The organism is uncultured Caldilinea sp., assembly GCF_937128415.1.
Classification (GTDB): Bacteria; Chloroflexota; Anaerolineae; order Caldilineales; family Caldilineaceae; genus Caldilinea.
Genome location: NZ_CAKZMJ010000033.1, coordinates 1 through 57671, shown reverse-complemented (window position 1 = coordinate 57671; position 57671 = coordinate 1). Strand labels below are relative to the sequence as shown.

Genomic DNA, 57671 nt, shown 5'->3' with positions numbered 1-57671 from the left:
GGCGTCGTAGACGACCCCGTTGCTCCCGTCGTCGAGCACCAGGCGTAGATGTTTGTCGCCGCCCACCGTGCGCACGCTGCGCACGCGCACGGAAGGCACCATCAACGTCGGCGGCGGGTTCTCCTGCCCGGTCGGCTCGAGGCGGGTGAGCTGCTCGGCCAGCCCCCAGGTGATCTGCGAAAGCGGCGTCACCGCGTCGATCCAAAGCGTGGGGCGCAGCAGGCTCCGATCGGAGAGGCGTTCCGCCGCCAGCGCCTCCAAGGCCTCGCGCAGGGCCGGCTCGTGCATGCGCTTGACGGTGAAGCCGGCGGCGAGCGGATGGCCGCCGTGCCGCACGAGGAGATGGGCCACTTCGTCGAGCGCCTGGCTGACGTCGAACTCCGGGATGCTGCGCGCGCTGCCGCGCACTTCCTCGGCGTCGCGACGCATCACCACCGCCGGACGATAGTAGCGTTCGGTCAGTCGGCCGGCCACCAGCCCGACGACGCCGTGCTCGAACGCCTCGCCGCCCACGATCAGGATGGGCGGGTCCTGCGCCAGGCGTTCGGCGAGCTGCTGCTCCGCTTCCGCCTGGGCGGCCTCGGTGAGCGCGCGTCGGCGTTCGTTGAGGGCGTTGAGCGCGTCGGCCAGCTGATGGGCCTCGTTGGGGTCGCGGGTGCGCAGCAGGCGATAGGCCAGGCGGGCGTCGCCCAGCCGGCCGGCGGCGTTGAGACGCGGGGCCAACCGAAAGGAAATCGCCGTTGCATCCACCAGCCCTTTGCGCAAGCCGGCCTGCAACATCAGAGCCTCCAGGCCGGGGCGCGGGGCGGCGTTGATGCTCTCCAGCCCGCGGCGCACCAGGCTGCGATTTTCGTCCAGCAGCGGCATCATGTCCGCCACCGTGCCGAGCGCCACGAGATCGAGCAGGCTGGCCTCCACCTCGGGAATCTGGTCGGGCGAAAGGGGCGACCACCGTTCATGCGCAGCGGCGCGCAGCACGGCCTGCGCCAGACGAAAGGCGACGCCGGCGCCCGCCAGCCGTTTGAAGGACGCGGGGCAGTCGGGCCGTCGCGGGTTGATCACCGCCAGCGCCGGCGGCAGCTCTTTGCCCACCGAGTGGTGATCGCTCACGATCACGTCCAGGCCGCGCTCGACGGCGCAGGCCACCTCGGCGAGGGAACGAACGCCGCAGTCGACCGTGATCAAGAGCTGCGCCTGCCCGGCGATGCGCATGACGGCCTCGCGGTTGAGGCCATAGCCCTCGTCGACGCGGTCGGGGATGTAGGGGCCGACGCGGCCGCCAAGCGCCTGCAAGGCAGTGACAAGCAGCGCAGTGGAGGCGACGCCGTCCACGTCGAAGTCGCCGTAGACGCAGATGGTCTCTTGTTTCTCCAGCGCCTTCAGAATGCGTTGCACGGCTTTGGGCATGTCGCGCAACTTGTAGGGGTTTTCCACTGCAGCCTGCCCACCGTTGAGGAAGGCGTTCACCTCGGCGGGAGTGCGCAAGCCGCGGTTGTAGAGCGCCTGCGCCAGGATCGGGTGCTCCGGCGTGGCGTTCAAAAAGGCGTCGGGCGCTGCAGGCGCAATCTTCCAATGAGCTTCTCGCCGCGGCATGGTATGATTATACTGTTGCGAGGAGTTTGCCCCAAGCAGAGGGCTTTTCAGGAGCCGCCCATGTCAGCGTTCGCCGTCCATCCTTCCTATCTTGCCGATCAATACGCCGGGCCGGACAAGTTGCGCATCCGCCAGGAGGCGCATGCGCTCTACAGCGAACGCCCGAACGACTTTTTCGACTGGGCGTTGGCGCGGTTCGAGCTTCGCCCTGGTCTGACCGTGGCCGACATCGGCTGTGGGCCGGGCGCCTATCATGGCCGACTTCACGCCGCGGGCTGCCGAGTGATTGCGCTCGATAGCTCCTACGGCATGGTGGAGGCGGCGCGCCGCCAGGCGATGCAGGAGAGGCTCGACGTGTTGGCGCTTCAGGCGGATGCGCAGGCGCTGCCGCTGGCCGATGCAAGCGTAGACCGCGTGATGGCGAACCATATGCTCTATCACGTTCCGGAGCAGGCGGCGGCGTTGGCGGAAATGCGCCGCGTGCTCAAGCCGGGTGGCCTTGTGATGTTGGCGACCAATGCTGCGGACGCCGGCGCTCTGTTTCACAAGGCGCATTGCGAGGCTGCGCTTGCGCTCGGCTACACGCCTGCTCCCCACGCGACGGAGCGCTTTCATCTGGGGCATTGGGAGCTGGTGCGCCAATTTTTTCCAGATGCAGAGGCGCACGTGCGCAGCGACGCCTTTCTCTTTCCCTCGTTGAGCGCGGCGCTGCGCTACTATGCAAGCGCCCATATCGACGCGCTGGAAGATCGCCCTGCGGACGGCAGCCATGCTGCGCGCTTGTTGCCGATGGTGGCGGAGCGGCTGCGTCGCCATTTGGATGCACAGGGTCGGCTGCGCGTGCCCAAGGATGCCGGCTGTTTTATCGGCAGGAAAAACCTGTGAAGGAGAGACGAAGAAAGACAGGCGGATCATGAGCGATGCACTGGAGCGCTTGCGTCGGCTGGCGGGATTGCGCCCTCAAAAGAGCCGGACAGAGCTAGCCTACGTTTCGGTCGATGCGGACGGCGGGCTGCGCTCCACCCTGTCTTCGGCCGCACAGGGGCGGCTGGAGGAGCTGGCGCCCGGTCAGGAGGTCGAAACCGCCGCCGGTCGCTGCTATGTGGTGACGACCGCCCTTCCGCTTGACGTGGAGCGAGGGCGCGAGCGGCTGGCGAACGCACTCGATGCGCCCCCCGCCGCGTTGGCGCTCTTGCATCCGGAATTTCGACTCAGCGGCGACCTGCGCTTTGCCGACGCCGCCTTTCTCGACGCCGAAACGACGGGGTTGGGCGCGGGCGTCTATGCGTTCATGGTGGGGGTCGGGACCTTTGAATCCTGGAATCATAAAGCGAGCGTGGAAGACGACCGCCGTGAGGGCGCAGCGTCGTCTGCGCCCACGCACTTTGTGGTTCGGCAATTCTTTATGCGTCATCCTGGAGAAGAAGCAGCATTGCTTGCTGCTGTGGCCGAACGGGTCGAGCCGAAACGATGGGTGGTGACCTTCAACGGCCGCAGTTTTGACCTGCCCTTGCTGCGCAGCCGCTATCGTCAGCACCTGGCCTTCTTGCCCGCGCACGCTCATCGCGCCTCTCGGCTGGGGGAGGGGCAGCCGCACCTCGACCTTCTGCCTCCGGCGCGGCGTCTCTGGCGGCGGCGGTTGCAGAGCTGCCGTCTTATCCATCTGGAGCAGCGCATTCTGGGCGTCGAACGCAGCGAGGAGGATGTGCCGGGCGCGTTGATTCCGGCGCTTTACCTAGAGTATCTGCGCAGTGGGCAGGCGGGCGAGATGCGCCGCGTCTTTTATCACAACCGGGAGGACATCGTTTCGATGGCGGCGTTGGCGAGCTATCTTGCGCGGGCGTACACCTCGGAGCTCATGCACCCTGAAGCGTTGGCGGCGGAGGATTTGTTCTCGCTGGCGCTCTGCCACGAACGTCAGGGGGCGACGTCGCTGGCCGAGCGCGCCTATCGTCTCGCCCTGGACATGGCGGCCACAGATTCCCTGCGCAGCGAGGTCTTTGCACATTGGTCTGCGTTGCTGAAGCGTCAGGCGCGCTGGGAAGAGGCGGCGGAGCTGTGGCAGCGCTGGCTGGCCACCGTCAACGGCGCGGACGCTACGCCGTTTATTGAGCTGGCCAAATATCACGAATGGCGAACGCGCGACCTGGAGCAGGCCGAGATGTGGGCGGGCTGGGGCTTGCACACGGTGGAGGCGCTGCCGGCGCACCGAAGGTTGCCGGGGCAGCGCGCCGACCTGGAGCGTCGGCTCCGGCGCATTCAAAGCAAACGAAAAGATGCAAAGTAAACGAAAAGATGCAAAGCCGACGCATCTGTGACAGAATGGCAACATTATCAACACTTCGTCCACCCACAATGATTTCCATCAGCCTTTTCATCATGACACGGAGGATCACATGACATGGAGGATCAATCGATGAGCTACAAGTTCCCCAGCCCAGAATGGGTGAAAGCGTTCGAGGAGCAGATCAACAGCAGCGACGCCTACGCCAATGCCGCCAAAACCTGGGAAGGCGACATCACGCTGATCATCGACGGCGGTCCGGGCATTTATCTTGACCTGTGGCATGGCAAGTGTCGCGCCGCCGAATATTTGACCGACCCACACAGCAAGAATCCGGAGTTCAAGATCACCGGAGACCTCGAAAAGTGGAAGAAGGTGCTCGCCGGCAAACTCGATCCGGTGCAGGGCATGGTGACGCGGCAGCTCAAGCTGGATGGGAACCTGGTCAAGATCATGAAGAACGTCAAGGCTGCGCAGGAGCTGGTGCGTTGCGCCACGCGCGTCCCGACCACGTTCGAGTAGCGTATTTCGTGGGGCAATCACATTCCCGGAAATCAGGAAAAGACTATGTGGTATTTTTCCTCTCCCTTTGTGGTTTTCGGCGAGGAGGCGCTCAGCCATCTGGAGCAGTTGACCGGTGAGCGGGCGTTGATCGTGACCGACGCCACGCTCACCCGCCTCGGCATTGTGGCGCGCGTCGAGGAGGCGCTGCACAAGGCAGGCATGCAGACGCGCGTCTTCGACGAGGTGGAGCCGGAGCCTAGCCTGCAGACGACCCAACGGGGGGCGCAGGTGGCCGCCGACTTTCAGCCGGACTGGATCGTCGGTCTGGGCGGCGGCAGCCCGATGGACGCCTCCAAGGCGATCTGGGCCATGTATGAGCGACCTGACCTGGAGCCGACCGAGATCAACCCGATGATCACCCTGGGATTGCACAAGGCGAAGTTGATTGCGATCCCCACCACCGCCGGCACCGGCAGCGAGGCGACCTGGGCGCTGGTGTTGACCGACACCGAGGAGCGGCGTAAGTTCAGCACCGGCAGCCGCGAGCTGGTGCCGACGCTGGCGATCGTCGATCCGTCGCTGACGCAGGGGCTTCCTCCGCGCATCACCGCCGACACCGGTCTCGACGCGCTGACGCACGCCATTGAAGGCTACGTGACCGTATGGCGCAACGATTTCACCGACGGCCTCTGCCTCAAGGCGGCGCAGCTTGTGCTCACGTATCTGGAGCGGGCGGTGCGCGATGGCGACGACATGGAGGCGCGCGAACACATGGCGAACGCCGCCACGATCGCGGGGCTGGGCTTCGGCAACGCCAACCTGGGATTGGGGCACGCCATGGGGCACAGCTTCGGCGCACTCTTCAAGCAGCCGCACGGCCGCGCAGTGGCGCTCTTCCTTCCCTATACGATCGACTACACCACCAACGGCGGCCTGGGTCGCTACGGTGACATCGCCCGCTTCGCCGGCCTCACCGACAGCCGCGACGAGGAAGAAGCGGCGCGCGTCCTGGCGGCGCGCGTGCGCGAGCTGGAGCAGGCGGTCGGTCAGCCGATGTGCATTGCGGAGTTCGGGATCGATCGCGCCGCGTTTCGGGAGATGCTTCCCAAACTGGTCGAATACGCCGAGCAGGACACGCAGTTCTTCACCGCCCCGCGCATTCCCGATTCCGAAGAGCTGGCGCAGATGTTTGAGTATGTGTACGAGGGGCGCCCGATCGATTTTTAGGACGTGACGAGCCGCAGCGACGGCGCTCCCTTCTCCACCCTCTCCCAGCCTTGGGAGAGGGGGTGGGGGGTGAGGGCATTCCCCCGGCTTCTGGGTCTGTCGAGGGTCTGCGGCTGCGAGCCGCAGCTACGGTGAATCCTGCCCCCTCTCCCAGCCTTGGGAGAGGGGGCAGGGGGTGAGGGCCTTCCCCCCGGCTTCTGGGTCTGTCGAGGGCCTGCGGCTGCGAGCCGCAGCTACGGTGAATCCTGCCCCCTCTCCCAGCCTTGGGAGAGGGGGTGGGGGGTGAGGGCCTACTGCGCTGCGGCGATTTTCTGCTTCCACAGCGACAGCGCTGCATCGCCGTTCCAGTGGAGGCCGTGGCGAGGATATCCTGCTTTTGTCAGCGCTCCCACCCGATGGAGTGAATAACCTCCCAGCCTTATCAGCGTCAGCACCTCTTCGATGCGCTGGCGATACCGTGCAGGCTCAATGCCGTTAGGATCGCCCCACGCCGCCACGATGACTTCGGCCTGGCCGCACGCGTGCAGGATGGCAGCGTCGTTGCCAACGCCGACCGCTTCGCAAGGTTCAACCTGATTGATCCTCGCCGGGTAAGGGCTGCGCAACGCAAATAAGTTGACGTAAATCACCTGATCAAAGGCGTTGCGGCGCGCCCACGCCTCGACCTTGCCAACGGTCGGATCGCGGCGTTCGGCGTCGGCGAGGGAAGGGTTTTTCTGAATCACCGTGAGCGTGCGAGCCGGGCGGTTGAGCTCGCCCAGCGCCACATGCAAGAGGTAACGATGGACAACCGGCGCAGCCGGTTGACACGTCAGCACGCGGCGGGCGTCTGTCCTGGGTGGGTCGAGGTTTTCTGAAAAGGCGCGACGCGCAGCCATTTCGTTTAGTTGGTCGTCGGCGTGATCGTTTCGGTGGGCGTGATCACCGGCGTCGCGTCGATCGCAACATCCGTCGCCTCGCCTTCGCTTGGGGCGACGGCATTGGTCTCTGCGGCCGGCGAGGTCCCCGCCCCCTCCTGTTGCCCTGCTGCCTCGGTGGCGGGCGTTTCGGTTGCCGTTGCCTCTCCGGTCGCCGACCCGGTTGCAGTGGCGTTTTCGGCTGCGACGTCGGTCGACTCTGCGGGGGCCTGAGGCGTTTCTGCAGCGTTTTGGGCGGACTCCGCCGGCGCCGTCTCCCCGGCGTTGACCGTTTCTTGCGCCGGAGCTTCAGCGGCTGCAGCGGCGGCCGCCTCTTTCAGCGCCTGTTGGCCTGCCTGCAGATAATTCGCAGCGGCCCAGAAGGCGTAGGCGAAGAGGAGGACGCCGAGGATCGGCCCAAGTACGGCAATCAGAGGGCGTTTTTGTTCTTCCATCGATCACTCCTTTGCTCAGGCTAAAATTTTCGTGGATTTGTGGTTTCAGTTGACTGTATTTTTAGCTCACGTCGCCGTGGCCGCGCCAGAAGCGCTCGACCTGGGCGCGCAGCGCCGGGTGGCGCTCCAGGGTCGGATCTTCTGCGAAGAGCTTCTGCGCCGCCTCACGCGCCAGCAGGATGGTCTCGCTGTCGGTGAGGTGGGCGATGCGCAGCTCGGGCAGGCCGCTCTGCCGCGTGCCGAAAAATTCGCCGGGGCCGCGCAGCTCTAGGTCTTTTTCCGCCAACACAAAGCCATCGTTGGTCTCCGCCAGGATGTCCAGGCGGGCGCGCGCCTCCGGCGATTGGGCGCGGGAGATCAGCGCGCAGTAGCTGGCGTGCTCTCCGCGGCCGACGCGACCGCGCAGTTGATGGAGCTGCGCCAGGCCAAAGCGGTCGGCGTCCTCGATCAGGATCACGGAGGCGTTGGGCACGTCGATGCCCACTTCGATGACCGTCGTGCTGACGAGCACCTGATAGCGTCCTTCGGCGAAGTCTCGCATCACCTGGTCTTTTTCTGCGCCGCTCAGCCGGCCATGCAGCAGGCCAACGTTGAGGTCTGGAAAGACCTCGCTTTGCAGCCGTTTATGTTCCTCCACCGCTGCGCCGACGTCAAGCTTATCGCTTTCGTCGACCAGGGGATAGACGATATAGGCCTGCCGGCCCGCCTCCACCTCACGGCGGATGAAGCTGTAGAGCCGTTCGCGCTCGGCCGGCGTGAAGCGTTTCGTCTTGACTGGCGTGCGGCCGGGCGGCAGCTCATCGATGCGGCTGACGTCCAGATCACCGTAGATGGTCAGCGCCAGGCTGCGCGGGATGGGCGTGGCGCTCATGACAAGCAGGTGAGGCTGGACGTCGCTTTTGCTGCGCAGCGCGCCGCGTTGTTCGACGCCGAAGCGGTGTTGCTCGTCGACAACGACCAGCGCCAGTCGGCTGAACTCCACGCCTTCCTGGATGAGCGCAGTGGTGCCCATCACGACGTCGATGGCGCCGCTCGCCAGGCCGGCCAGCGTCTCCTCGCGCGCCTGGCCCACAACGCGACCGGTGAGCAGCGCCACCCGAATCGGCTCGCCGTCCGGGCGTCGCAGCTGACCGAGAAGCCCGCTGATTCCGCGATGATGTTGTTCGGCGAGGATCTGCGTGGGCGCCAGCAGGGCGGCCTGCGCGCCATGCACGACTGCGGCCCACATGGCGGCGGCGGCGACGATGGTCTTGCCGCTGCCGACGTCTCCCTGCACAAGGCGCGTCATCGGAACCTTGCGGGCCAGGTCGTTGCGAATCTCTTCCAGGACGCGACGTTGTGCACCCGTCGGAGCGAACGGCAACGTCTCGAGGAACTGTGCAAGCGCTTCGTCGCCGAGCGGCAGAGGCTCCGCCGTCGCCTGTTGCAGCAATGCGCGACGCTGTTGCACGCCGAGCTGGATATAGAACAGTTCCTCGAAGGCCAGCCGTCGCCGCGCAGCCTCCAGTTGTTCGCGGCTGTCTGGAAAGTGGATCTGCGTCAGCGCGGTCGGCAGGTCGAGCAGGCCATAGGTCTCGCGGATCGACTCGGGAAGTGGATCGGGCACGAAGTGCACGTAGTTCTCGAGCGCTTCGTAAATCAGGCCGCGCAGGCGATTGTTGGTGAGACCTTCGGTCAGGCGATAGACCGGCGAAAGGCGACCCGTGGCGACGCGTTCTTCGTCAATGTCCTCGAAGACGGGGTTGTCCAACGTCTTCTGTCCCATGTAGAGACCGACTTTGCCGCTGAAGCGCAGCGTCGAACCGGGCTTCAACTGTTTGATCACCCATTTGTTCCACCACGTGGCGTGCAACGTGCCCGTCGAATCGCCGAGGATGGCCTGCACGACGGTGCGGTTGATGCCGACCTTGCGCTCGCGCACGTCCCACAGATTGGCGATGATCGTCGCCTGTTCGCCGGGGCGCAGCTGGGCGATGGTGCGCATCTGGCTGTAGTCATCGTAGCGATGCGGCAGATGCCAGAGCAGGTCGATGACTTTGACGACGCCCAGGCGCGCCAGCTGCTCGGCGGTGGATTCGCCAACGCCTGGCAGGATGGTGACGCGCTTTTCCAGGTCGGCGGGGTCGCGCGGCGGCTTGGGCTGTTGACGAGCCACGCGCGCCTGGGCTTTGTGCGTCGGTTCAGGCGGAGGAATTTTTGGGAGTTCCGGCGCGCTGGCCGGTTCGGACTCCGGCGCTTCGACGTCGGTTTGAGCGGAGAGCGCCGGCTCTGCAAGCAGCCCTGCGTTTTCATCCAGCGGCTCTTCGACAACGATGATCTCTTCGCTTTCCCCCGCAGGGATTTCCAGCGGGGGAAGATCCTCCTCTTCATCGATCAGCTCGCCGACGTCTTCAATGGTTGCGCTTTCGATGGTTGCGATAAAGTCCGGCGCGGCGGCGCGGCGGAGGGCTTTGGCGATGTCGGGGCGATCGATCGGTTCGGCGACGCCGTAGGCGCGCATCAGCTCGACGATGGCTGTGATCTGGCGCTCGTCCAGTCCTTCGCTTCGGGCGTCGTTGGCCCATCGCTCCGCCATGGCCTGCAACCCGCCGATCACCCCGCGGTTGCGCCAGCCCTGTTTTTCTTCGAGAGTGAGCACGCGCTCGATGCGCGTGAGAACTGATGAAGCTCCGTTCACAACGTCCCCTCAGTGCGCCCCTTCTCAGTGCATCCTCTTTCAATACATCCCTTCATAGACGAGCACCCCGATGGTGTTGGGGCCGAGGTAGGCGGCCAGGCTAGGGGGGTAGGGAACTTTGTGGATCGGCGTCCTGGGCAGCGTTTCGCGTAGTCGCTCGATCAGGGCATCGCGTTGGGCGTTGTAGCCATGCTCAAAGACGCCCATCTCCTCTACGGAGGCGAATTCGATGACGAATTCCGCCAGCTTTTCCACCACCTCGTCGCGCGTCTGCACTTTCTCCTGGGTCATCAACTTGCCGTCCTCCATCATCAACATCGCCTTGATGCCGAGCATGGAGCCAAGCAGGCTCTGAGAGGCGCTGAGCGAGGCGCTGCGCTCCAGGTAGGGCAGGCTTTCGCTGAAGCAGGCGAAGTAGAGATGAGGAATCAGTCCGTTGACGACGCGGGCGATCTCGTTGACGGAGGCGCCGGCTTCGGCGGCCTCCGCCGCTTTTTGCACGAGCAGGCCTAAACCAAAGGAGACGCTTTGGCTGTCGATCACGCGGATGGTGTAGCGCCCGCGCAGCATTTCTGCGGCCCTGCGCGCCGTCGCCCACATGGGGCTGAGCTCTTTGCTCATGTGGATGCAGACGATCTGTTCGCCTTCGCCGCTGGCATGGAAGATGTCGAGAAATGTATTGACGTCGGGCGCTTGCACCTCGGGCAGCCGTGAAGCGCTCACGCGTTGGGCCTGATGCACATGCTCAAAAAGCTCTTCGACGTTGAAGTCGGCGTCCTCTTCAAAAAAAGAGCCGCCTATCTTAAGTCGATGCGGAACGACGGCGATTTTGTATTTCTGAATGACGTCTGCGGGCAAAAAGGCGTTGCTGTCCGTAACAATTCGTACTTTGCTCATAAGTGCGCCAAAACGTTCGTTTATTCAATGGACAGGATATAATGGTAATGAGGCTGACCTCCATAAGCCAGCTCAATATCCTGTTCAGGATACTCTCGGCGCACTATTTCGGCAAAATCTTGCGCCGCCGCTTCGGCGACAAAGTCGCCATAATAGATGGTGATCAGTGCGGCGTCGCTTGCGTTCATCTTGTGTAGGAGGTCAAGCGCCACTTCGGTGACGCTGGCGCCGCGGCTCACCAATCGGCCATCATGCAGGCCGATGACGTCCCCCTGCTTCACTTCGATGCCATCCACGGTGGCGCTGCGCACCGCCTGGGTGATTTCACCGGTGTGCACGGCTTCAACCTGTGCGTTCATCTGCGCCGTCAGCTCGTCGATGTCCGTGATAGAGGGCGCATAGGCGGTGAGGGCGGCCACGCCTTGCGGCGCCGTGCGCGTGGGGAGAACTGTGATCTGGCGGCTGCGCTCGCCCTTCGCCGCCGCCTTGGCCGCCTGTTGTGCAGCCATCAGGATGTTGCTGTTGTTGGGCAGCACGATGACGCGCCGCATTGGCAATTGATTCACGGCTTCGACGATCTCGGCCACGCTGGGATTCATGCTTTGACCGCCCGCCACCACGCCCTGGGCGCCGAGCTGCCGAAAGATCTCCGCAAAGCCCGACCCGGGCGCCACCGCCACCACGCCGATCGTCTCCTCGTCCAGCGGCGCTTCGTCGGAGGAAGGCGGCGCCTGCGCAATTTCGCTTTGCATGGCGGCGGCCATGTCGTCCATGTTTTCGACGACGACGTCGGTGATGAAGCCGGTGGCCACGCCATAGGAAAGGGGAACGCCGGGGTCGAAGACGTGGACGTGCACTTTGACCAGATGTTCGTCGCCTTCGACGAGCGGGCACTCGCCCATGGCGGCGATGTCGCTGGCGATCTCGGCGACCGGCTTGTTGGGCTGTTCGATCAGAAACTGCACGTCAAAGCCCCAGCGTCGCGGCGGCAGGGGACGGTGACCCTTGCGCTCGCGCTGCTCGAAGCGCGCTTCCACGGCTGCGCTAGCTTCGGGCGCGTCGCCCATCTTCACCGGTTGGCCGGTGAGCGCCCGGTGCATGCCCTCAAAGACGAAGAAAAGCCCTTTGCCGCCAGAATCGACGACGCCCGCCTGTTTGAGCACGGGCAACAGCTCGGGGGTTCGGCGCACAGCCTCATCGGCGGCCTCGACGATGTGGGCCAGGAGCTCGCGCAGATCGCGCGTCCGTTGCGCCGCCGCTTCTGCGGCCATGCTGATCTCGCGGGAGACGGTGAGGATGGTGCCTTCGACCGGAGCGGGCACGGCGGCGTAGGCGGCCTCCGTTGCGGCGCGCAGCGCCTCCGCCATGTCTTGCACGTTGAGCGTCGCCTTCTCGCGCAGCGCCTGGCTGAAGCCGTGCAAAATCTGGCCCAGAATGACGCCGGAATTGCCGCGCGAACCATGGTGCGCGCCTTCGGCCGCTGCCGCAGCGACGGCGCTGACCGTCTCATGGCTGCGGGCGGAAATGTTCATCCAGGCCGATTTGATGGTCAACAGCATGTTGGTGCCTGTGTCGCCGTCGGGCACAGGGAAGACGTTCATGCGGTTGACCTGTTCATAATTATGGGCCAGCCATTCATAGGCGGCCTGAAAGAGCGACTGGAAGTCGCGCGCGTTCAGCGTCGTCAGCGGTTGTGCGTCCGGTTGGACGTCCTCTAACTCCATGGGGCGCTCGACCGGTTCGATTTCAGTTGTTTCTGCGTATTTGCGCTCTTCGTCGAGCAGTTTCATCGGCGATTTCTCCATGACAATTCTTTTTCAATTCCTTTTTTTTGTCGTCTCGATTCTTTTGCGTTGCTCTTTAATTTTTTTTCGCTTTTGTCGATGGTTGCGATTTTCTACTTTGTATAAACACCACAATCGTGCAAAGGATTCAAATTTTCATGGAAGGCAGACTGAAAGTCAATCAGCGTTCGTCCTTTTTGACAGAACAGAGCCGCCATGCTACATTTGAAATGTTGTGCAGAAATCACGCCCTGGGACCACGACGAGAATGTTGGCCAGGGTTTCTTGAATGCTTGGAGGATAGCGACAATGGCCAAGTGTCAACGATGTGGAAAAGGGACTCAGTTTGGCAACAACCGCCCGTGGTCCCGCAAGGCGACGCGCCGCAACTGGCAGATCAACGTTCAGAAAGTCACCGTGTTTGAGAACGGCAGAGCTGTTTCCAAGAAACTCTGTGCGTCCTGCATCAAGAGCCTCACAAAGGCGTGAAGCTGTCTTGCGTGTTTTTGCCATTTGCCCAGGCGTCATGCGCCTGGGCTTTTTATTTTGATCGCGTGCGATTGCATTCTGTTTTGGGGTTGAATCTCAATCGCTCCCCATTGACCGCGCTTTTTGCCCTCGTCGCCCATTCCCAGAAGCCGTCATCGCCCGTCGCAGCTGACCGCATCCGGCGTTGATCTCGATGCCGCGGCGCAGCCGAACCGTGGTTGGGATGCCGGCGTCGCGCAAGATTTGGGCGAAGCGCTCCGTCTCCTCGTCGCTTGTGGGCTGGAAGGGGCTGTCCGGAATCGGATTGAGTGGAATCAGATTGACATGGCAGAGGATGCCTTGCAACTTGTGCGCCATCTCTTGCGCCAGCTCCGGCGAATCGTTGACGCCGGCCATGAGCGCGTATTCAAAGGTCACGCGACGGTTGGTTTTGGCCACGTAGCGGCGCACGGCGGCCAGCAATTCGTCCACGGAATACGCCTTATTGATCGGCGTCAGTTGCGTGCGCAGTTCGTCATTGGGCGCATGCAGGCTGACGGCCAAACCGATCTGCAGCCCTTCGTCGGCCATGCGGTCGATCATCGGAACCAATCCCACAGTGCTGAGGGTGATGTGACGCGCGCCCAGGCCAAAGGCTTTAGGGTCGGTCAGCCGACGCAACGCACTCCACACGTTGTTGTAATTGTGCAGCGGCTCGCCCATGCCCATCAGCACGATGTTGGTGACGTGGGTTGGTCGCTCCACGTCCGTGTCGGGGGGCAGCGACGGGTCGGCGAGATAGCGGGCGAAATAGAGCACCTGCGCCACAATCTCGCCGGCGGTCAGATTGCGCGCCAGGCCGCCCTGCGCAGTGGCGCAAAAGACGCAGCCCATGGCGCAGCCCACCTGGCTGGAGATGCAGAGCGTGCGCCGTTGATCGTAAAGCATCAGCACCGCTTCGATGGTCTGACCATCCGGCAGTTGAAAGAGCGTTTTCAGCGTGTCGCGATCCTTTGAGACGACCTGTGCGATAGGTTGCAAAGGACTCACCGTGGCGATTTCGGCCAGCTTTGCGCGCAACGCCTTGGGAAGATTGGTCATGGCGTCAAAGTCGGCGACATAGCGCTTGTAAATCCACTCCCAAATCTGGCGGGCGCGAAAACGCGGCTCCTTCAACTCCTGCATAAAATCGCCCAGTTGGGCCAGGTCCATCTCCAGGAGCGAACGACGCGCAGAGGTTTCCATTGGAATCATCAATGCAATATCGGCGTTCATCGTGAGAAATTATACCCTGAATCAGGGGCGTCGGGCAATGGTTTAGGCTACATTTTCAATTTGACGCAACCGTATCGCGGATCACTGGCGCTGCAGCAGTGCGTCTGTTACAATAACGACATGAAAGCTTGTAGGAGGCGTGAATGAGTGCAAACTGGAGCCGAAATGCGTTCGTCTACCTGCTGATCATCGTTGCAGCGGCGACGCTTTTCATCAACGTCTATCGACCTGCAGAGGCGCCGCAGCAGATTAGCCTGACGCAGCTGGCCAACAAGATCAAGGCGGGGGAGGTCGACACCATCGTCGTGCGCGATGACGAGCTGCGCGTCACGCTGGCGGGAAGCAGTGCGCCCGTCATTTCGCGGCGCGAGCGCAGCGTGCCGCTCACTCAGACGTTGACCGGCCTCGGCGTCAAGCCGGCGCAGCTGGCGACGGTCAACATCAAGTACGAAGCGCCCGGCAACGCCGGCAGCTGGATTTCGCTGATGATCAACTTGCTGCCGCTGCTTTTCATCGGCGGTTTGTTCTTCATCCTCTTTCGCCAGACGCAGGGCAGCAACAATCAAGCGTTATCGTTCGGCAAAAGCCGCGCGCGCGTCTTCACCGGCGATAAGCCCACCGTGAAGTTTGACGACGTGGCGGGCGCCGACGAAGCCAAAGAAGAGTTGAAAGAGGTGGTGGAGTTCCTCAAAGAGCCGCAAAAGTTTGCGGCGCTCGGTGCGCGCATTCCGAAAGGCGTCCTGTTGGTCGGCCCGCCGGGCACCGGCAAGACGCTGATGGCGAAGGCGGTCTCCGGCGAAGCGGGCGTGCCGTTTTTCAGCATCTCCGGTTCTGAATTTGTGGAGATGTTCGTCGGCGTCGGCGCCAGTCGCGTGCGCGATCTCTTTGAGCAGGCCAAGCGCAACAGCCCCTGCATTATTTTCATCGACGAAATCGACGCAGTGGGGCGCTATCGCGGCACCGGCCTGGGCGGCTCGCACGACGAGCGCGAGCAGACGCTCAACCAAATTCTGGTGGAGATGGACGGCTTTGGCACCGACACCAATGTGATCCTCATTGCAGCCACCAATCGACCGGACATTCTTGACCCGGCGTTGTTGCGTCCCGGCCGCTTCGACCGTCGGGTGACGATGGATCGGCCGGACGTGAACGGTCGGCGCGCCATTCTAGACGTGCATGTGCGGGGCAAGCCGATCGACCCTAACGTCGATCTCGATCTGATCGCGCGACAGACGCCCGGCTTTGTCGGCGCCGACCTTGAAAATGTGGTCAACGAGGCGGCGATCCTGGCGGCGCGGCGCAACAAACGCGCCATCGGCATGGCCGAATTGCAGGAGGCGGTCGAACGCGTGGGCATGGGCGGGCCGGAGCGGCGCAGCCGTCTCATGACTCCGCAGGAGAAGAAGGTGATCGCCTACCACGAGGCCGGCCATGCGCTCGTCTCCCACTTTTGCAAATATTCCGATCCGCTGCACAAGGTGACGATCGTTCCGCGCGGAGGCGCGGGCGGCTATGTCTGGCGGGTGGCGGAAAAGGATCGCATGCTGGCGAAGCGCTCGTATTTCCTTGACAATATTGCCGTGGCGCTGGGCGGTCGCGTGGCCGAGGAGCTGGTCTTCGGCGACGTCTCCAACGGCGCGGCGATGGACATTCAGCAGCTCACGCAGATGGCGCGCGCCATGATCACCAAATACGGCATGAGCGAAAAGATGGGACCGCTCCAGTTCGGACAGCAGGAGGAGCTGGTCTTTTTGGGCCGCGATCTAGCGGAGCAGCGCGATTACAGTGAAGAGGTGGCCGAAGCGATCGACGCTGAAGTGCAGGAGCTGGTCAGGGCTGCGTATGCACGCGTGCGCAAACTCCTCTCGGAAAATCTCGACCTCTTGCACAAAGTCGCCAACGCGCTGCTGGAGCGAGAGACGCTCAGCGCAGAGGAATTCAGAGAGGTGATCGCGGCTGCATAGCGCCCGTTCCGCTCAAAAAAACAGGTTGAGGTTGCGCAATAAAACCCGGCCATCGCGAGAGTGGATTGAGCAAATAATCGACGGTGACGGTAAGTGCGGCTCCCAGCCGCACGTTCTCGGTGGAACGCAGGGCCTGGAGGATGCGAGGAAGCGCAGCTACGCCCTGCGCCTACGCAGATGCGTCGGATTTCACCGTAGGTGCGGCTCCCCGCCGCACGGTCTCGGCGAACCACAAGCTCCTAATGCAGCGCTATCAACCGAAGTGGATCGCTGCGCACGTCGGCAAAATCGCCGCGAGCGATGCTGCTGGACAGCGTCGCTCGCCCCCGACGCAAGAGTGACCGTCGGAAAAGTCGCGGCGCTGTGTGTCATTGCTCACCCGCGCGTCACTAAGATCACGCCGGTGACGATGATGAAGACGCCCGCCCAGCGCATGGCGCTGACCTGCTCGCCGAGGATGAGCGCGCTGACCAGGGTAATCAAGACGTACCCCATGCTGAGCGCAGGGTAGGCGTAGCTCAGCTCGACCCGGCTCAACAGCACCAGCCAGAAAACCGTGCTGAACCCATACGAGGCGACGCCCGCCAGCACATACGGGTTCATGAGCGCGCGCAACAGGCTTTCCGCCAGCAGGCTCAGATCGCCGCTGATGGCGCCGACGCTGCTCATGCCCCGCTTCATCATCAATTGTCCGAAGACGTTCAGCGAGACCGTCGCCAAAAGCAAAATCAATTGTTTCATTCATTGACTCCACGTTCGACCTATCTGCAACGCGCCTCCTCGGCGAGCGACCCACTCAACGGGCTGCGCTTCAGGGCATTCTACTCACGATCTGACCTTTCGAGAAAGTTGAGGCGGGATCGGTGCGGGTTTATTTGAAGGCAATCAGGCCAAAAGCCTGTGGGCGGGGCTGCACCCGGCGAAAGCCCGCCTCCGTCAGGCGGCGCGCCGCCCCGCGTGTGACCGTGGCGCCGGACTTGCTCTCCGGGTTGCCGATATAGTGAAAAAGACGACCGCCCCGGCGCAGCACGCGATGCAGCTGTCGGTAAAAGGCGAGCGAATAGAGCTCGCCCGCCAGCGTGAACATCGGCGGGTCGTGCAGGATGAAGTCGAAGCTTTCCTCTGCGAACGTTTCGATCAGCTCTGCACTGTCCCCGATCAAGGCGGTGATGTTCGGCGTCTCGAAGAGCATGCACGACCAGGGGTTTTGTCGGATGATCTCATGCACTGCGGGGTCTAGCTCGATGGTGATGACATGCTCTGCATCACGCGCAGCCTCCAGCGCAGTGTAGCCCAGACCGGTGCAGGTGTCGAGCACCCGCCCGTGAATGCGCCCCAACGCCCGCAACTTGTTCAAGGTGTCCTGGCGAGGGTCGACGCCTTTGATGCGATGCATGGGGACGCCGGAGATCAACAGCGTAGGCGCGCCTGCGGTGGGATAGAGCGTATAGACGCGCTGCGTCGCCTCGGAAAAACGTTGAATCTTCTCGACGCCCTCTGCGCTGCAGCGATAGCAGCCTGCGTCGTCCTCGGCGATCCTCTCAATCTGCGCCCACTCAAGCAAAAGCCCATTGTGAAAGCGAACGCCTTCCGCGCAAAGTTCAACTTCGCTGCGCGTCCGGTTCAGATCGGTGGACACCGCAACGCATGAACTCCCGTCCGTGCGCGCGGCAAGCAACGCACGGGCGGCGGATTGCGAAAGCGTGATGAAGGCGGTGCAGGCGCTCATTTCCTAATTATCCCTTAATCTTCACTTCATTTTTGCCTAAAGCAGCCGATTCAAATATATTGTAATGGATTTCACAAGAAGTGCTTGCCTGCGATGGGCGAGCATTTTTTTGTGAAGTCAAGAATTCTTTATCATAATCAATCCAAAAACCATCATTTACTTGGAGCAACAAGGAGGTAAGAGACGCATATGCGCAAGCTTCAATGGTCACTTGCACTGTTGGTCCTGGCAGCGTTGCTGTTCACGCCTCTGGGGGCGTACGCACAGGAGACAGCGCAGGCGGAGCCAACGCCTACACCTACGCCGCAGCCGTTGACGGTCTTCACCTCATATCCCTCTCAGGTCGTGGGCATGGATGAGACGGTGACGTTGGCGCTGAAGGTGCGCGCCGGCGAGCCGCAGGTCGTGCAGTTGTCGGTTGAAGATGCGCCGACCGGCTGGAACCTCTCCTTCCGCGGCGGCGGCCGCACGGTGAGCTCCGTCTTTGTTGACGGTAAAAATGACGCTTCTGTGGACTTGCGGCTGGAGCCGGCGGGGGTGGAGCCGGGAACCACGCACAATTTTACGGTCGTCGCGACAGGCTCCACGGGCCAGGTCAGCCGTCTGCCGATTCAGTTGACCGTGCAGGAGAAAGCGCCGCCTGCACTTTCGCTCACTACGGATCTGCCTGTGCTGCGCGGGAAGGCCACGACCACCTTCCGCTTCAATGTGACGGTCAAAAATGAAGGCGCCGATGAAATGAACGTCAATCTGACGGCGGACGCTCCTCCTTTCTTCCTGGTGACGTTCACGTACAACTCTCAAGATGTCACGTCGGTTCCGCTGAACGGCGGCGAGTCCAAACGCATTACGGTGGAAGCGAGGGCGCTGAATAACATTCCGGCGAGCCAATATCCGATTGTTGTCAGTGCTCAGGGGAACGACGTTTCAGCCTCATTGAATTTGACCGCGGAGGTGGTGGGTCAGCCCGAATTGTCGCTGACGACCCCGGATGGGCGCCTGTCTGGCGAGGCGAACGCAGGCCGCACGACCACCTTCAAGCTGGTGGTGAGCAACACCGGTTCCGCGCCGGCGCGCAATGTCACGCTTTCTTCTTCGGCGCCGAGCGGCTGGAACGTGACGCTGGAGCCTAAGGAGATCGCCGCCATCGAGCCAGGTCAAACCGTCGAGGTGACCGCCCAGGTGCAGCCGGCGGAGAAGGCGATCAACGGCGACTACGTCGTCACCTTTACGGTGCGCGGCGATGAGGTTTCCTCGAAGAGCATCGACTTCCGTGTGACGGTGACGACATCCACTTTGTGGGGTGTGGCCGGCGTGGCGTTGATCGCAGTGGCGGTGGGCGTCGTGGCGCTGGCGGTCGGACGCTTTGGCCGACGGTGATACAGAAAGGAGGAGTCGCCTATGAGCGTCGTCACCGCCAGTTCGCGGACGCCGCCGACCAAAACCCAAGGCCAGGTTGTCATTGAGACCTCCCAGCTCACCAAACGCTACGGCAAGTTCACCGCCGTAGACAACCTGAATTTGACCGTGCATCGCGGCGAGGTGTTTGGGCTGCTGGGGCCCAACGGCGCCGGCAAGACGACCACCATCCTGATGTTGCTCGGTTTGACCGAGCCGACCTCGGGATCGGTGCGCGTGCTCGGCTTCGACCCCTCGCGCGAGCCGTTGGACGTCAAGGCGCGCGTCGGCTATCTGCCGGACGCCATCGGCTTTTACGACGAGCTGACCGCCCGCGAGAATCTGGCCTACATCGCCCGACTGAACGGCCTGTCTCAGGCCGAGGCAGCAAAACGCATCCCGGCTGCGATCGAGCGCATGGGGCTGGGGGAGGTGATCGACCATCCGGTCGCCACCTTCTCCCGCGGCATGCGCCAGCGCCTCGGCGTGGCGGAGCTCTTGCTCAAGCAGCCGGAAATCATTATCATGGATGAGCCAACGCTCGGGCTGGACCCAGAGGCGGCGCACAACTTTTTGAACATGATCCTTCAGCTCAAGCAGGAGGGCATCACGATCTTGCTCTCTTCGCACCTCTTGCATCAGGTGCAGCAGGTGTGCGACCGCGTCGGGCTCTTCTCGAACGGGCGCATGATGATCAGCGGCACCGTCGCCGATCTGGCGCAGCGCGTGCTGCGCGGGGGCTATCGCATCACCGTGCAGGCGCGCGGCGAGGCCGATGTCCTCAAGCGCGCGCTGCTTGCGCTGCCCGGCGTCCAGAAAGTCGAACAGACGCAGCCGGAGACCTTTGTGATTCACGGCGCGCATGACCTACGCTCCGACGCCGCCAGCGCCGTCGTCAACGCCGGCGGCAAACTCTATGGCCTCGACGTAGAGGCGCCCAGTCTCGACGAGATCTATTCCGTCTACTTCAAGGAGGCGAGCAATGGCGCAGGCAGTTAAGGTGCAATCGCCCGCCGCACAGCCGGTCAGCCAGGCGCGCAAACGCAAAGGATCGCCGTGGACGGGGCTGTGGGCGGTGGTGGCCAAGGAGATGGCCGACCATCTTTCCAGTGTGCGCATGCAGATTCTGGAAGTGTTGATCCTGCTGACGGCGGTGGGCACCGTATACGCGGTGATGCAGGGCGTGCGTCAGACCGTCGGCCAGGACCCCTTCATCTTTCTACGGCTATTCACCACCGCGCGCGAGCCCCTTCCGGCCTTTATAGGCTTCCTGAGCTTTCTGGTGCCGTTGATTGCAATCTCGATGTCCTTCGATGCAGTCAACGGAGAGTTCAACCGGCGCACCATGTCGCGCGTGCTGGCGCAGCCGATCTATCGCGATGCGTTGCTGATGGGCAAGTTCCTGGCCGGCTTCTTCACCCTGGCCCTGGTGCTGACGGCCATCTGGCTGTTGGTGATGGGCATGGGCATCCTGGGGCTTGGGCTGCCGCCGAGCGGCGAGGAGGTGGCGCGCAGCCTGATCTTCCTGGTGGCCACCATCTTTTACGGCGGCATCTGGCTGGCGTTGGGAATGGTCTTCTCGGTGGTCTTCCGTCAGCCGGCGACGGCTGCTCTCGGTGCGCTGGCCGTGTGGCTCTTCTTCACGATCTTCTGGGGAATGCTGACCAGCTTGCTGGCGCGGCTGATCAGTCCGGTCACCTACGGCACGGCGCAGGAGCTGCTGCGGCAAATCCAGACCGAGCAGGCGCTGTCGCGCATTTCGCCGAATACGCTGTACGTCGAAGCGACGTTGGGCATCCTGAACCCGGCGATTCGCTCCTTCGGCATTCTGCTGCCCACACAGCTGGAGGGCGCCATCGTCGGCGCGCCGCTGCCGTTGGCGCAGAGCCTGATGCTCATCTGGCCGCAGCTCACGGGGCTGATCGCCGCCACGATCCTGCTCTTTGCGCTGGCCTACGTGCTCTTCCAACGCCAGGAAATCCGCGCGTAAGCGCAGAAAGGTTTGAAGACGCTCATGCCCTACGGCTATCACGGTAAAATCCTCGTCGTCGATCTGAGCAGCGGCCGGCTTCGCGTGGATGCACACGACGAGGCGTGGTATCGCACCTACATGGGCGGGTCGAACTTCGGCCTGTATTACATTCTCAAGCACATGCCGGTCGGGGCCGATCCACTCGGCCCCGACAACGTGTTGACGCTGATGTTGAGCGTGCTCACCGGCGCGCCCTTTTCCGGTCAGAGCCGCATGACCGCCAACGCCAAATCGCCGCTCACCGGCGCCATCGGCGACTCGCAGGCGGGCGGCTTCTTCCCGGCGGAGATGAAAAACGCCGGTTTCGACGGCGTCGTGTTCCTCGGCAAGGCCGAAAGGCCGGTCTATCTGTGGATCAAAAACGGAGAGGCCGAGCTGCGCGATGCGTCGCACCTGTGGGGACTGGGCGCCTGGGAGACCGAGACGCGCATCCGCGCCGAGCTGGACGACCCCAAGATCGAAGTGGCGTGCTGTGGGCCTGCGGGCGAGAATCTGGTGCGCGTCGCCGCCATCATGAACATGCGTAACCGCGCCTGTGGACGCACCGGCCTAGGCGCCGTGATGGGCTCCAAGAACCTTAAGGCCGTCGCCGTGCGCGGTTCGTTGCGGCCAGCCTTTGCCGATCCGAAAGGCGTCAAAGCAGTGGCGGCGTTGGGCGCATCCGAGTTCAAAACCAACCGGGGCATGCAGGAGCTCGGCGAGCTCGGCACGGCGGGCGTGGTGCTCAGCCAGGAGTTCGCCGGCGGCCTGCCGACGCGCAACTACCAGAGCGGAACCTTTGCCTACGCCGAGGAGATCTCCGGCGAGCGCATGGCCGAGACCATTCTGGTCGATCGCGACACCTGCTACGCCTGCGTGGTGCGCTGCAAGCGCGAGGTCGAGACCAACGGCAAATATCAGGTGCGCCGGGAGTTGGGCGGCCCCGAGTATGAGACGATCGCCACCTTCGGCTCCTATTGCGAGATTCGCGACCTCGCCGCCGTCGCCAAAGCCAACGCGCTCTGCAACGACTATGGCCTGGACACGATCGGCGCCGGCGCCACCATCGCCTGGGCGATCGAGTGCTATGAAGACGGCATCTTGACCGACGAGCACACCGACGGACTGGCGCTGCGCTGGGGCGACGCCGACGCCATGCTCGCCGCGCTGGAGGCGATGGCCTTCCGCCGCGGGCGGCTGGGCGCGCTGCTGGCCGAAGGTTCGGCGCGCGCGGCTGCACAGATCGGGCCGGCGGCGCAGGCGCGGCTGATCACGGTGAAGGGCAGCGAAGCGCCGGCGCATATGCCGCAGGTCAAGCGCAGCATGGGGCTGATCTACGCCGTCAATCCCTTTGGCGCCGACCATCAGTCGAGCGAGCACGACACCTCCTACGAGGAGAACGCAGGCGAGCGCAGCCTGGGCTGGCTGGCCGAGCTGGGGCTGACTCGCCCTGTTCCCGCCACCGACCTCGGCGAGGAGAAGGTGGAGTTCACGTTGATCACCCAATATTGGACGAGCCTGATGGACGTGCTCAACCTCTGCCAGTTCGATTGGGGCGCGACGTGGCAGCTCTACGGCCCTTCCACCGTGGCGCAGGTGGTCAACGCCGTCACCGGCTGGGATACGACGCTGCCCGAGCTGATGACGGTCGGCGCGCGGCGGGTCAACCTGATGAAGGTCTTCAACATGCGCGAGGGCTTCGCGCGCGAACACGACCGGCTGCCGCCGCGGCTGCATCAGCCGCTGAGGGGCGGCGTCAGCGATGGCCTGCGCGTGACCGAAGAGGAGATCGAGCGCGCTAAGGACCTCTACTATCGGATGGCGGGCTGGGACGTCGCCACCGGCAACCCGACCGTGGAACGGCTGGAGGAGCTGGGGATCGGTTGGGTGGTGAAGTAGGGAGCTTTACTAGACCACAGAATCTTGGCATTGTTTCAACCCTTAATGCCTGTCACCGTGATCCCGCCGATAAACAGTCGTTGCGCAAAGAAGAAAAGAACCAACACCGGCAGCGTCAGGATGGTGGATGCCGCCATCAAAAGATTCCAACGCGGCTGCTGCATGTAGCCTTGGAAACTTGCAAGGAAGAGGGCCAGCGTCCAGTTGTGCTGTGAGGAAAGAAAAATTAACGGTTCAAGAAGATCGTTCCAGTGATAGGTGAATGCAAAAATCGCCACGGTAGCCAGGGCTGGCCTGGAAAGCGGCAAGACGATGCGCCAGTAAATCTGAAAACTCGACGCTCCGTCTACCCGTGCTGCGTCATCCAACTCCTTCGGGATGGAAAGAAAGAATTGGCGTAGTAGAAAGATATGAAAAGGGGCGCCAAACCAGTATGGCACGATCAGGGGCTTAAAGGTGTCTAACCAGCCAATTTTCTGGAACAAAATGAACTGAGGAACGATGGTGACGATGCGGGGCAACATCATGGTGCTGAGCACCAGTAAAAAAAGCAGGTTTCGACCTGGGAAATCCAGACGAGCGAAACCGAAAGCCACCAACGAACTGGATAAAGCAACCCCAAGGACGCCCAGCACAGCGATTAATACGGTGTTAAAGACATAAAGATGAACCGGATGTCCTAACAGCGTCAAAGAATCGATGAAGTTGCGCCAAACCCAGGGACGTGGAAACCACTCTGGAGGGATGCTAAAGACCAGCGCATCGGGCTTGAGCGCAGTGGAAAGCATCCAGAGAAAAGGCAGGCTCATGAGCAGACCTAACGAGCTCAACAAAAAATAACTGACCGTCCGCTTGAGAAATTCTCGGCGGCGCTTGCTGCTCGAAAGAAATTGCACACCTTGTTCTATTCGAGGGTGCGTTGCCATCCCATCCCCAAGCATGTTCTTGAGATAGCTATTGCTTTTGTCGCTCATCGCCGCGTTTCCTCGAATTCATAGTAGACCCAGTAACGAGCCAGACGCAGTTGCAGGATCGTTACGGCCATAATGATGAGCAATAGAATCCAGGCCAGTGCTGCAGCATAGCCCATTTTCAAGAAATTGAATGCATTCAGATAAAGGTATAGGGCATAAAACAACGTTGCATTGAGCGGTCCCCCTCTGGTCATTACGTAGGCTTGTGCGAAGTATTGAAATCCTGCGATGATGCCGAGTACGAGGATAAAAAAGATTACGGGCGAGAGCATGGGCAGCGTCACATAACGAAACTTAGCCAGTTCGCCTGCGCCATCCAACGCTGCGGCTTCGTAGAGATGTTGCGGAATATCTTGCAATCCGGCTAACAGGATGATCATAGAGCCCCCGACCGTCCACAGACTCATCCCGATCAGTGCTGGGAGCGCCCACTGTGGGGAGATCAGCCATGCTGGACCCTGGACGCCTATCAATCGCAAGAGATCGTTGACTAAGCCCAGCTCTGGATGGTAGATCCATAGGAAAATCACGGCCATCGCCACCGAGCTCACCTGAGATGGCAGATAAAATAAAGTGCGAAAAAAGGGAATTAGACGCACCTTCTGGTTGAGAAGGATGGCCAGGAAAAGGGCAAAGAGCAGTTGTAGGGGAACTGCAACCACCACATACACCATCGTGACCCGCAGCGATTGCCAGAAGAGCGGATCTCTCGTGAACATTACAACGTAGTTATCGAACCAAACCAGTCGTGGGGGGCGGATCAGGCTCCAGCTAAAAAAACTAAGCACAAAAGATGCTACGATCGGGCCGGCTGTGAACAAAACAAAACCAATGATCCAGGGCGAAATGAATAGATAGCCTTCAATCGTCTGTCTCAGCCGCCGTTTTGTATAGAAACGTTTGCGCTCCATGCCGCTTTTTCCTGAAATCGCTCCTGCCCCCCTTCTGTGGAAGAAAGGGCAGGAGCGAAAAAAAACATGCTAGGCTTGCCTGAGCGCCTCTGTTGCCTTGGCTGCAGCTTCAGGAAGGATGTCGGCAGCTTTGGCTCTGCCCAGAAAGATAGCCTGGACAGCGTCGCCCAGGATCTTCTCCACCTCGCCTACATTGGGTGGTGCAGGCACTAATATGCCGTACTCTCCAGCCTGAGGCACCACTTCCCAACGAACGTCGAGCCCCTCTCTCGCCCATGGCATCTTCTCATTGACCGAACGGCGCGTTCCTGGCGTAGCGTTTTTCTTTACATACAGGTACTGGCCTTCCGGTCCAACAATAAAGTTTAACCACTTCCATGCGGACTCCTTATCCCTTGTCGTTGTTGGGATCACGTTGAAAGCAGTGTGAAGCAGGGTGCGTCGTTCTTTGCGCTTAGGCTCTGGAAGCAGATCCCAGGCGAATTCACTCTCAGCGAGCGCTCCGATTTCCCAGGTGCCTACCCGTTGCATGGCGGCGCGACCTGCCTGGAACAGATTTCCCAAACCCTCGGCCTGAGCTGGAGATGGCATAATCACCGCTTCTTGTTGAAGATCGGCCCAATACTGCAGAGCCTCGATGGCCTCAGGGCTGCCCATCAAACATTCGGTGTAGTCATCGTTATAGATGCGTCCGCCGTTCTGCCAGACCAGTTTGTGACTCCAGTGTAGCCAACCGATATACAGGCCGATGTCGCCCCAGATCCTTTCTTCAGGTCTGGAGATCTGGCGGGCAATGGCGACATAATCATCCCAGTCCCATTCTTCCGAAGGATAAGAGACGCCGGCCTGATCGAAAAGGTCCTTGTTGTAGTATGCCACATGGCCGTTCCAGCCGTCGGCGATGCCATATCGCTTTCCGGCGATGACCGGAAAATCGTAGAAATTTTCGAGGAAATCTTCAGCATTGAAGTCAGGCTGAGCATCGATGAAAGGCTGCAAGTCAATCACCTGGTTGGCTCGACCGAAGTCTAACACCATTGGCTCCCAAACGCGTACAACATCGGGCAATGTGCCAGCAGCGGCCATCGTGAAAATTTTAGTGGGAAACTCATCTGGAATCTGCTGCAAAGTGATCCGGATGTCAGGGAAACGCTCGCTAAATAGCTCGACGGCCTCCTTGCGGAAATCAGCTGGATCATGAAATGCATAGACAATTTCCACCGGGGCCTTCGGAAGCGAGACCTCGGGCGACTCTTGGGGGGCGGGACCGACTGCTGAAGGCTGGATCACCGGCGCGCAGGCAGCCAACACCGTTGCACTGGCTGCCGTCATGCCGGCCAAGCGCAAAAAATCACGACGGGAAATTTTTGAATCTGCGGCCATGTTCTTCCTCCTGGCATAGCTTCGAACCTGATTCCTGCGATAAACAATAACGCTTCTCTCCCACAGCTTGCTTACACAGCCCCCAATTGAACCATTGCACACATCCTTCCCTCGTCAGGGGATGGATAACCAAATGTCACAGACGCTGAGTAGAAAAAACTCAATATCTCACAACACTCGTCAGAAAATAGAGAACCCAATGTATTGCCTGGTTATTTTCTGAACAATTTCGATGAACTTGTGTACAAATTTGTCTAAATCAATCTTAGGTGGTTTTTTGAAGCTTGTCAATCGTTTTGCTTTGAGGGGCAGGAGAGGTGGGCTAACGTCTAATGCCTATTTCGTTGACAGTATTGCTCCTTTACGGTATGCTTCGAGATAAACTTGTCCATACCTATTGATGCATCTGTGATGGAAAATCAAAAGCACTATGCAACTTGATCGAAACTCGGATGTTCCTTTGCATATTCAGGTGCGCAACCTGATCATCAACAGAATTCTCGATGGAGAATGGCCGGTTGGCGGAATGCTGCCTTCCGAACAGCATTTATGCGCTCAACTACAAATTTCACGCGGCACATTGCGACAGGCGTTGACTGAAGTCGAGCGCAACGGCTATGTACGACGTGAGCAGGGAAGGGGCACCTTTGTAACCCGAGGAAGCGTGCATCAAGCTCCGATCGACGACCTGCCAGGTCGAACGCTTGCATTTGTCGTCCCGTATGTGGTGGATTCATTTGCTCCAACTTTATTGATGGGCGTGGAACACAAAGCTCAGGAGTTGGGCTACAGCATCCTGTTTCATCAGGTCGAGAACAACTTGGCCAAGCAGACGGAAACGCTGCATCGCCTAGTGCAAATGGGTATTGCAGGGATTGTTCTCTATCCCATCGATTCCATCCATCTCGACAACGCGATTCTTCGACTTAGCGAACAGCAGTATCCTCTAGTGGTTGTCGATCGCTATTTTAGAAACCTGATGACAGATTATGTTATAGCCGACAATTTTGGGGGCGCTTTGCAGGCAACGCAACATTTGATTCGATTGGGTCATCGTCGAATTGGATTTTTGACTACTCCAGAGCCGGCCATCACAATGGACCACCGCCAAATCGGCTATCAATGCGCCCTTGCCGAGGCTGGACTTCCATCTATCCATGAAGACGTTTGGAAAATCGAGAGTTATCCTACGGTGGATGTGGCGACGCTCATCCCCAATTTATCTTCAAAAGACCGACCCACTGCCATTTTGGCCGCCAATGATCGATTGGCGCTTGCTTTATATAAACTTTGCCGTCGCTTACGGATTCGTATTCCAGAGGACCTGGCGCTGGTTGGATTTGGCGATTTTGCAATTTCTGCGCACCTCGAAACGCCCCTGACCACAGTAGCGCTTCCCACATTTGAGATTGGGCGCAAAGCCGCTGAAGTGTTGGTTGGCCGAATTAGAGGTCACATGGCTGGCCCTCAACAACATATTTTACCTACGAAACTGATCGTTCGCGCTTCGTGTGGAGCAGCGGAAACGGAACGCACAACTGAGACGGTGTACTCGGAATACGGCGGTGGATGTCATTCCACCTTCTCACGCAACCACTATTGACGTCAATGCCTGTGTCACCTCACGAGCAGAATCGACACCATCGACTGAAAACTCGGCCATGCTCCGCAACGATCTTGCAGAAACACTTTCTTTGAATGGTATTTGGTCATTTCGACTGGGTGAGGACCAGACGTGGAGCACGATCCAAGTGCCCGGCTGTTGGGAGGCGCAGGGATATTCTAAATCATGTGAAGGCCCGGCTGTCTATCGTCGCTACGTCGAAGTGCCTCAAAGTTGGGCAGGGCGTCGCATTCAGCTCGAATTCGATGCAGTCAGCTACTTCTGCGCCCTAACGATCAATCATCTACCGGTCGGATCTCACCGTGGAATGTGGACGCCTTTTTCGTTCGATGTCACGGATTTCATATCGCCCGGAGTCAACCTCATTGAGCTCGTCGTGTTTAAACCTGGCGAACGTTACCCACTGCGTTCTACACTCTCTGGATTCTTACCGGATGTAGCTCTGGCCTTCGGTGGGATATGGCAGGGCGTACGGTTACGAGCAATGAAAGCCGCATTTTCTGATTTGCAGGTAACCGCTGAACCAGAGAATCGTATCATCCATCTTTCTGGAAAAGCCCATATTTTTGAGAGCAGACGTTCCGGTTTAGTGCGCTGTCGCATCAAGTCTGATTCGAGAATCTTTGTCGAACAAGATATCTCGTTGAACGATGACGGCAGTTGGAATGGCAACGTATATGTGCCAGACGCCCAACTATGGCACCCAGGACATCCTGTTCTTTACAACATTGACGTCGAGCTTTTTGTAGAGGGGACGTCGCTGGCTTCAGTAAAGGAACGCACAGGGTTCCGACATCTAAAGGCGGAGGGCGAGCAGCTTTTATTGAATCATCGGCCAATCTGCCTGCGGGGAGTATTGCACTGGGGTTGGGATCCGGACTTGATCGCCCCTGCTTTTTCTGATGAACAGATCCGCCGTGAATTTCACGTAGTTCGAGAACTGGGTTTCAACCTGATCAAATTATGCCTGTTTGTACCGAATCGACGCTATTACGAAATCGCCGACGAGGAAGGCGTGCTTCTCTGGCAAGAATGGCCGATGTGGCAACCAAAACTCACGGAAGAACTGCGTACGGTTCTGATCGAGGAATACGCGGCTTACATGCGGCTGGCCGCTCATCATCCTTCCATTGTGATTTACAGCGTGGGATGTGAGCTCGACGAAAGCGTCGACGCTGAAATTTTGACTCAACTCACTTTACTCATGCGCAGGGCAGCGTCGGGCGCCCTTGTATGCGACAACAGCGGAACGGCTGAAGCTTACGGCGGCGCTGAACTCGACCTGGCTGACTTTTATGATTACCATACCTACACCGATCTTCATTTTTTTGAGCCTATGCTAGACCATTGGCGTCGCGACTGGCGAACGCCTCGACCTTGGATTTTCGGTGAATTCAACGATTCAGATAATTATCGAGATTTGAACGCGATTATCGCTGCAAATGAAGGGAAGCGACCTTGGTGGATTACGGAGGAAAACCCCCTTCATACTTCGCGTCCTCAAGTGGCCGCACTGCTCGCTCAATTGCAACGAATTGCGGACGCCGATCTGGGATTTAGGCCGGAAGAATTGACAACGCTCTCCCGCGCCCAATCCTTGACGGTGATCAAGTATATTCTGGAGGCTGTTCGCCGTCGCTCCGGCGTTGGAGGATATGTGGTGACTGGCATACGCGACACGCCCATCAATACTTCTGGCGTATTGGATGACTTCGGCAACACCAAATGGGCTGCAGCCAAGCTGCGCCAGTTTAACGATGACACAATTCTGTGTCTGGAAGTCGATCGTCGACGGGTATGGAAGAGCGGTGGAGATCGACCCGATCGACTGGATATGTTCAATTGGCGCTCTGGCGACATCGCTCGTTTTCACTTTGTTTTGCACAACACCGGTGAGGCGTTGAGTGCAGATGCGTATTTTGAATGGCGAATCGTCGATATGGACGGGAACTTGCAGATGGGCGGTTCTTATCCGCTCCCCGCCGAACCGTGGCTGGGACGCCCCTATAAAGTAGCCACTGTTCAACAAGAATTGCCTGGCGTTGTATCGCCAGCAGAATTCCGCCTAAACGCCAGGATTTGCGATGGCGCCCGCGAAATTGAAAACCAGTGGCCGCTTTGGATATATCCCAAGCTACAACACGACGCCGCAACCTTTGCTGTTTATGATCCAAACGGTTGCTTAAGCGATTGGGGAGAGCTATTTGCACAGGAAAGTACGATTGATCTGGAAAGTTGTGTAGAGCTCCCCTCAGTGCTTGTCGTCACAACGTTAACCTTGCGCTTATTGGAATATTTGCGCGCCGGCGGCAAAGTGCTCTTGATTCAACAAGGATGTAACCCTTTGCCAGTGCGTCAAGTTCCTTTTTGGCGAGAATCGATTAAACTCCTGTACCCCCATCCGATTTGGTCGCGTTTCCCTCACCGAGGGTTCACCGATCTGCAGTTTTTTGGCTTAGCGACAGATTTTGCTTTTGATACATCTCGAATCAAAGAATTTTTGCGAGACCTACATCTCGCACGACCTTTACTGCGCCGTCTTGATGCCAGAGAGTTCCACGTGACAGATTACATGATAGAAATCCATATTGGGAGAGGAAGATTGGTTGCCAGCACCTTGCGATTTCAGGGAGGTGCAGGAGCACAACCCTCTGGCTTGCGCCGCAACGTTGTTGGCCACTATCTTTTATGTGAGACCATTCGATACTTAGCAGAAGGGTAAGCCAGTGCAAGCCCTTTAATTTTCAACGATCGCCGGTTTCGACAAGGGCTGTCTTGAATTTCGTTCAGAATCATCGTCATTTGACGACCACGATCCGACGATCCCGATCCAATGAAATTCCTCAGGTAATTGTGAAAGACGCAATGCATAAAAACGCCGCCTCACTCACCTCAACGACGGCGCCGTACACATCCCCGGTGACGCCGCCGATCCGTCGCTCCGCCAGGCGCAGCACGCCCAATGCGGTCAGGATGGCGACAACGCTCGCCGGCGCCACCTGCCAGTGCCAGGTGCTCAGCGCCGCCGTCAGAAGCACGGCGGGCAGGGCGAACAGCGCAAGCGAGCGCACGTTCAACGCCGTTCTCATTCGCGCCGCCATGCCGTCCGATCGCGCCAGCGGGCGCTGCATCGCCAGCAGAATCAGCCAGCGCGCCCACATCGGCGCCAACAGCAGCGCCGGCCAGATGACCGGCGAGGTCGTCAATGCGGCTGTTTTCAACAGCAACATCAACGTCAGCGTCACCACGCCGAAGGCGCCAATTCTCGAATCCCGCATGATCTCCAGCCTGCGTTCGCGCGGAACCGGCGCCAGCAGGCCATCGCCGCAGTCGGCCAGGCCGTCAAGGTGAAGCGCGCCTGTCAACGCCGCCCATGTCCCCACCAGGAGCACAGCCGTCACCGGCGCCGGGAAGAGAGCGCCGAACAGAAACGCCAGTGCACTCAATGTTGCGCCGATCCCTAACCCGACGAATGGGAACCAGAAGAGCGTTTGTTGATCAAGTATAAAACGGTGCGTCGGCGTCGGCGCCGTCGTGAGAAACCCTACTGCGCTCCAAAATCGTTGCATACTTCTGTCCTTGAATATCCTGAAGCCGGGCGATTTTCTTATTTGCCGCCCTCTTCCAGAAGGCTCTGGGCTTCCTGGAAGAGGGGCGCCTCATCGAAAGCTCGATAGCCCTCGACAAACCCCGAAGTTTTCGCTCCTCCTGTGGCGCGATGTATCATACAAACATCTCAATTCCAACCGTAGTCTGACAGATCGGCAAATTCGGAATGGACGCGCTCTCTCTGAATCGTGAACCTGCTCTCTCCTCGTACTGGCTGGTCGGCGTAGATATTGGCGGCACCACGGTGTCGACCGTGCTGCTCGACGAAGGCCTGCGCGCTCACGGCGAGCTGACTGTCCCCACCGACTTGAGCAGTCCCGACGCCACGATGTGGTGCGTGGCGGCCGCCATCGAGCAGACGGTGGCGCTGGGCGACGCGTCACGGCATCTGGCCGCCATCGGGCTGGGCATTCCCGGACAGCAGGACTACGAACGGGGCATCGTGCGCATCGCCGTCAACCTGCACTGGTACGACTATCCGCTTATTCCCCGCCTCACCGAGCGTTTCGGCGTTCCCTGCGCCTTTGAAAACGACGTGCGCGCAGCAGCCCTCGGCGTCTATCGCTTCGACAATCCAAACGACGACCAGAACATTGCGTACGTCAGCATCGGCACCGGCCTCGCCGTAGGCGTGATCCTTGACGGCAAGCTGGTGCGCGGACGTCACGGGCTGGCCGGCGAGTTCGGCCACATGATCGTCGATCCGAACGGGCCGCTCTGCAACTGCGGCACGCGCGGCTGCCTGGAGACGCTCGTTTCGGCGACGGCGGTCGTGCGCCGGGCGAAGGAAGCGATCGCTCAGGGGGCGGGAGGCGCGCTGGCCGCAGCGGGCTCGATCACGGCGCGCGCCGTCTACGACGCGGCGGCAGCCGGAGACGCCGTTGCCCAACGCATCGTAGACGACGTCGGCGTGGAGCTGGCCCGGGCGTTGCGCAGCGTGGTGCTGGCCTACGACGTCGATGGCGTGGTGCTCGGCGGCGGCGTGACGCGCGCCGGTGAACGCTATCTGCGTCCCATCGTTGCGGAGTGGCTGCGGCAGCAGGAAAGTTCGGCGCTGGCGCGTGCCGTGCTGCGCCCCGAAATTCTGCGCATCGCCGACCCGACGCGCAACCTGGGCGCCTGGGGTGCAGCCGCGCTGGCCGCCGATCTGATGAACCATCATCCACAAACATCATAGAACAGGTTGAGCCATGTTATGCATTCAACGGGCAACGCTGCTGACGCCTGACGAGCAGATCGACGACGGCGTTTTGCTGATCGACCGGGGGCGGATCGTGGCGATCGGCGACGCTGCACACATCGGCGTCCCGGCTGACGCCGAGATTATCGACGCCGGCGGTCTGATTGTGGCGCCCGGCTTCATCGACCTGCAGCTCAACGGCGCGTTCGGCGAAGATTTCACCTGGGCGCCCGAATCGATCTGGCGGGTGGCGGAAGGGCTGCCGCGCTGGGGCGTGACCAGTTTTTTGCCGACTATTATCACCTCGCCTCTACAGAAAGTGGCGCAGGCGCAGGAGACGCTGGAGGCGGGGCCGCCCTCCGGCTGGCGCGGCAGCATCCCGCTCGGGCTTCACTGCGAGGGGCCTTTCCTCAACCCGCAGAAAAAAGGCGCGCATAACCCTGCATACCTGCGCGCGCCGGCGCTTGAAGACGTCGCCGCCTGGAGGCCGGAGCAGCATGTGCGGCTGGTCACGCTGGCGCCGGAGCTGGAGGGCGCGCTTGAACTGGTGCAAACTCTTGCACAGCGAGGCGTGGTCGTCAGCGCCGGCCATTCGATGGCGAACTACGAGCAGGCGCGTGCGGCCTTTGCGGCGGGCGTGCGCTACGGAACGCACCTCTTCAACGCGATGCCGCCGCTCGAACATCGGGAGCCCGGCCTGCCCGGCGCGCTGCTCCATGCGACGGAGGTGACGGTCGGCGTGATCCCGGATGGCATTCACGTGCATCCGGCCATCGTGGCGCTCGCCTGGGCTGCCAAGGGACCTTCCCGCCTCAGCGTGGTCACCGATGCGATGGCGGCGCTGGGCATGCCGCCCGGCCGCTACCAGATCGCCGATCACGAAGTGTTCGTCACCGAAGACGCGCGCGGGGTCAACGTGGCGCGGCTGGCGTCGGGCACGCTGGCCGGCTCCGTGTTGTCGATGGATGAGGCGCTGCGTCGGCTGATCCTGTACACGGGCTGTACGCTCGGCCAGGCGCTGGCGACGATCACTTCCACGCCGGCGGACCTGCTCGGCATCGGGCGGGAGCGCGGACGACTGCGCGCCGGCGCGTGGGCGGACCTGGTCTTTCTCACGCCGACCATCGAGGTGGTTCGCACGATGATCGCGGGCGTGACCTGTTATGTACGTGAAGAATCCTGACAGATTGAGGAGAAACGAGCGTGTCCCTGGAACAGTCCTATCTTTATCGAGAGATTCACGAACAGCCCGCCGTATTGAGCGCTCTGCTGGAACGAGAGCGCCCCGCCATCAAGCGGCTGGCCAGCGCCATCCGCGCCCGACAGGTGGATTACATCGTAATCGCTGCGCGTGGGACGAGCGACAACGCCGGCCGGTATGCGCAGTATTTGTTCGGCGCCATGAACGAGCTGATGGTGGCGCTGGCGACGCCGAGCTTATACTCGATCTATCGGCGACCGCCCCGCTTCGGCAACGCGCTGGTCATCGGGGTCAGCCAAAGCGGCAAAAGCCCGGACATCGTTTCCGTGTTGACCGAGGCGCGACGACAGGGAGCCATGACCGCCGCCATCACCAACTTCCCGGATTCTGACCTCGCGCGCCAGGCCGAGCACGTGATTACGCTGCACGCCGGCGAGGAACGCTCGATTGCCGCCACCAAGACCTACACGGCGTCGCTGGCCGCCATCGCCGCGCTCAGCGCCGAACTGGCCGGCGACGAGCAAATGCAACAGGCGCTCGAGGCGATCCCGCAGCATGTGGCGTCGATCCTTGCCTTGTCGCCCCGGATCGGCGCCCTGGCCGAACGCTACCGCTACATGCGCGACTGTGTCGTGCTCGGCCGCGGCTACAACTACGCCACGGCGTTCGAGTTTGCGCTGAAACTCAAGGAATTGACCTACACGATCGCCGAGCCTTACTCCACCGCCGACTTTATGCATGGCCCACTGGCGTTGATCGAACACGGTTTTCCGGCCTTCGTCATCGCTCCCTCGGGCGCGCTCCTGCCGGAGATGAAGCAATTCATGCAGACGCTCAAGCAGCGCGAGGCGGAGATTGTCGTCATCAGCGACGACGCAGAGGCGCTGGCGATGGGACGCATCTCGATCCCTCTCCCTGTCGGCGCGCCGGAGTGGTTGTCCGCGCTGACGACCATCGTGCCCTGTCAGCTCTTCGCCATGCACCTGGCGGCGGTGCGCGATTTCGATCCCGATCACCCGCGCGGGCTGCGCAAGGTCACCGAAACGCGCTGAACGCCATCCGCCGGGGATCGTGCGGCCGGAGGCCGACCCTACGGTCGTAGGTTGCGCCTCCGGCGCAACATGTCCTCAGGCGCTCTCACGCGCCTGACGCGCCTGGCGGACGATCTCTGCGATCTGCCCCAGATGGTCGTCGTCATGAAATAGCCCCAACACGAACCGTCCAACGCAGTTGACTTCGCCGGCGCCTCGCCATGGCATATAGCAAATCTCAAAATGAGGTTGATCGGGCCACATCTCCAGGCTGGCGAGACGCATGCGCCGACTTTCTTCAAGGCGATGGCGGCACTGCTCGATGGTGGTGACGCTTTGCCAGGGAACCTCGTAGCGTGAGCGGCCATGATTGGGCACCCCGCGCGCCATCTCCGCCGCCAGAAAGGCCGACTCTTCGGCGGAGGCGGTGGTGTGGACAATGACGTGGGCGAGCGTCCACGCTGCACCGGCCTCTTCAGGAGTGGCGGCGAAGGGGTCGTCGGCGTTCGGGTCGACCGGCTGGAAAACGACGTCCTCGTCGGTGCAGTCGGCGATCAGCGCCAGCATGGCGTCGATCATTTCATTGGTCAAAGCGCGCAGGTTGTCGATGCTCAGCCCGGCGCACAGTTCAGCCACCGTCATGCGCTTTTCACGAACCGGCGTGAAATCTAACATTTCCGTCACCCTTTCTGTTTCTTTGGATTGCTTTTGCTAGAGGCTTCTGGAAAAGCTGCATTATTTCCGAAGATCTTCTGCAGCTCCTCACAAGTCTACCACAACGGCATCGGACAATTGCTGACAGAGGATGCTTGCGCGCTCTGTCACAATGGCGATATGCAAGCGATGCGATGGTGGATTCTTCTGCTCATTGTCGTCTGGAGCGCAGCTGGCTGCACGGCGCAGGCCGCCGACCGTCCGATCCGCGCCAGCGTCGTGGAGGCGATGCGCGCGCCGGACGACGCCGGTTTTGCACGCGCCTACGCGCCGATCGAACTCTCCTTTCCAAAAGATCACGGCGCGCATCCCGAATATCGCACAGAGTGGTGGTACTACACCGGCAATTTGATCACGGCGGAGGGCGCCCCCTTTGGCTTCCAGTTGACCTTTTTCCGCAATGCTCTGACGCCGGAGATGCCCGCCCGGAGCTCGCAGCTTGCCAGCAATCAGGTGTATATGGCGCATTTCGCCCTGACCGACGGCGAACGCAGGCGACATGAGGACTTCGACCGCTACAGCCGCGGAGCGAGCGAGCTGGCGGGCGCCGTGGGTGAGCCGCGCTTTCGCGTCTGGCTGGAAGATTGGTCGGCGGAAGAGATCGAACCCGGCGTGCATCGGCTGATCGCCTGGGACGAGGGAGAAGAGGGCGCCGTGGCCATCGACCTGATTTTGCGCGAGACGCGGCCGCCGGTTCTGCACGGCGTGCGCGGCTTGCATCAAAAGGGCCCGGAGCCGGGCAACGCCTCCTACTACTATAGCCTCGTTGGTTTGGAGACAAGCGGCACGGTCACGAGTGGCGGGCGCACCTATGCGGTGAGCGGTCGCAGCTGGATGGATCATGAGTTCGGCACCAGCGCGCTGACCGCCGGCGCCGTAGGGTGGGACTGGTTCAGCGTTCAGTTCGACAACGGCGCCATCCTGATGCTTTACGAAATTCGGCTGGCGGACGGCGGCGTCAACCCCGACATCAAGGGCACGCTGATCTGGCCGGATGGCGCGCAGCAAGTAGTGACCGAACATGACTTCACGCTCATGCCGACCGGCTCCTGGACAAGCCCTCACACCGGCGTCACCTATCCCTCCGGCTGGAGGCTGACCCTGCCCGAGCTGGCCATCGACCTGACGATAGAGCCGCTCATTCCCGATCAGGAAATGAACGTCAGCTTTGTCTACTGGGAGGGCGCCATCGAGGTGCGCGGCTTGATGCGAGGCGAGGCTGTCACGGGCCGGGGCTACGCCGAGCTGACCGGCTACGGCGAGCAAAACGCAGCCTATCAGCGCTAAGAGATGGTTCGTGATTCGTGTTGCGTGACGAAACCCGCATCACGCAACACGAACCACGCAACACGAACCACGCAACACGAACCACGCGCCAGGTCATTGCGAGTGCAGCAGATGCGCAGCCGCTTTCCGCACCATCTCGCGTTCAGAAGGATAGGTGAGCGCTTCCAGCGCCTGCTCCAGGGGGAACCAGTTGACGCCGTCCACTTCAATGCTGGCGTCGCTCAGCTCTCCATCCACAGCGCGCATCAGATAAAAGTCAACGCGCTTGTGTACCAATTCTGGAACGGTGCGGCCGTGGGTGTCCCAGTACCAGTATTCAATAGCGCCGAGATGGGCCTCACACAGGCCGACGAGTCCGCACTCTTCCGCCACCTCTCGCAGCGCCGTCTGTTCGACGGTTTCTCCGGGTTCGCAAGTGCCTTTGGGGAGTTGCCAGCGCGTGCCTCCGCGCGTGGCGATCAGCACGATTTCAATTTCGCCGTCAGGGCTGATGCGATACATCACGCCGCCCGCCGAATGATCGTCGCGGCGATGGCGCCAGTGGCGTTGCGTCTGTTCATCGATCGGCGGCAATTCAGATCGGGCGTTCATCGGATGCGACCATCGTTAGTTCGAGAGGGGCGTCGATTTCACCCAGTGTTTGTCGGAGTGTGCAGCCTTTGGCAGTTCGCCATCGGCGACGGCGATGGCGAGCGCCATCGCCACGCGCTGCCAGTTGTCCGGCGGCATGTGGATCAATGCGACGGGTAAAAAGGCCCTCGAGGTAAAGGTTAAAGCGCCGGCCAGCTCCTGCACCGTCCACACTTCTCGTGCGCGCGCGATGACGACGAAGGTCTCCATCCATTTGTCGAGCAGCACGAGCCAGGCCGCCAGCTCCTGCGCTAAGCCAACGTGCGTGAGGGGGCGCGGAGACGCGCCCGCGTCAAAACTGAAGGCAAGCTGGGCTTCGCCTCCATCCGAAAGGGTGCACCAGATGCGATCGGGTGTGATCGGCCCGGGGGATAGCCCAAGCTCCCCCCATTCGTGGAGGCGTTCGTGCAATTGCGAGATTCTCGGCGGCAACAGCTGGCTGCGCAGCGCCGTGATCGGACGCATGCCGGCCGGCGGTTGCGGACTTGAAAATAGCTGATGATGGCGAATCGTGTAGAACATTCAGAGCCACTTCTTTCTGCGGAAGATCCAGAGCATTGTCAGCGCAATGCTGAGAAAGACGCCCCAGATCAGCGGATAGAACCACCAGATTTCTAGCTCCGGCATATGTTCAAAGTTCATGCCGTAGACGCCGGCCAAAAAACTGAGCGGGATAAAAATAGTGGAAACCATCGTCAACAATTTCATCACCTCATTCATGCGGTTGTTGACCAGCGCCAGATGCGTCTCGATTGTGCTGCTGGCCAGGTCGCGCATGCTGTCGGCGAGGCTCGCCAACCGCATCAAATGGTCGTAGATGTCACGATAGTAGAGACGAACCTGGGACGGCACCACCCGATATTCGCCGGTGGAGAGCCGTCCCAGCAGCTCGCGCTGCGGCGCCAGAATCCGCACCAGCCGCAGCGCGCTGCTTTTAGCCGTCAGCAGCCGATTGAGCAGCTCCCGCTGCTCTTGATCGATGCGGAAAATGTCGTCGCCGAGCCGTTCCAGCTCCTCTTCAAAAGCGTCGATCAAAGGAATGAAATTGTCAATCTGTGCGTCGAGCAATTCGTAGAGCAGCATGGCCGGGCCGCGCGCCAGCCCGACTTCCACATGATGTTCAGCGTTCCACAATCGTTCGATCGAACGACGGACGTCCTCGTGCAGCGTCACCAGATAGTTGGGGCCAAGAAAGACGTCGATCTCCTGCGTATCGATATCCATTGGTTCGGCGCCAAGAGCAACGATGTGAAACACCAGATAGAGATACGTCCCGTAGTCGTCAAGCTTGGGCACGTGCGAATCCTTCAGCGCATCCTCGATCGCCAGCGGATGAAAATGGAACACATCGGCCAGGATGCGCTCATGCTGGCCATTCGATCGGCCCTGCATATCCACCCAAACGACGTTGCCGGCCTCTTTCAGCAGATCGGCCAGTCGCTCGAGCGGCGCATCCATTTCAACCTGGCCATCCGCATAGCGGCACATGATTCGGATCACAGTTTGCACCTTGTCATGCTGAAGGAAGGCTGCGTGTTGCGTGTTTCGTTGCGCACCACGGAGCACGCAACACAGTTTACGCACCACACAACACGCTCTCCCATCTGACAACAATAACCCTTGAGATTATAATGGCGCTCTAACGTGCGGCAAACTGAACGTACAATCGCAGGAGCTAAAGATGGCGCTGTTTCGCAAAATCCTGATCGCCAACCGCGGGGAGATCGCGGTGCGCGTCATTCGCGCCTGCCAGGAGATGGGAATCGCCACCGTCGCCGTGTATTCGGAGGCCGACGCGCAGGCGTTGCACGTGGCGTTGGCGGATGAAGCGGTGCTCATCGGGCCGCCGCCCCCGCGCGAGTCGTACTTGAACGGCGAGCGCATCTTGCAAGCGGCGCTTGCGCTGGAGTGCGACGCCATCCATCCTGGCTACGGTTTTCTCTCGGAGAACGCCGCTTTCGCCGACGCCGTCGCAGCCGCCGGGCTGGTCTTCATCGGCCCAAGCGGCGCGGCGATGCGCATCATGGGGGCGAAGACGTCGGCGCGTGCGGCGATGGCGGCGGCAGGCGTGCCCGTCGTGCCCGGCTATCAGGAGAGCCAGGCGGAAGCCGATTTGGTCGCCGCCGCCGCCGCCATGGGCTATCCTGTGCTCGTCAAGGCGACGGCCGGCGGGGGCGGCAAGGGCATGCGCATTGTCCACCGCCCAGAAGAATTGCCCCCGGCCTTGGATTCGGCGCGGCGAGAGGCTCTCAATGCGTTTGGCGACGACCGCATCTATCTGGAGAAATTGATCGAGCAACCTCATCATATCGAGTTTCAGATTTTCGCCGACCGCTACGGCGCGGCGGTGCATCTGTTCGAGCGCGAATGCTCTGTCCAGCGTCGCTATCAAAAAATCATCGAAGAAACGCCCTCGCCCTTTCTTGACGACGAGCTGCGGCGACGCATGGGCGAGGCGGCGGTGGCGGCGGTGCGCGCCGTCGGTTACACGAACGCCGGCACGCTCGAATTTCTGGTCGATGCGCGCCGCAACTTCTATTTCCTCGAAATGAACACCCGTCTGCAGGTCGAACATCCCATCACCGAGCTGGTCACCGGCGTCGATCTGGTCAAGCTGCAGATTCGCATCGCTGCAGGCGAGCCTTTGCCCTTCACACAGGCCGATCTGTCGCAGCGGGGCCACGCCATCGAATGCCGCATCTACGCCGAAGACCCGCAGAACAACTTCTTGCCCTCCGTCGGCAAGGTGTTGACTGCAGTGGAGCCGGTCGGCCCGGGCGTGCGCGTCGATGCGGGCGTCGCTGCAGGCGACGAAGTGACGCTTCACTATGACCCGATGATCGCCAAACTGATCGTGCTCGGCGAAAACCGCCAGGACGCCATCGGCAAGATGCAATGGGCGCTGCGCCACTATGTCATTCTGGGCGACGTTGTCACCAATATCCCCTTCTTGATGCAGATTTTGCGCCATCCGCGCTTCTTAAGGGGCGACGTCGCGACCGATTTTGTCGACGTCGAATTCGGCGCGCTGTCACGCATTGATGACGCCTCCACGCCGTTGGCGGAGCCGCCGGATCTCGTCTGGGTCATCGCCGCCCTGGTCGACGCCCTGCATGCGGGCGGAGCGGCTGCGCCTTCCAATGTCGCCCGCGAAGGCGATCCGTTCAGTCCCTGGCGGTGGACAAATGGCTTCCGCGTCGGCGGTGGAGGCGCTTTGTGATGAACGCTTTACCCGTCGATGCTCCGCTGACGGAAGCCGCCTTGCATGCGGCAGTCGAAACGCTGGCGCGCAGAGACGCCGATCTTGCGCGCATCGTGGAAGAATGCGGCCCGCCCCCGCTCTGGCCACGCGAGCCGGGCTTCCCGACGCTGGTGCTGCTCATCCTTGAACAACAAGTGTCGTTGGCGTCGGCGCGCGCCGCGTTCACGCGACTGGAAGCGACGATCGGCGCGGTCACGCCGCCCGGCGTGCTCTCGCTTTCAGACGAACAGATGCGCGCCATCGGTTTTAGCCGACAAAAGATGGCGTACGTGCGCAGCCTTGCCAGCGCGCTGCAGGAAGGTCATTTGTCGCTAAAAGCGCTCGTGACATTGGAGGATGAGGCGGTGCGTCGCGCTTTGACTGCGTACAAAGGCATTGGTCCGTGGACGGCGGAAATTTATCTGCTCATGGCGTTGCGCCGCCCCGACGCCTGGCCGGCGAGCGATCTGGCGCTGGCAAGCGCTGCCCAACGAGTGAAAAGACTGCCAGGACGCCCCTCGCCCGCCGAACTGACGACGTTGGCGGAAGCATGGCGCCCCTGGCGCAGCGTGGCGGCGCGGCTGCTGTGGCATTTCTATCTTTCGCAGCAATTGGCCGTAGGGCGCAACGCAGCGGACCCATCGAAAACATCCGCTGGAAGCTGATTGAAGCGGCGTTTGGTCAACCCACTGGGAAGAGCAATGCGCCGCCTTGAATCGATGGAGAGATGCAGTTGAAGGAAGCGCCCTTATGGAATACGACCTTCCAGGGCGTCTGACGCCTCGGGTTCGTTGTTTTCAGCTGGGGCCGCCAGCGCAGTGAGAAGCTCGGTCAGGCGCTCGCTGAGCGCGCGGCGTTCGCCGGCGGTGAGCTCCTGACGTTTGTGGAGCAGCTGCTCCGCCTGACGCGCAATTTTGACGGCGGTGGAAAATGCGTCTGGGATCGCCTGTCTGGCCTGCCGCATCAGATGGTAAGCTCGCTCCAGATCGCCGGCTTCACGCGCCTGGTGGATGGCCAGATCGAGCTCGCCGAGCTTCTCCCAGGCAATCGAAGCGTCGTGTGGATTGTCGTGATAGGCGGCGATGAATGCGCCGAAGCGTAAAACAGCCGGATCGGCGCTCTCGGTCGTCCAATGGGGGCCTTCCGCCAGCTCGACGCGATTCTCCAGGTCCCACAGATGATCATCCAGCTCTGGATAGCCTGCCAGCGCGTTGTAGCGCTCGGCGCACACAGCCCAGTCGTAGTAGAGCGTCCTCTCCTCGCTAAGCGAGGCGTAACTCTCTTCCAGCCAGGCGGCGACGAACATGTAGGCGGCTCGTTCCAGGCGCAAAGGCGCCGCCGTGCGCAGATAATCGTCGATGAAGCGAAGCAGCGTCTGCACCTGCTCTCGACTGAGCCGGGCGGCGTGAGGCAGCGTTGCATAGCGCCGGGCCACGATGCGAGCCAGGGCCGCACCCGTTTCGTCGCGCTCGCGCGCCATCACGCCTGCCAGCTCCTCGAAGAGGGTCGCAAGCTGCGCGCCCGCCTCCGGCCCACGACGCAGCAGGTGCTCGCCCAGCCGCCAGCCCGCCGCCAGTTGCGCTTCATCGAGGGCCGTCAGCAACTTTGCATCCTCCAGCGGCTCGACCAGGAGCGCCAGTCGGTGCAACTCCTGATAAAAAGCGGCGGGATCGGCGGTGAACTGCGCCTGGTCGGCCATCAGCGCGTTCATGCGTCTCTCCACTGCGCTGCGCAGCGCATCGCGTTGCTCATCCGCCTCGTCGATCAAGGCTGGGTCTCCGAGCTCCGCCGCCAGCGCCCGCGCCTGCCGGTTCAGGTGAAGCGCCTCTTCCAGCCGATCCTGTTCCAGACAAGCTGCGGCCTCCTGGATGAAAATCTGGACGTATTGCGCCTGTGCATCGCGCTGAAGGGCGCGGTCCTCGATCTGCACGGCGAACTCATAGGCGCGACGATTGCGCGCCCGCGCCTGATCCCAACGTCGTCGCTCGATCAGGTCATCCACTTCATCCAGGTACCCCTCGATCACCTCGATCTCGGACATCTGCTCGGTGCGCAGCAGATCGCGCAGGGCGTCCCAGGAGATAAGGTGATGGCTGTCGAAAGGATCGAGGCCTAACTCCCGGAACACCGGCGCCTGCGGCGGATCGAGGATGATCAGCTTATCCGTCGAGCGACTGAGCGCCACGCGCATTTCATCGATCCGCCGGCGCGCCTCCAGCAGAGGAGGCAGCTCCTTGCTTTCCTCTGCGGCGCGGATCAACTCGAGCGACTGTTCGTATACGTCATTCAGCCCTAAAATCAAGACGGTGTTGCGCTCCAACCCCTTGATCTCGCGCACGTTGAAGATCACCTCCTCCGCCTTGTCTCCCTCCAGCGTGCGCGGCAGCCTGTCGACGAGGTCGATCACGGCGCGGCCGGGCAGTTCGGCCAGCTCGGTCACAAACTCTCGCCACAGGCGATGCGCTGTGGGCGCCTCCGGCTGCATGCTCTGCGGCAAGGGACAGATCAGCAGACGGCCGTTCTCCTCCCGTTCATCGAACGAATGGGAAGAGACGCGCAGCTCAACGCCGGCGTCGTCCACAAAACTCTGGCGATTGGCGCTTGGCCGCAAATGCTTGGGGAGACGCACGTAGAAGTTCCAGGCGTTGTCGATCACATAGGCGAGATTGCGCGGGGAGCGGCGCTGGTGGCGAAACTCGAACTCCTGGGGGTTGGCGCCGAGCGTCTGGCGCAACAGGTCCTTGGTGAGGCCCCAGTCAAAGCCGCTTGGCTGCACGATCTGCGACTCGTCGCCGGCGACGACGAAGGGCAGCGCGCGCTCACGCGCCCGCAGCCGCGCCAGCTCGGCGAGAAAGGCGATCTGCAGCAGCGTTAAGTCCTGCACTTCGTCGATGACCAGGCCGTCCAGGGCGCGCAGCCAGTTGGGGAGCTTCTGTTTGGGCCTGGCGTCGGCCTGGCGCAGCAGCGAGAGCGCTTTCGCCGCAGCCCTCTGGTCGAGGAAAAAGCGGTCCCCGCGCAGCCGTTCGGCCAGCCGCACCGCCGCCGTCGCCGCCTCCAGCGTCAGCCCGCGCGCTCTGGCGTACGCCTCGACGTCGAAGCGTCCTTCGGTGAAAACCGCCTCGGCGATGCGTCGCTCCGGCAACGGATATTCCGGTGGAAAGGTGCGGCCTAGAATGTGCGCACGAATCTCCGTGTAGAGCGCCAGAGGATAGCGCCGCCAGACGCCCACCAGGTTGGCCGGTTGTCGCTCCAAGACGCGACGGAATTCCTCCGCTTCGCTCATTGGATCGACGACGGCGGGCAGGTCGGTGATCTCCTTTTCCAGCTCGGCCAGGGTGCGGATGTGCACGCGCTGCGCCAGCTCGGGAGATTGCGCCGTGAGAAACTCTTTCGCCGTGCGCTTGAGCCGGCTCGTGTAGGTGACGTAGAGGAGATGCTCCAGCCCCTGTTCGAGCACCAGGTCGCGCACCAGGTAGAGGAGCGCCACCGTCTTGCCGCTGCCCGGCAGCCCCTTGACCGTCGCCGGGATGACCGGCGCAAGCTGCACCTGGTGGCTGACCGCCGTCTGCTCCTCGAAGCGCGGATCGAGCGTCTCCAGGGGCGTTTCTTCAAACTCTTCCAGCGAACGCAGGTAAAGCGGGTCGTCGGTCTCGTCGTGGTGACGAATGCTGTGCACCAGGATCGTGGACGCGGCTTCCCCGTTGGCTCCACGCGCCGCCAGCTCGCTTTCCGAAAGAGGGATCCACCAGAGATAGTAATGATAACCCTGCACGGGGGTGCGTCGCCACCGTGCGTTATAGCCGGTGGTGCTTTTGACATTGGGCGTGCGGCCGCGCGTGCCTAGCAACACCTGCGCCCAGAGCGCTTTGCGCCGAATCGATTCGGGGAGGCACGCAGCTGAATCTTCGTAGTGTCGATGCTTGAGCAGACGATAGCCAGCCATTCCCGCAACGATCGTTTTGAGGCGACGGGACGCCGGAGTTCGTCATGATGCGTTGACGAGCAGCGACCTGCATCCTCAAAACCGCTCCTTCCTCATTCTGAATTCACAGCTTCTACTATACCAGAACAGACTCGAAAACAGCGCGCCCGCCGACGAAATTCGGGCGTAAAATCCTCCCAATCCGTCGTGGTGACGATGACCTGCGGCGCATCTTCGACGACGGCGAGCAGCATGGCGCGGCGCTCCGCGTCCAGCTCGCTCATCACGTCGTCGAGCAGCAGCAGCGGCGCCGAGCCGCCGACCTGAGCCATCACGCGCACTTCGGCCAGCTTGAGCGACAGGGCGGCGCTGCGCTGTTGACCGCGACTGCCATAGATGCGCAGGTCGCGGTCGTTGACGAGGATGCGCAGATCGTCGCGATGCGGGCCGTAGAGGGTGGCGCCTGCGGTCAGCTCACGCGCGCGGCGCATCGCCAGCTTTTGTAGATAAGCGGCCTGCACCTGCTCCTCGTCGAGACGGCGGCGCGGCGCCTCCACCAGCAGCCCCTGGCGCCACAACGTGAACTCCTGGTCGGAGAGGAGGCCGGGATTGAAACTGGGCAGATAGTGCAGCGCCAAACGCTCCCGGCCGCTGCTGAGCATGGCGTGGCGTTCGGAGGCGATCGCTTCGAGCTCCAGCAGGAAATTATGACGGCGGGCCATGACGCGCGCGCCTTGCTGCGCCAGCTTTTCATCCCAAAAAGCCAGCTGTGCATCCACTGCAGGCGCAGCCGGGCTGACCTCCTGCTCACGCAGGCGTTTCAGCAGGTTGTTGCGCTGCAGAAGAATGCGTTGAAAGGACGAGAGCGCCTGACAATAGCTGCGATCGATCTGACAAAGCGCAATGTCCAGGTAGCGTCGGCGCTCGGTCGGGCCGCCGTCAACCAGCTTGATGTCTTCCGGCAGAAAGAGCACGGCGCGCAGCAACCCAACCATGTCCATGGCGCGTTTGGGCGCGCCGTTGATCTTGATCTGCTTGGTGTAATTGAGGCCGTCCTCCCGCGGGGTGAGAATGATCTCCAGCTCGAGGTGACGACCGTCGATCTGCACGTCGCCGCTCACGCGGCTGTAGGGGATCGGCTCCTCCTGCGCCTGCCAGCCGACGATCTCGCGCTCCTGGGTGGCGTGGATGGCCTTGCTGGTGGCCAGCATGAAGATCGCCTCCAGCAAGTTGGTTTTGCCCTGGGCGTTGCTTCCTTGCAACAACGTCCAGGGCGTCTCGAAGGCCAGGTCCAGTTGGCGATAGTTGCGAAAATGGGTCAGGCGTAAGCGATGCAGGAACATGGACGCGCCTCACGCCGCTCGTTGACGGCGTTGCAGGCACAGCTCCGCCGTCAACACGTCCAGCTCCGTGTCCTGGTCGGCGCCGGTCTTCATCGCCATGTCCACTTCCAGCAGCCGCTCCAGGATCGCCTCGAGCTCGGCGAAGCTATATTGATGGCTCCACTGCAACGCCTTTTGCACAGGATAGGCTGCGTAGCCCAGCTGTTTTGCGATGTCGTAGGGGTCGCCGACGCCGGCGGCCAACAGACTTTTGACCTCGATCAACATGCGATACTGGCGGGCGATCATGCTGAGGATGTAGATGGGGTTTTGGTCGTTGCGCCGCAGATCGCGTAGCGCCCGCATCGCCTGGGCAGGCTGACGCAACGCCAGCGCGTCGGTCAGATTCCAGATCATCTCCTCGCTGGCGTCGGCCACCATCGTGCGCACGTCTTGCTGCGTGATGGGGCGGCCTCCTGCGTAGAGAGAGAGTTTCTCCAGCTCGTTGTCGAGCTGGCGCAAATTGGGTCCGACGAAGTTGCAGAGCAAGGCGACGGCGCCGCCATCGATGGCGATCCCGCGCTGGCGCGCGCGGCGTTGCAGCCAGGCGGGCAAGGCCTTGACGTCGGGCGTCGTCAGCGTCTCCATCTGCACGACGCCCTCCTTGATCAGCGCCTCCAGCCCATCGATGCGTCGCTCCGGACGATTGCCGGCGGCCGGCGCCAGAAAGCCTTTCCACAGACCGCGACGTTTATCCAAAGAGTTGTCTATAAAGACGAGGACGCAGGACTCCGGCGCCTGGCGCAACCCTTCGAGGAGCTGCGCCGCCTCGCTGTACACCGCAGCGCCGGACGCCTTGCTGGCGGCCATGCGCCTGTCGTAGGCCTCGAGCAGCCCTCGCACGATGACCAGGCGATGGCTGGTCAGAAACGGCGTCATCGCCGCCTCGCCCAGCACGGCCGCGGCGTTGGTCTGAGCGCCGTTCAGCTCCACCGTGTTGAGGCTGGCCAACTCGGGATCGCCCAGCTTCGCTTTTTGCTCTGACAGCCATTCGGCGGCGAGATATTCATCCGCGTCCAACAGAAGATGGATCATACACGCTTAGACCGCCTACTCGAAGACAATGCGAAATCCTCTGATCGCTCCAAGATCGAAGGGGCGGATCTCCTTGATCCATCGGTCGTTGACTGCAGCGAGCGTCGTGTACTGCTGAAGCTGCAGCCCGATCATCGGCCCGGCGATCAACGCCGGCAGCACCAGCGTCAGGGTGCGCGAGAAGCGGCTCAACGCGTCTTTGCGCGCCCCCAGGCCGGCGAACAGGGAGGCCAGCGAGACCAGCGTCCCCGTCGTCAGCAGATTGGTGCCGCAGTTGGGATGGATGGCCAGCTGCGCTTCGCCCGCCTGGAGGCGCAACAGGGCGTCGGACAGCGCCCGCTGCACGGCGGCTTCCGGCAGGTCTGTCAGCAGCGTAAAGCCGGCGGGATCGCTGTATCCGACCATGCGCCGCCCTGGAAAGCGCTCGGCCAGAAGGGTCAACGTCGCATGCTCGATGGCGTGATGTTGTCGAAGGCGGCGCACAAGCGCCTGAAGGGTGGCAATCATGGTCCTGGATTTAGATAAGTCGCTTTGCGGCCTCTACGACGCTCTCCACCGTCAGGCCCAACTCCTGATAAATGCGCTGATACGGCGCGCTGGCGCCGAAGCGATCGATGCCAATGATGGCGCCCTTGCGCGGATCGTTGCCCACCCAGCGCTCCCAACCGAAGGTGGCGGCCGCCTCCACGGCGACCTTGGGCAGGTCGGGCGGCAACACCGCCGCGCGATAGTCGGCGGGCTGCGCCTGGAAGAGCTCCCAGCACGGCAAGCTCACCACGCGCACGCCGACGCCTTCGTTCGCCAGCCGCCTGGCGGCGTCGTAGGCGATCTGCACCTCGCTGCCCGTGCCGATCAGAACCACTTGCAGGCCATTGGGCGCGTGTTCGTAGAAGACATATCCGCCTTTTAACAGTCCTTCGGCGGCGCCCAGCCCTTCGCCTTCGCGATCGTAGATCGGCACATTCTGCCGCGTCAACGCCAGGGCGGTTGGCCCCGTCGTGTTCAGCAGCGCTGCGCGCCACGCCTGACTCGTCTCGTTGGCGTCGGCGGGACGAATGACGGTCAAATTGGGCATGGCTCGCAGCGCAGCAAGGTGTTCAATGGGTTGATGCGTCGGGCCGTCTTCGCCCAGGCCGATGCTGTCATGGGTGAAGACATAGATGACGCGCAGGCCGCTCAAGGCCGCAAGACGAATTGCGCCGCGCATGTAGTCGCTGAAGACGAGGAAGGTGCCGCCGAAGGGCAACACGCCGCCGTGCAGCGCCATGCCGTTGAGGATGCCGCCCATGCCATGCTCGCGCACGCCGAAGTGAATGTTCGGACCGCCGAAATCGCCGGGTTTCATAAAGGGCGCGCCGGCGATCGTGGTCTTGTTGCTGGCGGCGAGGTCGGCGCTGCCGCCGATCAGGTTGGGCAGGACGGGCGCCAGCGCGTTGATCACCTTGCCGCTGCTGTTGCGCGTGGCGTCGCCTTTGGCCGACGGAGGGAAGACGGGCAGCGCCTCCTCCCAGCCTTCCGGCAGCTCCCCGCAGATGAAGCGCTGCAGCTCGGCGGCCAGCTCGGGATAGGCGTCGGCGTAGGCGGCCATCAACTGTTGATGCGCGTCTTCGAGCATGCGACCGCGTTCAACCGCCTGCCGGAAGTAGGCGAGCACATCGTCGGGAATGTAAAAGCGCGGCTCCAGCGGCCAGCCGAGGTTCTCTTTCGTGGCCTTCAATTCATCTTCGCCCAGAGGCTCGCCGTGCACCTTAGAAGTGCCCGCCTTGTTCGGGCTGCCGTAGCCGATGATGCTCTTAAGGCCGATGATACTGGGGCGTGGATCGTTTTGGGCGGTGAGGATCGCCTCATAAATTGCGGCGCTGTTGTTGAAATCGACGTCGCGCTGCACGTGCCAGCCGTAGGCCTCGAAGCGTTTGGCCCAGTCCTCGGTGTATGCGATCTCGGTCTTGCCGTCGATGGTGACCGAGTTGTCGTCGTAGAGATAGATGATCTTGCCCAATCGGAGGTGCCCGGCCAGGCTGGCGGCTTCGCTGGCTACGCCCTCCATCAGATCGCCGTCGGAGACGATGGCGTAGGTGTAATGGTTGATGACCTCAAACCCCGGGCGGTTGAAGCGTTGCGCCAGCCAGCGTTCGGCGATCGCCATGCCGACGCCGTTGGCGAAACCCTGCCCGAGCGGCCCGGTCGTCGTCTCAACGCCGGGAGTGTGGTGCGCTTCGGGGTGACCCGGCGTCTTGCTGCCCCACTGGCGAAAGTTTTTCAGCTCCTCCAGCGGCAGGTCGTAGCCGGTCAGATGCAACATCGCGTAGAGCAGCATCGAACCATGCCCTGCGCTCAGCACAAAACGATCGCGGTCAAACCAATGGGGGTTGCGCGGGTTGTAGCGCATGACGCGCGTCCAGAGCGTCAGCGCAGCCACAGCCATCCCCATCGGCATGCCGGGATGGCCGGAGTTGGCGGCTTGCACGGCGTCGGCGGCCAACATGCGAATGGTGTTGGCGGCCTTGGTTTCAAATTCACGAGTCAGGGGTTTTTCCAGCGGTGGAATGGTTACGGTGTCCATTATTTGCATCCTCTTTCAAAAGTGGCGCTGTGGTTTTATGAAAATATTCCATGAATCGTCTTCGGGAAATTGTCTATTAGACACTGCCGAATTGTCAACTTAGGGCAATCTCAACGCCGACAAGGATGTTGTCCTGCGCAGTTGGCGATCGAGTTGTGGCGCAGGTATAATGGGCGCATCCCAACCTCAAACCTGACGTCGGGGCTGCGTGCAATCCAGACGCGCCCGCACAAGTGTTTCCAGCAAAGGAATTGCCATGTCCACAACGTCGCACAACCCATCGCACGCTGTTGAGCCTGCCCACCGCGATCCGTCTCTGGATGAACGTCTGGCCGGTTTTATCCGCGCGGCCTACGCCAACGCACCCGGCGTGCGGCGCTGGTTCGCCCAGGCCAACCTGACGGCGGACGATGTGCAGTCCGTGGCCGATCTCGAAAAGGTGCCCGTCCTGACCAAAGATCAGATGATTGCGCTTCAGGCGCAAGACCCGCCCTTCGGCGGTTTTCTGGCCGCGCCCATCGAAGAGGTGCATCGCATCTTTCAGTCTCCCGGGCCGCTGTATGAGCCGCAAGGGGCGGAGGAGGGCTGGGTGCGCACCGGCGTTTCTGTTTTGCGGAGCGTCGGCTTTGGCCCCGGCGACGTCGTACTCAACGCACTGAGCTATCATTTCTCGCCGGGCGGCTTTTTACTCGACAGTGTGTTGCGCAGCGCCGGCTGCACGGTTGCGCCTGTAGGGGTGGGCGCGGCGGAGCTGCAGGTGAAGATGCTCGTCGACCTAGGGGCGAGCGGCTTCGCCGGGCTGCCGAGCTGGCTGATGACGTTGCTGCGCAAGGCGGATGAGCTGGGCGTGCCGCGCGCCCAGATTCGCCTGCGTCGCGCCCTCTTCAGCGCCGAGCCGCTGACGCCCACCGATCGCGCGTATCTGGTCGAGCACTACGGGCTGCAGATCGTGAACGCCTACGCCACTGCGGAGTTGGGTTTTCTCGCCTATGACACGGAAGGGTCGCCGATGATGCGGCTGGTGGAGGAGCCGATTGTTCAGCTCGTCGATCGTCACACCGGCCGCCACGTGCAGCCAGGCGAGGTGGGCGAGGTGGTGGTCACCAACCTCAACCCCACCTATCCGCTGATCCGTTTTGGCACAGGCGACCTCGCTCTTTATCACGACCCTGCGCCGGGCGTCAGTCGTCAACAGGAGCGCGCAATCCGGCTGATCGGCCGCGTCGGAGATGCGGTCAAGGTGCGCGGCATGTTTGTGCACCCCAATCAGTTGCGGGCGGCGTTGACGCCCTTCGGGGTTGCGGCGTTCGCCGCCTTCGTGCGCAGGCCGGCGACGCGCGACGAGTTTGTGCTGCGGTTGGTCGCCGACGACGAGGCCAAAAGCCAACAGGAGCGTTTGCTGGCGACCGTGCGCGAATTCTGCCGGGTGAGCGTGGACGTCGTCGAGTGGGTGGATGAACTCGGCGAGCAGGCGGGCAAGATCGTCGATGAGCGTGCCTGGGACGTCTGAGCATGCAAGCGAGCCGCGCCTGTGCTGAAAGATAGAGGCAACGCAAAGCCGCAGAGGCGCCGGGGCGCAAAGAAAAGCCATCGAAAGCTGCTTTTAAGGACCGCTCAATTGTCTGTATCCGCTGTTCTCTGCTATGCTGGAACCGATGAAAACGGGAGGCAAGCAGATGCAGCAACCAATTCGTGCAGGCGATAAGGAATTTCTGTCAGCCGCGCAAGGGGGCGGCGACTCAACCGGCGCCGCACTGTGGTGGGGCGGAGGAGCGGTGTTCGCCGGCGGAATCACGGCGCTAGGGCTGCTCGCCTATGCGCTGCTGGTGGAGCCGTTGAGCATCCAGATGGAGCGGTTGACGATTCGCCTCCCCCGTGCAGCCGGCCGCCTTCCTGCGCAAGGGTTGCGCATCCTCCATCTGAGCGATTCTCATTTTCAAGGCGGCGTGCGCAGCCGGCTCGAACTGGCGAAGATCGAGCGCGTGCGCAGCCTCACCGCCGGGTTGGAGTACGACCTGTTGGTGCACACGGGCGACTTTATCCACTATGACAGCGGCCTGGAGAATGTGTTGCGCCTGCTCGACGCCGTTCCGCCGCCGCGGCTGGGCGCCTTTGGCGTTTTGGGCAACCATGATTACACCCATTACGCCATGCAGGAAGCGCTGCCCCGCATGTGGCGCACCTTTCGCGCAGATGAACGGGTCGCCGACCAGCGCCGCAACGGGCTGGAGCGCGCGTTGGCGGCGGTCACGCGCTGGGTGCGCTATGTCCGCTACGTGCGCAACACCCCCCTGGATGGACGGCGCACCGGCAGCAACGACGCCAACAGGTTGACCGAGGCCCTGGAACGCTGGGGGATGACCCTGCTTCACAATCGCACGGTGCATCTCCGGCGGCCTGAAATCGGATTGGACGTCTATCTTGCCGGCGTCGACGATGTGGTGGAAGGACGGCCGCATCTGGGGAACTCGCTGCGAGCGGTTCCCGAAGGCGCGCCGGTCATCTTGTTGAGCCACAATCCCGACATCATCGTCAGCCCTCAGTTGCCGAAGGTCGATCTGGTGTTGTCGGGCCACACCCATGGAGGACAGATCAAGTTGCCGCTGTGGGGGCCGGCCCACACGCAATCGGAGTATATTTCAAGGCGCCATGTGGCGGGATACTTCCAGGTGGGCGCCACGCAGGTCTACATTACGCGTGGATTGGGCGAAGGCATCCCTTTGCGCTTCCGCGCCGGTCCCCAGATTGCACGGATCGAAGTCAGAGCATAGGTTGGGACTTGCACTGCCATCGGACGCCGACAGAGACACCACAGAACACGCACCATGAACGAAATGCGCGTTTGGAGCTGGCGCAATCATTTGGTGGGCGACCTCGCCGGCGTGGTGCTCGAGATCGGCGTGGGCGCCGGCGCCAATCTGCCGCGCTATCGCAAGGCGACCCGCGTCTTCGCCGTTGAACCGGACCCCCAAAGAGCGCGCCAGGCGCAGGCGACGGCGATGCGGTGCCCAATTCCGGTCTCTGTCAAGATCGCGGTCGCCGAAGCGTTGCCGTTCGCCTCCGCCAGCGTCGACCACGTGGTGTCGAGCCTGGTCTTCTGTTCGGTGCACGACCCGAGGCGGGCGCTGCGCGAGATCCGGCGCGTGTTGCGTCCAGGCGGCGCGTTGCACATGTTTGAACACATTCGACCGCAGACGCCGTTCTTGGCGAACGCCGCCGGCAAGATCACGCCCTACTGGCGACGGATCGCGCACAATTGCCACCTGGATCGCGCCACACTGGAGACGTTGCGCGCAGAAGGATGGGAGACGCAAGTGCTGGCCCGCTATGGGGTCTTCGTGCGCATCGAAGCGCGGCCCCGTTAACTGTATACTTCGGCACGGAAAAGATTCGTTCTCTGCGCGACGATGATGAATTGTAAACCTACAAAGGTTTTATCAATCCATTTTCACCATACACAAGGAGGATTCCGATGGCTTTTACATTACCAGACCTGCCTTATCCGGAAGATGCGCTCGAGCCGTACATCGATGCTCGAACCATGAATATTCATCGCACCAAGCACCATCAGGCGTATATCACCAATCTGAACAACGCCATCGCAGGCACGGAGTGGGAAAATCTGAGCATTGAAGAGATCTTGCGGCGCATCAACGAAGTGCCGGAGAACATCCGCACCACCGTGCGCAACAACGGCGGCGGCCACGCCAATCACAGCCTTTTCTGGAAGATCATGGCGCCGAATGCAGGCGGCGCGCCGACCGGCGAGCTGGCCGAGGCGATCAAGACCAAGTGGGGCAGCTTCGAGGAATTCAAAAACCAGTTCAAGGCCATCGCCGTAGGCCGCTTCGGCAGCGGCTGGGCGTGGCTGGTGGTCAAACCCGACGGCAGCCTCGACGCCTACAGCCTTCCCAACCAGGACAGCCCTTACATGCAAGGCGACACCCCTATCCTGGGGCTGGACGTGTGGGAGCACGCCTACTACCTGCACTATCAGAACCGGCGTCCAGATTACGTCGATGCGTGGTGGAACGTCGTGAACTGGGATGAGGTGGCAAAGAATTACGCAGCGGCCAGAGGTCGGTGATCGTCGTTCCTCTCGATGGAAACGAACGCAAGCAGGCGGGAGAATCCTCTCCCGCCTGCTTTTTTTCCACCCATGTTACGCAGTTCGATGAAGCCTTCGCGTAGAATTCAACCCTTTTTAGAAAGCTGGATGGAATTTCACAAAGGATTCTGGCAACCCGTAGGCGCAGATCGCAGCTGCACTTCTTTTTTGCGCATGGGCGAATTTTTCGACCGGCGCGCAGGCGCAGCGCTTCAACGCATCTGACGCAGCGCCGGCGTGCGGCGGAAGATGACAAGCGCCGAAATCAGCGTCAAAAGCGCCGCCAGCGTTATAGAGACGCTCATGCCGATCACTTCCGAGAGCGCGCCTAGCGCCAGATTGCCGAACGGCGTGAAACCGAAGAAAGTCAGCGTGTAGAGGCTCATGACGCGACCGCGCATCTCATTGCTCACCCGCGTCTGCAGCAACGTGTTGATTAGCGTGAACTGAAGCATGAAGCCGACGCCGAGCAGAACCGCCAGCGCCAGGGCGAGCGGATAGCTGCGGTTGAAGGCGAAGAGGGTCAAGATGACCGGAAAACTCATCGCAGCGTAGTGCAGCCATTCGCCGCGATGCCCGCGATCCCCGAAGGTCGCCACCAGCAGCGCGCCGGCCACGGCGCCCACGCCGGACGCCGCCGTGATCATGCCAAAACCGGCTGCGCCTGCGCCGAGGATGCGGTCGACAAATGAGGGCAGCACCGTGTTGTAGGAGATGCCAAAGGTGCTGAAAAAGAAGGCCAGCAGCAGCAAGCCGCGCAGCTCTGATTGGGCGAAAGCGTACTGGACCCCGCTTTTCAGTTGCTGCCAGGGAGAGCGACGGTCGTGGACAAGCTGCGCCTGATGTAAGCGCATGGCGAGCAGGCTGACAATGACGGCCAGGAACGAAAGCCCGTTGAACGTGAAACACCACGCCGAGCCCACCGTCGCCAGCAAGACGCCGCCAAAGGCCGGCCCAATCACGCGCGCGGCGTTGAAAGTCATCGAGTTGAGCGCAATGGCGTTGGGCAAGTCGCGTGCGCCCACCATTTCCACCACAAAGGCCTGGCGCGCTGGCCCATCGAACGCATTGACCACGCCCAGCAACACCGCCAACACGACGATGTGCCACACCGCCACCACCCCGGCAAAGGTCAGGCCCGCAAGGATGAGCGCCAGCGACATCGCCGCCGCCTGCGTCAACAAGAGGAGATTGCGCTTGCGCACCTGATCGATGACGACGCCCGCCCACGGCGTCACCACCAGGGCGGGAATCGCCGAGGCGAAGCCAACGATCCCCAGCATTGCTTCAGAGCGACTGAGCTCGTAGACGAGCCATCCCTGCGCCACGATCTGCATCCACGTTCCTGCCAGCGAAATCAGTTGACCGAACAGATAGAGGCGAAAGTTGTAATGTTGCAGCGCACGGAAGGTGTCGATGCGTCGCACCTGACGAGCGCGCAGCGGCGCCACTTCAGGCGGCAACTGCGGATTCAACGGCGGATTGAGCTGAACGGACGAGTCCTTCTGCTTCGCCGGAATCATCGGCAATGCCTCTTCACCCGCTCTGCAAAACTCGTCAGCGTCTGACCTCCGTGCGACCCCTCCGATGGGGCCGGCTGCGGAAGAGGCGCAGCTCTCTTCCCAGGTTTTCATGTCCCGGTGGACTCCTCTACCAATTGTTTTGATTTCTGATGAATCATCTCAGCGACAAAAATCGGCTTCAACAACTCCATCGCCCGCACGATCGTCTGGCGCTCTTCTTCGGAAAGCGGCTCCAACAGCCGTTGCAGCCAGGCGAGGGTGCCCTGGCGCGCGCGTTGATAGACCTCAGAGCCTGCTTCTGTGAGCGTTAATGTGACGCGACGGCGATCGATCAGGCTGGTCTGCCGCAGCACCAGCCCCTGCTCGACGAGGCCGTTGATCAACACGGACATGCTCGGCAGCGTCAAGCCGATAAACTCGGCCACGTCCGACAGCGAGCAGCCCGGATGGCGCGCGATGTACGCCAGCGTGCGAAACTGCGGCACCGAGAGGTCATGCATGCGCTCAAGTCTCATTTCAACTCGAATCGCCTGAATAATGACCGGTACAGTCTCGAGGATAGCCTGGGCGCACGTCTGATTGGATGCATCCATTGCTTCACCTCTCAAATAGTTAAACATACTAACAATTATAAAAGTCAAACGTCAGAACGACAAAAAACAATAGACCAGAGTCGGCGTCAGACGGTTGTTTGCCGGAGAGAGTCTCCGACCTTGAAGACTTCGTAGTCGTTCTGGCAGGGATTGCCCCACAGCGCCCATAGTTCTCCTGTGGAAGGGGACATGATGCAGGCGCCCGAGCTTTCGACGTCGTAGCCGGGCTGTACGTGGGCGCAGACGGAAAGGCCATCCTGTTCATGGTGACGGGTCAACGCCATCAGCGTTTCCAAGGTGATGGCGCCGACCTGCGCGTCGAGCCAATGGCTGGCCTGGCTGTAACGGGCGAGCGTGCTCGCCTGGGAGACGGCTTTGCGCGGTCGTTCGACCTCGAGCATCTCTTGAATCAGGCAATGATTGGTGTGCGCGTAGACGCTGTGCACAGGCAGCACTGCGTAACGGGTCGCCATGTGCTCGACGTTGTAGCCGCACAGCGCGCCGTCGGCGTCGGGGCCAAGCAGGAGATAGTTGTGGGCGCCGGAAAGCGGGGCGCTCTTCAAAACGGCGAGCGCTTCCTCCACGGTGCGTTGCGCCAACATCTTGCGCACCACGTAGACCCAGTGCACGCCGGGCCGACCGTCGGCGCCGAGGAGGTTGTTGATGCCAACCGCCACGCCGTGCTCGTTCATGCCGATCATGCCGACGCAGCCGGTGATGGTGAAGGTCATCAGCGCCGGCGCGTCCTCTGGCCGCACGTCCAGCATCAGCACGTAGGGCGTGGCCGAGGCGTGCATGTCCCAGGTCTGCCCCAGATAGCCATAGCCATCGGCGCTAGCGGAGGGTGCAACGATAAAGGCGGTGCAGTCGACGACGTCGCCGGCGCGCGCCTCCGCAATGCGCTGTCGGCCCAGCACGGCGGGGTTGGCGAGGATGTCCACGAAGTCGGTGAAGCCGTTCATGATCACCAGTTCGTTGACCCCGATGCCGGTGGCGTCGGCCATGCCGCGCATCTCCTCCATCAGCTCGGGCGCAAAGGCTTCGTGATGTTGGAGGCAGGCGCGTCCAATCGCCAGCGCTTCCTCCAACGTCGCCTGCTGTCCGCCGGTCCAGAAGGGATCGCAGCAGAGACGCAGCCGCTCTTCGGTCAGTTCGGCGATCTCTCTGGCGTAGGCCTTGCCATGGATATAGCCCAGTTCGTAGGGTGCTCCTGCTACGGTTAAGACGCGAATGCTTGTCATAGTTCACCTGGAGTCCATTGCAACAGAGTTTGACAAAGGGATTATTGAGGGATTATCGCACATTTTCCTGATTTCTGCTGATCGACTCATTCATGTGATGCAGTTCGGTGAAGCCTTCTTGTGACATGCGAGCTTCCAGGAAGCTGAATGGAAATGATTCTGCGACATACAGGCGCAGCTGCGCTTCCTTGAATTCCCCCAGACTTTGTGGTTCATCGAGAGCGTGCGGCTGAGAGCCGCACCTGGTATCGTAAAAGGGAGCAGGGAATCGACCGAAGCCGCACCGAGTCGCCGAGAGACTGAGCTGTAGATAGGTCGATTGCCTGCTCAGCACCATACTGACTATACTGACTATCATCCATCGCCAACGGATAGGAAGAGCAGCTTCAAGGGCTGAGAAACCGCAGCTGCACCGAAGCCGGTGCTTGGAAGGAGACAGGTTGAGCGTGGGCAATCGC

The 57671-nt window shown here is 61.6% G+C and carries 49 protein-coding genes (1 of these 49 running past the window's edge); 23 read left to right on the top strand and 26 right to left on the bottom strand.

The window, feature by feature from the left end; genetic code table 11:
- Positions 1-1593 carry the 5' portion of a single-stranded-DNA-specific exonuclease RecJ gene (recJ, locus tag Q0367_RS05420; RefSeq protein ID WP_298981178.1) on the bottom strand. It extends 159 nt beyond the left edge of the window, so only the first 1593 of its 1752 coding nucleotides appear in the window; its start codon is at positions 1591-1593; its stop codon lies off the left edge, out of view.
- A gap of 60 nt (positions 1594-1653) precedes the next feature.
- Here recJ and Q0367_RS05415 point away from each other — a divergent pair, with 60 nt between their 5' ends.
- The 4 genes from Q0367_RS05415 (at position 1654) to Q0367_RS05400 (ending at position 5608) form a co-directional block, all read left to right on the top strand.
- On the top strand, positions 1654-2478 hold the full coding sequence (locus tag Q0367_RS05415) for a class I SAM-dependent methyltransferase (RefSeq protein WP_298981177.1): 825 nt from the start codon (positions 1654-1656) through the stop codon (positions 2476-2478).
- A 28-nt stretch (positions 2479-2506) separates the two neighbouring features.
- Positions 2507-3880, top strand: coding sequence for a ribonuclease H-like domain-containing protein (locus tag Q0367_RS05410; protein ID WP_298981176.1), 1374 nt, complete (start codon positions 2507-2509; stop codon positions 3878-3880).
- A gap of 129 nt (positions 3881-4009) precedes the next feature.
- Positions 4010-4399 carry an SCP2 sterol-binding domain-containing protein gene (locus tag Q0367_RS05405; RefSeq protein ID WP_297632498.1) on the top strand — a complete coding sequence of 130 codons (390 nt, stop codon included), beginning with the start codon at positions 4010-4012 and terminating at the stop codon, positions 4397-4399.
- A gap of 45 nt (positions 4400-4444) precedes the next feature.
- Positions 4445-5608 (top strand): iron-containing alcohol dehydrogenase, encoded by a 1164-nt coding sequence (locus Q0367_RS05400; RefSeq protein ID WP_297632490.1) that lies wholly within the window; start codon positions 4445-4447, stop codon positions 5606-5608.
- 290 nt (positions 5609-5898) lie between these two features.
- Here the strand turns inward: Q0367_RS05400 and Q0367_RS05395 are convergent, their stop codons facing one another.
- The 5 genes from Q0367_RS05395 to Q0367_RS05375 all read right to left on the bottom strand — a co-directional run bounded on the left by Q0367_RS05395 (position 5899) and on the right by Q0367_RS05375 (position 12323).
- A complete protein-coding gene (locus Q0367_RS05395; RefSeq protein WP_297632487.1) occupies positions 5899-6486 on the bottom strand; it encodes a DUF1643 domain-containing protein in 588 nt (195 codons plus the stop codon).
- 5 nt (positions 6487-6491) lie between these two features.
- Positions 6492-6959: a hypothetical protein gene (locus tag Q0367_RS05390; RefSeq protein ID WP_297632484.1), complete on the bottom strand. Its 468-nt coding sequence runs from the start codon at positions 6957-6959 to the stop codon at positions 6492-6494.
- Between the two features lie 61 nt (positions 6960-7020).
- On the bottom strand, positions 7021-9636 hold the full coding sequence (recG, locus tag Q0367_RS05385; protein ID WP_297632481.1) for an ATP-dependent DNA helicase RecG: 2616 nt from the start codon (positions 9634-9636) through the stop codon (positions 7021-7023).
- Positions 9637-9675: 39 nt separating this feature from the next.
- The gene (locus Q0367_RS05380; RefSeq protein ID WP_297632478.1) at positions 9676-10533 is read right to left on the bottom strand and encodes a DegV family protein; all 858 of its coding nucleotides are present in this window, start codon (positions 10531-10533) and stop codon (positions 9676-9678) included.
- A 20-nt stretch (positions 10534-10553) separates the two neighbouring features.
- Positions 10554-12323: a DAK2 domain-containing protein gene (locus Q0367_RS05375; RefSeq protein ID WP_297632475.1), complete on the bottom strand. Its 1770-nt coding sequence runs from the start codon at positions 12321-12323 to the stop codon at positions 10554-10556.
- Positions 12324-12533: 210 nt separating this feature from the next.
- Between Q0367_RS05375 and rpmB the strand changes: the two genes are divergently transcribed.
- Entirely contained in the window at positions 12534-12806 is a 273-nt protein-coding gene (gene rpmB, locus Q0367_RS21040; RefSeq protein WP_363325837.1) for a 50S ribosomal protein L28, read from the top strand.
- Between the two features lie 96 nt (positions 12807-12902).
- On the opposite strand, the gene rlmN is transcribed toward rpmB, so the two are convergent.
- Positions 12903-14030: a 23S rRNA (adenine(2503)-C(2))-methyltransferase RlmN gene (gene rlmN, locus Q0367_RS05370; protein ID WP_297632472.1), complete on the bottom strand. Its 1128-nt coding sequence runs from the start codon at positions 14028-14030 to the stop codon at positions 12903-12905.
- Positions 14031-14203: 173 nt separating this feature from the next.
- On the opposite strand from rlmN, the gene ftsH reads away from it, so the two are divergent.
- Together ftsH and Q0367_RS05360 are read left to right on the top strand one after the other, a co-directional pair.
- A complete protein-coding gene (gene ftsH / locus Q0367_RS05365) occupies positions 14204-16024 on the top strand; it encodes an ATP-dependent zinc metalloprotease FtsH (protein WP_297632469.1) in 1821 nt (606 codons plus the stop codon).
- 140 nt (positions 16025-16164) lie between these two features.
- Positions 16165-16365 carry a hypothetical protein gene (locus tag Q0367_RS05360; protein WP_298981175.1) on the top strand — a complete coding sequence of 67 codons (201 nt, stop codon included), beginning with the start codon at positions 16165-16167 and terminating at the stop codon, positions 16363-16365.
- A gap of 34 nt (positions 16366-16399) precedes the next feature.
- Here the strand turns inward: Q0367_RS05360 and Q0367_RS05355 are convergent, their stop codons facing one another.
- Entirely contained in the window at positions 16400-16765 is a 366-nt protein-coding gene (locus Q0367_RS05355; RefSeq protein ID WP_297632466.1) for an EamA family transporter, read from the bottom strand.
- Positions 16766-16895: 130 nt separating this feature from the next.
- Positions 16896-17753 carry an RsmD family RNA methyltransferase gene (locus Q0367_RS05350; protein ID WP_297632464.1) on the bottom strand — a complete coding sequence of 286 codons (858 nt, stop codon included), beginning with the start codon at positions 17751-17753 and terminating at the stop codon, positions 16896-16898.
- 189 nt (positions 17754-17942) lie between these two features.
- Here Q0367_RS05350 and Q0367_RS05345 point away from each other — a divergent pair, with 189 nt between their 5' ends.
- Genes Q0367_RS05345 through Q0367_RS05330 form a run of 4 tightly spaced genes read left to right on the top strand, consistent with a single transcriptional unit; the run spans position 17943 to position 23061 of the window.
- The gene (locus Q0367_RS05345; protein ID WP_298981174.1) at positions 17943-19133 is read left to right on the top strand and encodes an NEW3 domain-containing protein; all 1191 of its coding nucleotides are present in this window, start codon (positions 17943-17945) and stop codon (positions 19131-19133) included.
- A 21-nt stretch (positions 19134-19154) separates the two neighbouring features.
- On the top strand, positions 19155-20150 hold the full coding sequence (locus tag Q0367_RS05340) for an ABC transporter ATP-binding protein (protein ID WP_298981173.1): 996 nt from the start codon (positions 19155-19157) through the stop codon (positions 20148-20150).
- Positions 20134-21141: an ABC transporter permease gene (locus tag Q0367_RS05335; RefSeq protein ID WP_298981172.1), complete on the top strand. Its 1008-nt coding sequence runs from the start codon at positions 20134-20136 to the stop codon at positions 21139-21141. The genes Q0367_RS05340 and Q0367_RS05335 overlap by 17 nt, the downstream gene beginning before the upstream one ends.
- A 12-nt stretch (positions 21142-21153) precedes the next feature.
- Positions 21154-23061 carry an aldehyde ferredoxin oxidoreductase family protein gene (locus Q0367_RS05330; protein ID WP_297632451.1) on the top strand — a complete coding sequence of 636 codons (1908 nt, stop codon included), beginning with the start codon at positions 21154-21156 and terminating at the stop codon, positions 23059-23061.
- Positions 23062-23096: 35 nt separating this feature from the next.
- Here the strand turns inward: Q0367_RS05330 and Q0367_RS05325 are convergent, their stop codons facing one another.
- From Q0367_RS05325 to Q0367_RS05315, 3 genes are all read right to left on the bottom strand, one after another.
- Positions 23097-24035, bottom strand: a complete 939-nt coding sequence (locus tag Q0367_RS05325; protein WP_297632449.1) for a carbohydrate ABC transporter permease — start codon at positions 24033-24035, stop codon at positions 23097-23099.
- Positions 24032-24946 carry a carbohydrate ABC transporter permease gene (locus tag Q0367_RS05320; protein ID WP_297632446.1) on the bottom strand — a complete coding sequence of 305 codons (915 nt, stop codon included), beginning with the start codon at positions 24944-24946 and terminating at the stop codon, positions 24032-24034. The genes Q0367_RS05325 and Q0367_RS05320 overlap by 4 nt, the downstream gene beginning before the upstream one ends.
- Before the next feature lie 69 nt (positions 24947-25015).
- The gene (locus Q0367_RS05315; RefSeq protein ID WP_297632444.1) at positions 25016-26329 is read right to left on the bottom strand and encodes an extracellular solute-binding protein; all 1314 of its coding nucleotides are present in this window, start codon (positions 26327-26329) and stop codon (positions 25016-25018) included.
- 430 nt (positions 26330-26759) lie between these two features.
- On the opposite strand from Q0367_RS05315, the gene Q0367_RS05310 reads away from it, so the two are divergent.
- A complete protein-coding gene (locus Q0367_RS05310; RefSeq protein WP_297632442.1) occupies positions 26760-27932 on the top strand; it encodes a GntR family transcriptional regulator in 1173 nt (390 codons plus the stop codon).
- Positions 27895-30675, top strand: a complete 2781-nt coding sequence (locus Q0367_RS05305) for a glycoside hydrolase family 2 protein (protein WP_297632439.1) — start codon at positions 27895-27897, stop codon at positions 30673-30675. The genes Q0367_RS05310 and Q0367_RS05305 overlap by 38 nt, the downstream gene beginning before the upstream one ends.
- 121 nt (positions 30676-30796) lie before the next feature.
- Here the strand turns inward: Q0367_RS05305 and cobS are convergent, their stop codons facing one another.
- Entirely contained in the window at positions 30797-31522 is a 726-nt protein-coding gene (cobS, locus tag Q0367_RS05300; protein ID WP_298981169.1) for an adenosylcobinamide-GDP ribazoletransferase, read from the bottom strand.
- Positions 31523-31728: 206 nt separating this feature from the next.
- On the opposite strand from cobS, the gene Q0367_RS05295 reads away from it, so the two are divergent.
- From Q0367_RS05295 to Q0367_RS05285, 3 genes are read left to right on the top strand one after another with little or no spacing between them, the layout of a single operon-like run.
- Positions 31729-32739, top strand: coding sequence for an ROK family protein (locus tag Q0367_RS05295; protein WP_298981167.1), 1011 nt, complete (start codon positions 31729-31731; stop codon positions 32737-32739).
- Between the two features lie 13 nt (positions 32740-32752).
- Positions 32753-33925 carry an N-acetylglucosamine-6-phosphate deacetylase gene (gene nagA / locus Q0367_RS05290; protein WP_297632429.1) on the top strand — a complete coding sequence of 391 codons (1173 nt, stop codon included), beginning with the start codon at positions 32753-32755 and terminating at the stop codon, positions 33923-33925.
- Positions 33926-33945: 20 nt separating this feature from the next.
- Positions 33946-34995 (top strand): SIS domain-containing protein, encoded by a 1050-nt coding sequence (locus Q0367_RS05285; RefSeq protein WP_298981166.1) that lies wholly within the window; start codon positions 33946-33948, stop codon positions 34993-34995.
- 75 nt (positions 34996-35070) lie between these two features.
- Here the strand turns inward: Q0367_RS05285 and Q0367_RS05280 are convergent, their stop codons facing one another.
- Positions 35071-35649, bottom strand: a complete 579-nt coding sequence (locus tag Q0367_RS05280; protein ID WP_298981192.1) for a DinB family protein — start codon at positions 35647-35649, stop codon at positions 35071-35073.
- A 159-nt stretch (positions 35650-35808) separates the two neighbouring features.
- Here Q0367_RS05280 and Q0367_RS05275 point away from each other — a divergent pair, with 159 nt between their 5' ends.
- Positions 35809-36975 (top strand): lipocalin-like domain-containing protein, encoded by a 1167-nt coding sequence (locus tag Q0367_RS05275; protein ID WP_298981165.1) that lies wholly within the window; start codon positions 35809-35811, stop codon positions 36973-36975.
- Between the two features lie 93 nt (positions 36976-37068).
- Here Q0367_RS05275 and Q0367_RS05270 read toward each other — a convergent pair whose 3' ends face one another.
- The 3 genes from Q0367_RS05270 to corA are packed head-to-tail and all read right to left on the bottom strand — an operon-like array spanning position 37069 to position 39105.
- Positions 37069-37566, bottom strand: a complete 498-nt coding sequence (locus Q0367_RS05270; RefSeq protein ID WP_298981164.1) for an NUDIX hydrolase — start codon at positions 37564-37566, stop codon at positions 37069-37071.
- A 15-nt stretch (positions 37567-37581) separates the two neighbouring features.
- Positions 37582-38127, bottom strand: a complete 546-nt coding sequence (locus tag Q0367_RS05265; protein ID WP_297632417.1) for a hypothetical protein — start codon at positions 38125-38127, stop codon at positions 37582-37584.
- Positions 38128-39105, bottom strand: coding sequence for a magnesium/cobalt transporter CorA (gene corA / locus Q0367_RS05260; RefSeq protein ID WP_297632414.1), 978 nt, complete (start codon positions 39103-39105; stop codon positions 38128-38130).
- 181 nt (positions 39106-39286) lie between these two features.
- Here corA and Q0367_RS05255 point away from each other — a divergent pair, with 181 nt between their 5' ends.
- Both Q0367_RS05255 and Q0367_RS05250 read left to right on the top strand, forming a co-directional pair.
- On the top strand, positions 39287-40825 hold the full coding sequence (locus Q0367_RS05255) for an acetyl/propionyl/methylcrotonyl-CoA carboxylase subunit alpha (protein ID WP_297632411.1): 1539 nt from the start codon (positions 39287-39289) through the stop codon (positions 40823-40825).
- Positions 40825-41511 (top strand): DNA-3-methyladenine glycosylase, encoded by a 687-nt coding sequence (locus Q0367_RS05250; RefSeq protein WP_298981163.1) that lies wholly within the window; start codon positions 40825-40827, stop codon positions 41509-41511. Before Q0367_RS05255 ends, Q0367_RS05250 begins: the two co-directional genes overlap by 1 nt.
- Before the next feature lie 83 nt (positions 41512-41594).
- On the opposite strand, the gene Q0367_RS05245 is transcribed toward Q0367_RS05250, so the two are convergent.
- From Q0367_RS05245 to tkt, 5 genes are all read right to left on the bottom strand, one after another.
- The gene (locus Q0367_RS05245) at positions 41595-44789 is read right to left on the bottom strand and encodes an AAA family ATPase (protein WP_297632405.1); all 3195 of its coding nucleotides are present in this window, start codon (positions 44787-44789) and stop codon (positions 41595-41597) included.
- A 92-nt stretch (positions 44790-44881) separates the two neighbouring features.
- Entirely contained in the window at positions 44882-46111 is a 1230-nt protein-coding gene (recF, locus tag Q0367_RS05240; protein ID WP_297632402.1) for a DNA replication/repair protein RecF, read from the bottom strand.
- A gap of 9 nt (positions 46112-46120) precedes the next feature.
- A complete protein-coding gene (gene holA, locus Q0367_RS05235; RefSeq protein ID WP_297632399.1) occupies positions 46121-47185 on the bottom strand; it encodes a DNA polymerase III subunit delta in 1065 nt (354 codons plus the stop codon).
- A 15-nt stretch (positions 47186-47200) separates the two neighbouring features.
- A complete protein-coding gene (locus tag Q0367_RS05230) occupies positions 47201-47692 on the bottom strand; it encodes a DUF6391 domain-containing protein (protein ID WP_297632395.1) in 492 nt (163 codons plus the stop codon).
- Between the two features lie 10 nt (positions 47693-47702).
- Positions 47703-49748 (bottom strand): transketolase, encoded by a 2046-nt coding sequence (gene tkt / locus Q0367_RS05225; RefSeq protein ID WP_297632392.1) that lies wholly within the window; start codon positions 49746-49748, stop codon positions 47703-47705.
- Positions 49749-50004: 256 nt separating this feature from the next.
- Here tkt and Q0367_RS05220 point away from each other — a divergent pair, with 256 nt between their 5' ends.
- From Q0367_RS05220 to Q0367_RS05205, 4 genes are all read left to right on the top strand, one after another.
- Positions 50005-51258, top strand: coding sequence for a phenylacetate--CoA ligase family protein (locus Q0367_RS05220; protein ID WP_297632390.1), 1254 nt, complete (start codon positions 50005-50007; stop codon positions 51256-51258).
- A 166-nt stretch (positions 51259-51424) separates the two neighbouring features.
- A complete protein-coding gene (locus Q0367_RS05215; protein ID WP_298981162.1) occupies positions 51425-52519 on the top strand; it encodes a metallophosphoesterase in 1095 nt (364 codons plus the stop codon).
- Between the two features lie 54 nt (positions 52520-52573).
- Positions 52574-53113, top strand: a complete 540-nt coding sequence (locus Q0367_RS05210) for a class I SAM-dependent methyltransferase (protein WP_297632384.1) — start codon at positions 52574-52576, stop codon at positions 53111-53113.
- 107 nt (positions 53114-53220) lie between these two features.
- Complete coding sequence (locus tag Q0367_RS05205) at positions 53221-53835, top strand: superoxide dismutase (RefSeq protein ID WP_298981161.1); 615 nt, start codon at positions 53221-53223, stop codon at positions 53833-53835.
- Positions 53836-54068: 233 nt separating this feature from the next.
- Here Q0367_RS05205 and Q0367_RS05200 read toward each other — a convergent pair whose 3' ends face one another.
- The 4 genes from Q0367_RS05200 to Q0367_RS05185 all read right to left on the bottom strand — a co-directional run.
- Positions 54069-55379 carry an MFS transporter gene (locus tag Q0367_RS05200; protein ID WP_298981160.1) on the bottom strand — a complete coding sequence of 437 codons (1311 nt, stop codon included), beginning with the start codon at positions 55377-55379 and terminating at the stop codon, positions 54069-54071.
- Between the two features lie 107 nt (positions 55380-55486).
- The gene (locus Q0367_RS05195) at positions 55487-55879 is read right to left on the bottom strand and encodes a MarR family winged helix-turn-helix transcriptional regulator (protein WP_298981159.1); all 393 of its coding nucleotides are present in this window, start codon (positions 55877-55879) and stop codon (positions 55487-55489) included.
- A gap of 179 nt (positions 55880-56058) precedes the next feature.
- Entirely contained in the window at positions 56059-57213 is a 1155-nt protein-coding gene (locus tag Q0367_RS05190) for a C45 family peptidase (protein WP_298981158.1), read from the bottom strand.
- A gap of 52 nt (positions 57214-57265) precedes the next feature.
- Positions 57266-57671, bottom strand: a 406-nt coding sequence (locus Q0367_RS05185) for a hypothetical protein (protein WP_298981157.1), incomplete at its 5' end; no start/stop codon positions are given.

Coding starts and splice junctions, on each gene's coding strand:
- Q0367_RS05280 (WP_298981192.1), bottom strand. CDS start 35,649: ATGTTAGATTTCACGCCGGTTCGTGAAAAGCGCATGACGGTGGCTGAA.
- rpmB (WP_363325837.1), top strand. CDS start 12,534: ATGCTACATTTGAAATGTTGTGCAGAAATCACGCCCTGGGACCACGAC.
- Q0367_RS05380 (WP_297632478.1), bottom strand. CDS start 10,533: ATGAGCAAAGTACGAATTGTTACGGACAGCAACGCCTTTTTGCCCGCA.
- Q0367_RS05340 (WP_298981173.1), top strand. CDS start 19,155: ATGAGCGTCGTCACCGCCAGTTCGCGGACGCCGCCGACCAAAACCCAA.
- Q0367_RS05355 (WP_297632466.1), bottom strand. CDS start 16,765: ATGAAACAATTGATTTTGCTTTTGGCGACGGTCTCGCTGAACGTCTTC.
- tkt (WP_297632392.1), bottom strand. CDS start 49,748: ATGGACACCGTAACCATTCCACCGCTGGAAAAACCCCTGACTCGTGAA.
- Q0367_RS05350 (WP_297632464.1), bottom strand. CDS start 17,753: ATGAGCGCCTGCACCGCCTTCATCACGCTTTCGCAATCCGCCGCCCGT.
- Q0367_RS05265 (WP_297632417.1), bottom strand. CDS start 38,127: ATGTTCTACACGATTCGCCATCATCAGCTATTTTCAAGTCCGCAACCG.
- Q0367_RS05325 (WP_297632449.1), bottom strand. CDS start 24,035: ATGAGCGACAAAAGCAATAGCTATCTCAAGAACATGCTTGGGGATGGG.
- Q0367_RS05405 (WP_297632498.1), top strand. CDS start 4,010: ATGAGCTACAAGTTCCCCAGCCCAGAATGGGTGAAAGCGTTCGAGGAG.
- Q0367_RS05295 (WP_298981167.1), top strand. CDS start 31,729: ATGGACGCGCTCTCTCTGAATCGTGAACCTGCTCTCTCCTCGTACTGG.
- Q0367_RS05390 (WP_297632484.1), bottom strand. CDS start 6,959: ATGGAAGAACAAAAACGCCCTCTGATTGCCGTACTTGGGCCGATCCTC.
- holA (WP_297632399.1), bottom strand. CDS start 47,185: ATGATCCATCTTCTGTTGGACGCGGATGAATATCTCGCCGCCGAATGG.
- cobS (WP_298981169.1), bottom strand. CDS start 31,522: ATGCAACGATTTTGGAGCGCAGTAGGGTTTCTCACGACGGCGCCGACG.
- Q0367_RS05395 (WP_297632487.1), bottom strand. CDS start 6,486: ATGGCTGCGCGTCGCGCCTTTTCAGAAAACCTCGACCCACCCAGGACA.
- Q0367_RS05205 (WP_298981161.1), top strand. CDS start 53,221: ATGGCTTTTACATTACCAGACCTGCCTTATCCGGAAGATGCGCTCGAG.
- Q0367_RS05220 (WP_297632390.1), top strand. CDS start 50,005: ATGTCCACAACGTCGCACAACCCATCGCACGCTGTTGAGCCTGCCCAC.
- Q0367_RS05360 (WP_298981175.1), top strand. CDS start 16,165: ATGCGAGGAAGCGCAGCTACGCCCTGCGCCTACGCAGATGCGTCGGAT.
- Q0367_RS05270 (WP_298981164.1), bottom strand. CDS start 37,566: ATGAACGCCCGATCTGAATTGCCGCCGATCGATGAACAGACGCAACGC.
- nagA (WP_297632429.1), top strand. CDS start 32,753: ATGTTATGCATTCAACGGGCAACGCTGCTGACGCCTGACGAGCAGATC.
- Q0367_RS05345 (WP_298981174.1), top strand. CDS start 17,943: ATGCGCAAGCTTCAATGGTCACTTGCACTGTTGGTCCTGGCAGCGTTG.
- Q0367_RS05250 (WP_298981163.1), top strand. CDS start 40,825: ATGAACGCTTTACCCGTCGATGCTCCGCTGACGGAAGCCGCCTTGCAT.
- ftsH (WP_297632469.1), top strand. CDS start 14,204: ATGAGTGCAAACTGGAGCCGAAATGCGTTCGTCTACCTGCTGATCATC.
- Q0367_RS05335 (WP_298981172.1), top strand. CDS start 20,134: ATGGCGCAGGCAGTTAAGGTGCAATCGCCCGCCGCACAGCCGGTCAGC.
- Q0367_RS05415 (WP_298981177.1), top strand. CDS start 1,654: ATGTCAGCGTTCGCCGTCCATCCTTCCTATCTTGCCGATCAATACGCC.
- rlmN (WP_297632472.1), bottom strand. CDS start 14,030: ATGGAAACCTCTGCGCGTCGTTCGCTCCTGGAGATGGACCTGGCCCAA.
- Q0367_RS05245 (WP_297632405.1), bottom strand. CDS start 44,789: ATGGCTGGCTATCGTCTGCTCAAGCATCGACACTACGAAGATTCAGCT.
- Q0367_RS05200 (WP_298981160.1), bottom strand. CDS start 55,379: ATGATTCCGGCGAAGCAGAAGGACTCGTCCGTTCAGCTCAATCCGCCG.
- recF (WP_297632402.1), bottom strand. CDS start 46,111: ATGTTCCTGCATCGCTTACGCCTGACCCATTTTCGCAACTATCGCCAA.
- Q0367_RS05400 (WP_297632490.1), top strand. CDS start 4,445: ATGTGGTATTTTTCCTCTCCCTTTGTGGTTTTCGGCGAGGAGGCGCTC.
- Q0367_RS05410 (WP_298981176.1), top strand. CDS start 2,507: ATGAGCGATGCACTGGAGCGCTTGCGTCGGCTGGCGGGATTGCGCCCT.
- Q0367_RS05230 (WP_297632395.1), bottom strand. CDS start 47,692: ATGATTGCCACCCTTCAGGCGCTTGTGCGCCGCCTTCGACAACATCAC.
- Q0367_RS05310 (WP_297632442.1), top strand. CDS start 26,760: ATGCAACTTGATCGAAACTCGGATGTTCCTTTGCATATTCAGGTGCGC.
- Q0367_RS05275 (WP_298981165.1), top strand. CDS start 35,809: ATGCAAGCGATGCGATGGTGGATTCTTCTGCTCATTGTCGTCTGGAGC.
- Q0367_RS05210 (WP_297632384.1), top strand. CDS start 52,574: ATGAACGAAATGCGCGTTTGGAGCTGGCGCAATCATTTGGTGGGCGAC.
- Q0367_RS05315 (WP_297632444.1), bottom strand. CDS start 26,329: ATGGCCGCAGATTCAAAAATTTCCCGTCGTGATTTTTTGCGCTTGGCC.
- Q0367_RS05215 (WP_298981162.1), top strand. CDS start 51,425: ATGCAGCAACCAATTCGTGCAGGCGATAAGGAATTTCTGTCAGCCGCG.
- Q0367_RS05195 (WP_298981159.1), bottom strand. CDS start 55,879: ATGCATGACCTCTCGGTGCCGCAGTTTCGCACGCTGGCGTACATCGCG.
- Q0367_RS05320 (WP_297632446.1), bottom strand. CDS start 24,946: ATGGAGCGCAAACGTTTCTATACAAAACGGCGGCTGAGACAGACGATT.
- Q0367_RS05255 (WP_297632411.1), top strand. CDS start 39,287: ATGGCGCTGTTTCGCAAAATCCTGATCGCCAACCGCGGGGAGATCGCG.
- Q0367_RS05190 (WP_298981158.1), bottom strand. CDS start 57,213: ATGACAAGCATTCGCGTCTTAACCGTAGCAGGAGCACCCTACGAACTG.
- Q0367_RS05375 (WP_297632475.1), bottom strand. CDS start 12,323: ATGAAACTGCTCGACGAAGAGCGCAAATACGCAGAAACAACTGAAATC.